The organism is Rhodospirillaceae bacterium, assembly GCA_018660465.1.
GTDB lineage: Bacteria > Pseudomonadota > Alphaproteobacteria > Rhodospirillales > JABJKH01 > JABJKH01.
Map to the genome: position 1 here is coordinate 1 of JABJKH010000075.1, position 57,671 is coordinate 57,671.

Sequence of the window (57,671 nt, forward strand, 5' to 3'; positions counted from 1 at the left end):
TATCGGTTTATCTATTCAAGATACGCTACTTTTTCACCTTCCCCCCTTTGAGGTCGCGGGGAACGACAAAGTCGCTCAGCCGGGCGCAGCCAGGGCTGGCCGAGGCCCATGTCCCTCTTTGAAATTTAATACTAGCAAGCGCCAGGGTGGGGTATTTCTTTCGCATGCGGGCGAGTGACTTGGTCTCTGTACCGCTGGTCAACGCCAGCGCAAAGTGCTCCAGTGCGGTGTTATGCCCAATCATCATAATGGAAGATACCTTGCGGTCGACGCGGCGGAGCCGTTTCAACAAGGTTTGGCTGTTTGCATCATAGAGCGTGTGCTCGAACTTGATTTCCGTTTTTCGAGAAAAGGCACCTGCAATGCGCATATAAGTTTCTCTCGCACGTTCCGCGGGGGAGCAAATAATTAAGTCGGGCTTAATCTTATTTTGTTTTAAATACGCTTTCATTTGCTTACAGGCTTTGATTCCACGTGGTGCTAGGGGGCGGTCAAAATCGTCCCAATGGGGATCCTCCCAACTGGATTTTGCATGCCGTAGTAGATAGAGAGTTTTCACGAGTGCCGCCTTCTTACTTGTGTGCCTAAAAATTGACTTATGTCATATACTGTTAATTGCTCTAGAGTTATACCAGTTGCCTACTTGGTCAAAATTTTAATGCTTTGGATTGACCTCGTAGGCTTTTCAAGGGAGACGTCATTATGGATACAGAAGAAACGGTTGAGCCACAGGAATCAACAAAAAGAAAGATTCCGAATAAATTTTACAACGCGGAACTCGCGCGGCTCCAAGTCGAATTGGTCAAACAACAGGGCTGGATCAAGGAAAAGGGCCATAAGGTTGTCGTTCTTTTTGAGGGCCGCGATGCGGCCGGAAAGGGTGGGGTTATCAAACGTATAACCCAATGCCTCAATCCTAGAATTTGTCGAGTCGTCGCATTGGGAATGCCGACAGAGCGGGAAAAAACTCAATGGTATTTCCAACGCTACGTGACCCACCTGCCCGCAGCTGGCGAAATGGTTCTATTTGATCGAAGCTGGTACAACCGCGCGGGCGTTGAGCGCGTCATGGGATTCTGCACTGAAGAAGAACACCAATACTTTCTTCATGCTTGTCCGCATTTCGAACGCTTGCTCGTTCAGTCAGGGATAACCGTGATCAAATACTGGTTCTCGGTCAGTGACGAAGAACAGGAACGCAGGTTTCGCGGGCGGATTGATGATCCGACAAAACAGTGGAAACTGAGTCCCATGGATTTGGAATCTCGCGACCGCTGGGTCGAGTATTCCAGGGCCAAAGACGACATGTTCCTCCACACAGACGTCAAGCATGCACCGTGGCATGTTGTCGAAGCAGACTCTAAAAAAAGAGCTCGGCTGAATTGTATGAGCCACCTGTTAAGCATGATCCCTTATCAGGATGTAACACCCGATCCGGTGCAATTGCCTGATAGGAAAACGACAGAAGGCTACGTCCGTCCACCAATGTCCCACCAGACATTTGTTCCCGATTGTTACGATTGATACGATTAATACCCGGGCCGCCAACCGGAACTGCCAAGGAGGCATGAAGTCATGGGCCAAATACCTGAGCCGCAAAACGAAAATTTGATTAAACTCGATCCAGTGGCGAAGCCCGATCCGGTGGCGAAGCCCGCTCGGGCGGCAAAACCCAGTGCGGCAAAGAGGCGTGTTGCCGAAAAGAAAGCTGTTGCAAAACCCACACAAAAACCTACTGGAAAACGACCTGTTCCAGAGGCTAGATTGCGGGGTGCAAAGTACTATTTGAATCGAGAACTAACTTGGCTCAAGTTCAATTTCCGCGTTCTCGATGAAGCTCGCAATAATAAAAACCCACTTCTCGAACGACTCAAGTTCGTTGCAATTGTTAGTTCCAACATCGACGAATTCTTTATGAAACGGATCGGCGGTTTGAAGGAGCAGGTTGGCGCTGGCGTTCATGCGAAGACCGACGATGGACGGACGCCACAAGAGCAAATTGATCAATCCACAATTATGATTAAGGAGCTCAATAGACAAAAGCAAATTGTCTTTAAAGGTGTTATCCGGGACCTCGCCAGTAAGAATATTGTTATTACCGACTACGTTCGGCTTTCAAAAGCGGAACAGGCGACAGTACGTGACGATTATTATGAAAATATTTTTCCACTGGTGACTCCGTTGGCTATGGATTCTGCTCATCCGTTTCCATTTCTGTCGAACCTTTCTCTAAATCTTTTGACGACTCTCCAATTTCCGGAAGAAGACGACACCGTGCAAGCGCGCGTTAAGGTCCCTACGGACGGAAACACACCTCGCTTTATCCAAGTTGGCGACAGCCTGACCTTCATCCCGCTGGAACAAGTTATGATCCATAACCTGGACCTGCTCTTCCCGGGCATGGAAGTTCTGTCGTGTGATATATTCCGCGTCACACGGAACGCAAATACGGAGCGCGACGAGGAAAAGGCCGATGACCTATTGGCAATGATCGAGACAGAACTCCGAGATCGAAAGTTTGCGCCAACGGTTCGCCTCGAAGTTGACGAGGGAATCGATCCCACCCATCAAGGTATGCTTGCCAGTGAACTGGGGCTCGATGAAGCCAGCGATGTTTTTGCTGTTCCAAGTCTGTTGGGCATGGCGGACCTGATGGAAATCGCAATGCTTGATGTCAACGAACTTCATGATCCTGACCATCACCCCATCAATAACATCAAACTGACCGAAGATAAGAATATCTTTCACACAATTCGTGACGCGGGCTCGATTCTGCTTCATCACCCCTATGAATCTTTTTCAACCTCTGTTGAGCGGTTCCTTCGGGAAGCCAGCAAGGATCCCAAGGTGCTGGCGATCAAGATGGCGCTTTACCGGACATCATCGCAGAGTGAGATTATTAACCTGCTGATCGACGCAGCGAAAAACGGCAAACAAGTTGCTGTCGTGGTTGAACTGAAGGCTCGTTTTGATGAAGCCGCGAATATCAAATGGGCAAACCGACTGGAAGAAGCGGGAATCCATGTCAATTATGGTGTCGTCGGCCTAAAGACCCATTCAAAGGCTATTCTGGTCGTCCGTAAGGATTACTCAGGACTGCGGCGTTATGCCCATATCGGCACCGGCAATTACCATTCTGGGACTGCCCGTTTGTATTCTGATTTGGGACTGCTGACCAGCGATGACAAAATCGGCGCTGATTTAACTGAACTGTTTAACTATTTAACCACCGGTTACAAGCCGTCCCGAACCTATAGAAAGATTTTGGCGGCACCTAAGGCGATGAAGAACAAACTCCTCAACAGGATCAAACGGGAGATCAATCATCAGTCAACGGGCAAAGCGGGACTGATTCGCTTCAAGTGCAACGCCCTGGAAGACACCGAAATAATTCGTGCGCTCTACCGGGCGTCCCAGGCCGGAGTCAAAGTGCAATTGATCATCCGTGACACCTGCTGTTTGCGGCCCGGTGTTCCTGGGGTCAGTGACAATATTTCTGTGATTGGAATTGTCGGACGATTTCTTGAACACAGTAGGATTTACCATTTCGGGAACGATGGCGACGATGAATTTTTCATCGGGTCCGCAGATCTGATGTCCAGGAATTTGGAAAGTCGAGTTGAAGTCTTGACTCCGGTAACCGATTCAAATTGGTGTGCCGAATTGGATTACATTTTTAACTTGCAACTCGATGACCAATTTTCAGCGTGGGACATGTTGCCCAACGGTGATTACGTAAAGCGCCAACCCACCGATGGTGCGGAGGCTCAGGGCAGCCAACAGACGCTGATCGTGGCTGCCGAAAAGCGCAACTGGGAGGCAAACCGCCTAAAAAAGAGAAAACCACGTGGCGTCGCACGACGTAATTTTCGTCAGATCACTGAAAGTTCAACTTGATAATTTGTGCGTTCTTTCTCCGTCATAGCGTAGCCCGTTCCGTGAACTTCGATATCTGGGTTGGGTCAGGTGTCTACTAAGTCCTCGATTTTAATGGTGGGCACGGCTGGGGTCTAACCAGAGTCCCCCGCCGTATGTCGGCAAAGGCCACACGTTTAAATCATGCCGGGTGCGCCAATTATTTTTGGTCATTCCTTAAATTGAATACGTTGCTGTCGTACTTTTTGATGAGGACTGCTTAGCCTTATTTACTTGGCGTGCTTACCTCACGGCGACACAATGGGGTTATGGTAAACATCCTAAAATCTTTACGCTTGGGCATTTGGGTGCTGGTGGCGGTTGGGGCCTCTGGGTGTGCCGGCGTCGAGGAGCGCTTGGCCGCGAGTCGTATGAATGACGCGGCGGCACAGTCCTGTGTTGCCGTATTTAGGGGGGTCGATCAGGCGGTTGCGCCAGTGGCAGATGCAGAGACAGTGCGCATTGCTGGATTTCCTTATCTTAGGATCAATCGATTGCTGGCCTCTCATGCCAATACAGCAAGATCGGGGCCTGCGTTTAACGCTTGGGTCGGTAGAATGAGAGCTTTAGCCCGGACGGCACGTAGCGTTGAATTGGCCAATCTTCCGACAAAAACACGGCACAATATTAAATCTTCGGTGGCGCGACTGGAAGAATGTGCCCGACTTTTACAAACCCATGATTTGGCTGATGATCGAGGTCGACAAATCTTGCGAGATACGGCCACAGTACCGGATCATTATAATACGTTTGCCCGGGTGGCAGGGCTCTACCCACTAACCTCCGTGCCAATTTGGCTTGGATATAAACACCTGCGACGAAGTCAGCAGCGAGATTTTAAGACGGGCCTCGGAACTGGCAAGGCGATAACTTTCGCCCCCAAGCTAGCCGCATTTGATACGACGGTTGTTGGTGATCTGATGCGGCAGATCAAGCGGGACAAATTGGGATTGCCTGTGCTTTCACCCGGGGATCGGGAGTTAATTCTGAATGCCTTCGCCCCCGTCTATAGAGTTGGTTACAAGAGCCGCGACGATAGGATTGGCCTGCCTGTCTACACCAAAACCGACGCCCTTGAGGTTGATGTAAAGGACCCGGTCGTGTTTCGCCGCATCGCCTTCACCCAAATCGGCAATAAGACCCATCTGCAACTGGTTTACACCGCGTTCTTTCCCGCGCGCACGTCGGCTGGGCCGCTTGATTTGTTTGCCGGAAATTTAGACGGATTGATTTGGCGGGTTACATTGAACAAAGTGGGCCGACCGATCATCTATGATTCGATTCATCCTTGTGGCTGTTATCATTTGTTTTTCCCGGCTCGGCCTCAGCGGCTGAAACCCGAGATTGCGAATGCCGCTTTTGGCGAGCCCCCCTTGGCCCCGACACCTGGGCCCGTTCCAGCTTCAGGCCAACGGATTCGGCTCCTACTTAAGCCGGGCACCCATTATTTAGCGGGTGTAGAACTCACCAAAGAGGCAGGAGCCGCCAAAACAACGCCCTACCGCTTGGTTGATGAAAACGTACTCAGGTCCCTTCCGACAAGTGCCGGCAACCGACGAAGTCTATACGGTCCTGATGGCATCGTTGTCCAAAGTGCCCGACCCGAGAGATTTTTATTATGGTCCATGGGTGTCGCCAGCGCAGGCGCCATGCGTCAGTGGGGAGGGCACGCGACAGCCTTCATCGGACGCCGACACTTCGATGATCCGTTCCTGTTCGACAAATTCTTAACACAACAATGAACCGGGCTGCTGGCCCCAAACCTCAATTTATGACTAATATGGCGCTATGAGTCTTAAAGATAAGCTTGAAGAAGCCAGCCTTCAATTCGCTGGCAAAATAGACAGCCGTGTCGGCGAGATTGAGGATGCTTGCCTTGAATTAATGAAGACGGTGACGTCATTTGAGTCGGCGCTGGCCATCGAATATATGATCCCGCCGGTCTCTAAATTGGCCGGGTCGGCAGGTACGCTTGGCTTTGGTAAAATTAGCGAGGTCGCGGCGCGGCTGGAAGAAACGTTGATTGGTCTCCGAGACAACAAGCAGTCTTTAAATGAAGATGAGCGGCAGCGTATTCGATCATTAACCCGGCGGCTTCGCGATCTGATTACCGCACCCCGAGACGAGGACCATCTGGACCAAGCCCAGGCAGCTGTTAGCGATGCATCGACCAAGGCAACAGAAACCCACCCCCTCATCTATTTAATCAGCATGGCGAATGAGCCTGATAAGGATTTGATGGCGCAACTTTCTCACTTTGGCTATGAGACCGCTGCCTTGGTTGATTGGGGAGAGGCCGTGGATACCATTCAATCCCGTCCACCTGCAGCGGTAATCTTGGACGTTAGCCAGCCTGAAAACGCCATAGAGTTCGACCTATTCAAGGAAATCAGACAGGTCTGTGATACGCCGCCTGCCGGCCTGGTTATGAGCGACCACGACAGCATGCCGATCCGCTTGGAAGCTGTACGCACCGGCATTCAAGGATTTTTTCGCAAGCCCGTGGATACCACGCGGATGGTTGAAATGCTGGATCAGCTGACCACCCCCGACGAGATTGAGCCGTATCGAATTTTGATTGTCGAGGATGACCCTGACTTGGCGGATTTCAACGCCTTGCTGTTGGAACATGCAGGCGCCGTTACTCAATTGGTGCACGATCCGCTTCAAATTATGGAGCCCCTGACCAACTTTCGTCCCGACCTGATGCTGATGGACATCAATTTAAAAGGGTGCAGTGGCATCGAACTGGCCAGCGTCGTCCGACAAAACGATGACTTTATGCAAATTCCGATTGTCTTTTTGTCCGCGGAAAAACGCTTTAGCCAACGCCTGCTGGCACTGAATTCCGGCGGCACCGATATCTTGACCAAGCCGGTGCAGCCGGACGTTTTGGTTTCTTCGGTCATGGCGCGGGCTCGACGGGCTCGGTCATTGGCATCGCTAATTTCCCGCGACAGCATGACCGGACTGGCCAATCATTCGAAAATAAAAGAACAACTGGAGGCCGAAGTGAACCGCGCCGAACGGGATGGCTTGCCGCTGACATTTGCTATGGTTGATATCGATCACTTCAAAAAGGTCAATGATACCTATGGGCATTGGACCGGCGACGTGGTGATCAAAACCATTTCCCAGGTGCTGCGCCAACGACTTCGAAAAACAGATATTGTGGGTCGCTACGGCGGTGAAGAATTTGCCGTGATATTGCCCAACACAGACCTTTCAGCAGCCGAGCGGGTGTTGGATCAAATCCGCGAAGGCTTTGCCAGTATTCGACATTTCTCGGATGAGAATGAATTCTTCGTGACCTTCAGTTGTGGCATCGCCGGATGTCCCCCGATTAGCGACCCGGCCGAATTAACCAAGGCGGCGGACGATGCGCTGTATGCCGCAAAAAATGGTGGCCGCAATCAAGTGGCCGTCGCAAATAATAATTAAATTTCGGAGCCTACTTCATGACATCTGAGTCTATCAAAATTTCTGTCGCTGGCTACCAAGGAGCCGATTCCGTTCATACCAAAGGCGTGCAGGCCTTCGGTAAAGCCTTAAGGGCTCGCCTGGGCGACCGCCTGCAATTTGAAGTCGACAACAACGTCTTGGACAAGGGTCACAAATCCGGCGACCTGCTGGGCATGGTTGAACGCGGCGTTTATGAAATGTTTTATATCTCCACCATTCGGTTCACAGAGGCCGTACCCGAATGTCAATTCTTTGACCTTCCCTTCGTGGTAAGTGACCGCCAAAAAGTTTACCAGGCACTGGACGGCGACGTAGGCCAACTTCTAAAAGATAAATTTCGTGCAGCGACGCCGTTTCATGTGATGGGGTTTTTTGACAATGGCTTCCGCCACATCACCAATCGTGCCCACCCCATTCGGTCGCCAGAGGATTGCGCCGGTTTAACAATTCGGACGCAGATGACACCACTTCCCGGCGAAGGCCTAAGACAGTTGGGCTTCAATTCTACTCAACTCGACATAAAATATCTCGTTGAACAAATCGACGGGGGCGACTTCGATGCCCAGGAAAATTCCCTGTCCAGCACCTACAACTTTAATCTCCACAAGCATCATCGTCACATTACACTCACCGGACACATTTTCGGTGTCGCAGCGTTTCTTTGTAACCAAAAGGTCTACGACGCATGGCCTCAAGACGTCCGCGATGCAATTGAGGCCGCGGCTATTGAAGCCACGCACGAGCAGCGACGTCTTGCCATCGCCGAAGACGAAGTGGTGTTGTCGCGCCTGGTTCCATCAGAAAATGATGTCGTTCATCTAAGTAAGGCGGAGCGGGCCAAATTTGTTGAGGCCGCCCGGCCTCTGGTCGATAGCTACCGGGAAAAGCTGGGGCCCGAACTGTTCGACGCACTTCTATAAAAAATTAATCCACATTCGCCAGCCCTTCTTTGGGTACGGGGGTACCATGGATGCCGCCGCCGGAGACAATTTTCTCACGCCCGCCATGCTGCTCAATTAAGGCTGCTTGATCTTTCTTAGCGGTACGGTCGATGGCTTCCGGGTCGATCATAGACCTGAGTTGTTTTTCAAAATCTTTGATCAATTGCTGATGGTCCGGCGATGCAGATAGATCATGAAGTTCTTCTGGGTCCGCTTCCAGATCATAAAGCTCCGGTGTGAAATCTACATAGTGGATGTATTTGTACGGACCTTGGCGCAGCATGAAGGCCCCGGTCCGGGCACCCGCGCCATGATATTCGCTGAACACGGTCCGGTCCGGGTCATCCGATGCGTTGACAATTTCCAGCAACGAGGTGCCGGGCAAGGTTTCGTCATTCACGGATTCTCCAACGCCAGAAAGAACAGTCGGATAAACATCAATCAGCGAAACATGGGTTTTGCGCACCTGACCAGACTCTATCCCCGGCCCTGCCAACATCATCGGCACGCCAACAGATTCTTCATACATGGTCGATTTACCCCACATCTTTCGGGCACCCATGTTGTCGCCATGGTCACTGAAGTAGGCAACACGGGTGGTATCACCGAGGCCTGCAGCTTCAAGTCCCGCCAGCACACGCCCAATGTTGTCATCAAGAAACGTGCAGAGCCCCAGATAGTTTTGAATGGCACGTCGCCGATGGTCATCGTCCATAAAATACTGATCGAAAATGTAGGAGCCCATAAACCCTTGCCACCAGGGGTGGGTTTCATCCATGTCATCAAGGCGTTGTTTGGGCAGGGGGATGTCAACATCCGCATACATATCAAAATATTCCTGCGGTGCGATCAGCGGAAAATGCGGGCAGATGTACGATACGAACAGAACCCAAGGTTTTTCAGAGGGGTTTGAAGCCGCTTCATTTAACCAACTGCAGGCGGCGTCGGTAATATTGCGGTCGTAGTCCTGATATTTGGTAACGCCGGGACCGACTTGTTTGGACATATTTTCGCTTTGGTAGCGCACGGGAATTTCATCGCGGACGGACCCATGTAAGTCGCCGACCCCACCCGCAATGTGCATGGGCATGACCTGTTTATCGAAGCCACCGGGAGCATCCGCGGAGGTATAATGCAGCTTGCCGATCGAAGTGACGGGATGACCGGCGTCCTGCAACTTGTGCGCCCAGCCCGGCGGCGTGCCATCGTAGGCAATCGCGTTATCCCAGCACTGATGTTCATGCACATAGCGCCCGGTCGCCAAGCTGGCCCGTGCCGACACACAGATTGGGGAATTTGTATAGGCGCTGGTAAACCGTGTACCGCGCGCCGCCAAGGCATCCAAGTTAGGTGTTTTTACCAGATCATGACCCGCGCACCCCAAGAACTTAGGGTTATGTTCGTCCGCCATTAATACTAAGAAATTTGCTGGGGTATCAATTTGATCCGTCACGTTTGTATCCTTTGATTGGAAATTATTTTTCTGTTTTAGCCCACCAAGTATCCAATTGGTAGCCCTGCAAAGGAGAACGAATAGGAAAACCGAACTTGTCCCAATAGGCCAGTCGATCTTTTGGCAAATGAAAAAGCGGTACCACGTAATGCCCCCATTGCAGCACCCGGTCCATGGCCCGGGTTGCGGTGACCAAATCAGATCGCGTTCGGGCCGAAACCAAGTGTTTAATCATCGCATCCACGGCGGGGCTCTTGATACCCGGATAATTGCGCGTGCCTTCGGTGTCCGCCGACCCGGAACTCCAATAAAATGCCTGCTCGTTCCCAGGTGATAGGCTTTCATCCCACCAATAAATGATCATATCGAAGTCATAGGCATTGAGGCGAAATTGATACTGCGACGAATCGACCGTCCGCACGTTCACGCCAATTCCCATCCGACGCAATTTGCGGGCGTATGCCAGCGCCAATCGTTCATTACGCGGATTGACCAAAAGAATTTCAAACTTTGCCAAGGTGCCCGTAGCGGTCATCATGCGTTTTCCCTGAAGCTTCCACCCGGCTTTCCGCAACAGCTTCATAGCGGTGCGAAGACCCTTTCGGTCTGAGCCTTTGCCGTCGGTATGAGGCGGCTGATAGGATTTTTCGAAGACTTCTGGTGGCAGAGATTTCTGAAACGGCTTTAGAAGAGCGCGCTCTGCAGCACTTGGTAAGCCCCTGGCAGCAAGCTCCGAATTCGTAAAATAACTGTCTGTACGGGCATAAGAGTTATGAAAAAAATTCTTGTTAACCCATTCAAAATCAAAGGCAAATGCCAATGCCTGGCGGACTTTTCGGTCTTTAAATATTTGCCGTCTCGTATTGAACGCGAACCCCTTCATGCCGCCAGGTAGACCGTGTGAAAATTCACCCTTAATTATCTTTCCCTGCGCGAATGCCGGGGAGGCATATCCTGTTGCCCAACGGCCTGGATCTTTTTCGTGGCGCAAATCAACCAGCCCCGCCTTAAACGCCTCCAATGCGACGACCTGATCGCGGTAATAGTCAAAGCGGACCGTGCCAAAATTGTAACGACCCCGATTTACAGCCAAATCCTTGCCCCAATAATTTTTAACCCGTCGATAGGTCACCGACCTGCCCTGGTCCACGGTCTCCAATTTATAGGGACCGCTGCCCATTGGGGGCTTCAAGGTGGTCTTCTCAAATTGGATGTTCTTATAATACCCTTCCGATAAAACGGGCATTAGACCCATAATCATCGGTAATTCCCGATTGCCGCCGGGGCGAAACTGAAACCGAATTTTGCGCGGCCCCAAGACGTCAACTTTGGCAACTTCTTTATAGAACAACCGGTGGTTAGAACGACCCTTGTCGCGAAACGTCCGCCAGGTAAATGCCACATCGGACGCAAGAATTGGCGTGCCGTCGTGGAACTGTGCCTCGGGTCTGAGGGCAAACGTAACGGACGTACGGTCTTCTGGCATCTCCACTGTTTTGGCAATGCGGGCATACAAGGTGAACGGCTCGTCCCGACTTCTCACCAACAAGCGTTCATAGACCAGACCGGAGCCTTGCGCCGGCACGCCCTTGATGATGAACGGATGCACGCTGTCGAAACTGCCGACCCGACTGAGCACCAGCGTGCCGCCCTTGGGTGCCATAGGGTTTACATAGTCGAAGTGTTTGAAATTAGGTTTGTATTTGGGGCTCCCATGCATCGCGATACCATGGCTGTCGGCCATTGCACCGGACAACGGCAGACACATTCCCGCCAATAAACAGACAAGCCTAAGCATGGCTTTCAGCCTACGCGCCAGAGCCTGTTTTGATCAAAGGTAATTTTACTATAAAAGGAACATATACAAATAGATTGAAAGTGCCTTGTCCTCCATGTCTTCCCATTCCTCAAAAGTCGCCATCTACGCAGCCCTCGGTGGCAACACTGCAATTACTGTCACCAAATTCACCGCAGCGTTTTTCACCGGCAGTTCTGCCATGTGGTCAGAGGGTATTCATTCATTGGTCGATACAGGTAACCAAGTATTCCTGTTGATGGGCCTCAAACGAAGCCAGGAACCGCCAACGGACCTGCATCCCTTTGGCCACGGTAAGGAAGTTTACTTTTGGGCCTTTGTTGTGGCTATTTTTATTTTTTCGTTGGGCGCTGGAATTTCGTTTTACGAAGGCTGGCACCGTATCCATAACCCACAACCTCTGACAGATGTTTATATCAATTATATCGTGCTGGGCTTGGCAATGGTTTTTGAAGGCATCGTGTGGGGCATCGCGTTCAGGGAGTTTAAAAAGACCTTGGGGGATCGGTCTTTTATCTCAGGGATTATTGACAGCAAGGACCCCACCGTCGCAGTGGTGTTGATGGAAGACACTGCCGCCATGCTGGGGCTGGTCATCGCGCTGGTCGGGATCTCACTCGGAGAATATCTAGGCATGCCGGAACTGGATGGATGGGCGGCGTTGACCATTGGGCTTGTTTTAGCTCTGACCGCGACATTCCTAGCGATTGAAACCAAAAGCCTGCTGATCGGCGAGGCCGCAGACCCGGCGGTGGTTAAAGAGGTTGAACGCTTGGCCGGGCTGGAACCCACTATCGAAAAAGTTGGTGACGTGTTGACCATGCACTTAGGGCCCCAGGATATCCTGGTGAATTTAAGCGTCGATTTTAAAAACGATGTGACCGCTGGCAAGATCGAAACAGTCATCGCGCAAATCGATTCTCGGCTGCGCAAAACCCACCCTGAAGTCACGCGCGTATTTATTGAGGCAGAGAATCTAAGCCGTCCCAGACGCTAGCTCATAATCCTTGAAGGTGTAGAACTACATTTCGGGTGTGCGGCCGAGCGCGATGTTCGAACAAGAAAATTCCCTGCCACGTGCCGAGAACGGGTCGGCCCTGCTGCACCGGGATGCTCAGGGAGACATCTGTTAATGCACCTCTGATATGAGCGGGCATGTCATCAGGGCCTTCGGTGGTATGGCGGTAACGACTTGGATCTTCCGGTGCAACATTTTCAAAAAAGCTTTTTAGATCATGCAACACATCCGGATCAGCATTTTCCTGAATGGTTAGGGAGGCGCTGGTATGGCGGCAAAAAATAATAAGCAAACCTGTGCCTATGCCCTGCTCTGATACCCACGCGCCAACATCTTGCGTAACTTCGTACAAGCCCTTGCCCTGGGTTTGAATGCTTAAGCTGGTTTGTGCCTGAGCCATCTCAGCCATACCGGTGCAACCCTTCGCCGTTCTGCAAAAGCCATTTCTTGGCCTGTTCGGTTTGATCTGTCAGGCCTTCGACGGCGTTCCAAAATCGCGGGCTATGATCGTGATGCAGCAAGTGCGCGACCTCGTGGGCGACGACATAATCCAACACCCATTCTGGAGCCATGATCAGCCGCCAACAAAATGATAAATTTCCGTTTGAGGAGCACGACCCCCACCGAGACCGCGTATCGCGGATGGTAATTTTACCGTGGGGTTTATTTATTTGGGCTGACTTTGTTTCGACCAAGTCAATAATTTCACGCCGTGCTTCGCGCTTGAACCAATCGGTAATTCGACGCAATAGGTATTCAGGTCGACCCGCCACGTGAATTTCATCGGCTTCCAACCACACCACACCGCGAACGTCTTGGCGGTGACGGATTAAGTGTTCTTCGCCTAAGTAAGGGACCCGCTGTCCAGATTCGAACGGCACTCGGCGCGGCAAGGCATCCAATCGGCTGAGAATCCAATCGGCCTTTTCCTCAGCCAGGGCTTTCCCCTCAGCCTGCGAAACCCGAGGCGGCAGGGTCACCACCGCGCCATCATTCTCCCGGTCTATTCTGAGAATCAACCGCCGAGCATTTGCGACGCGGCGGAACCGCAAGGGAACCGCACGCCCGCCTAAATCAAGAAAGGTGGGGCTCTGACCCCCCATGTTTATGCGGCTTTGGGCAGGGTAAAGTTAATATCCTCCAGCGCCTTCAACAGTTCGGCCTGTTTATCTTCTGGAATAGCGCGAAGCGGTGGACGCGGTCGGAGCCAATTTGCATCACCGGTGTTATCAGCAACCACTGTACGTAAAGCTGGGAATTGTTTGAAAGAAACGATCAAATCACGCAGCGCTGTCATTCGGTCTTGTAGGGCTTCTGCTTCATCCGATTTCCAATTGTCATAAATCTCCCGCAGCATGTGCGGTGCAATGTTACAGACTGCAGTGATACAACCAGCGCCCCCCGCTTGCATGATCGGCCGCAGGAACTGATCACCGCCGCTAAAGACGGCAAAGCCTGGGAAGGAATCAACCAAGGTTTTCATATTGTTGAAATCACCGGAGCTGTCCTTCAATCCGACGACTGTCTTCGGGAACGCGTTGATCAATCGACCGACCAGATCAACACTCAAGGGCGTCTGCGATTGCGGCGGAATGTGGTAGAGGTAGACCCGCAAATTAGAATCGCCAACCCGTTCAATGATTTCAGAATAAGCGTCGAACAATCCGTCGTCGCTCACCCCTTTATAGAAAAACGGCGGCAACATAAGCACGCCTGGAGCACCCAATTCCAATGCCTTTTTGGTTAGCTCGACCGTATCGGGAATGGCGCAGCAGCCAACACCAGGCAGCATTTTATCACCGCCCACGCCGTTTTCCGCCAACGTGTCCAAGATTTCCAAGCGCTCTGAAAGCGAAAAAGAATTGGCTTCGCCGGTGGTGCCCAACACGCCAAGTCCGTCGCAGCCATTATCCAAAAGCCATTTGCAATGTCCGGCTAGCGCACTGTGGTTGGCAGACAAGTCTTCGTTCACGGGGGTCAGGGATGCGCAGAACACGCCACTTAAAACTTTAGGATCTTGGCTCACGGTATGTTTCCTCCAAATTTAAAATCAAGTTCGGCTATTTAGGCCAGTCACAAATATGCTCTTCTAGAGTACCCGGTGCACGCTCTGAGACAATCCGGCCCCGGGCTGTATTGCCTGATCGGTGTGCTGAGTCTGGATCGCCTGTAATCAAAGGATGCCACTCCGGTAAATCCTTACCTTCGGCCAGCAGTCGGTACGCGCATGTCGATGGCATCCAATGTATTTCTTCAATGTTGTCGGCGGTCAACTTTACACAATCAAAAACAAAACGTTGCCGCTGGGCGTAATCCTTACAGCGGCAACTGTCCAGGTCTAATAATTTGCACGCAACATTGGTGTAGTCGATCACGCCGGTATCCATATCCTCCAATTTCTCAAGACAACATTTGGCACAACCATCGCAGAGGGATTCCCATTCTCCTGACGTCATTTCTCCCAAGGATTTTTGCCGCCAAAAGGGCGTTTCCGGTGAGGTCTTATCCATAGCTTAATTATAGGAATGATTTAATTTTTGCTGCCAAGTCCTTGGCCGATGTTCCGTGAGAGAAATGGGTCAAAAATTTACCGTCCTTCCCCATCAGATACGTAATCGATGAATGGTTCATCAAATAATCATCCGGTTCCGCACCTTTTTCCCGAGCTTTCTGAAAAAATACTCGGTAAACACCGGCAACTTTCTTTACTTGCTCGACAGACCCAGACATCCCAATAATTTTGGGATGAAAGTGCTTTACGTATTCTTTCATATGCTCAGGCTTGTCACGTTCTGGATCGACGGTAATAAAAATCGGAGCAATATCGGCGGCATCTTTCCCCAACAGTCCCAGCGCATCTGAAATATCTGTTAGGGTGGTCGGGCAGACATCTGGGCAATAGGTATAGCCAAAAAAGATCAGCATGTAGCGGCCCCGGAAGTCGGCATCCGTTACCGTTTTGTTGAAATGATCGACCAACGTAAAAGGCCCACCGATGGTCGCCGTTCCGGTGGTTTTGACCCCTTGATTGGAGACGGTTTGCATCATCGGCACCTTGTAGAGGAACCACCCTAAGGTGCCGAAGCAAATAATAACCACAATCATTAGAATGAGACCGCGCCGCTTTGATTGATCGGGAACCACGACAGGTTCCTTTCCCGCGTCCGAACCTTTGGCGGTCTCTTCTTTCTCGACGTCTTTTTGGTCGCTTGCTTTATCGCTTGGCTTTTTCATGGTGCCGTCCTTATACCAAGGGAGTGTCACAAGGATAGGCGGGGGCCAGCCACGCCGCAAACAAAATACTGGTGTGTCCGTGTGACTACACCGTAAATTAACAGATCAATGAGAATTGATATGGAGACTATGGGGGGAATATGACCAGACGGGTGTTAATTTTAGGTGGCACGGGGGAAGCCCGGGAATTGGCGGCGTGCGCCGTCTCGGACCTGTCTGGCAAGCTTGAGGTTGTTACCTCTCTCACCCGCCAACCGCCACCGGAACGAACTCCAGCGGGTGGGCTCCGCATTGGGCGCTTTGCCGATATTGAAGACTTCGCCCAAACTTTAGCGTCTGAAGCCATCGATTTGGTTGTGGATGCGACCCACCCGTTTGCTGAGACCATTTCCATGCAGGCCTATGCAGCCTGTATCCGATCAGAAAAATTAATTCTGTCGCTCCAGCGCCCACCCTGGAACATGCCACGCAGTGCAAAATGGACGGAAGTGCCGGATATGAAGACGGTAGCCGAGGTCCTACCGCGGTTTGCCCGCCGGGTTTTCGTGACAACGGGTCGTCGTGATCTGGAGGTTCTTAATGATGCGCCTAAAGTGGAACCTGAGATGTGGTATTTGGTGCGGCTGCATACGGCGCCCGCTGAGGCTTTGGCGTTGCCCAATCACCATCTCATCACCGGTTCAGGCCCTTTTTCAAAAGACGGCGAAGCTGCCTTAATTAAAGAGCATGCCGTCGATACCCTGATTGTCCGAGAAAGTGGCGGGCGGGCAGGACAGGCAAAAATTGACGCTGCTGTTGATGCCGGGCTTCACGTCGTTCTCATTTCGCGCCCCGACCCGGAACCTGGAAACTCAGTCGAAACAGTGGTCGATGCCCTGACATGGCTCGACCAACAGTCCTAAGGTAAAGCGAGAGCACGTTTCAGGTTATCTGCCCGTGACGTCTTAAGCCGACCCTGGAAGATAATAGCTTGTGGCGTCGCACCAGTCCCATAAACGGCTTCGTTCAAGTCCTTTCGTCGGACAAGAGCGGAGCCTTCTAGCGACACCCCGGCGAACAAACCCACTTTAGAAGATGCGAATGCATAGATATCTTCGCCCAAGTTGGTGGTCGTCGATGCTTCTACCCCGGCGCCAAAAATGCCAACGGTTAGCCCCATATCGGCGCCCAGCTTCCCCTGGTGTTTTAAAACAGCGTCGAGCGCCTTTTGATTGCGAAGGACAAGTATGATTTCGGTATCTTGAAGCCCGGCTTGCAGACCGACACTCGCCGAAGCCAGGGTATAAAAAGCCGGATTGCTCCAATCGCCATTGGCCCGCCGTACGGATAAAATTCCACTGCCGCCTTCGGCCGCGGCGATGAAGCCGCCCTTGATCACCGTCGGTAAAACCACAAGCGCCTTGGCTGTCGCTATGTGTCTGGCCATTTGTTTTAGTTCCGATGATTCTTTGAACCGGATCACCGTGTCCGTCGCTTTGCGAAGAATGACTCTTGCCTCCTCCGCTGGGGGTTTAAGGACTTCGGAACAACCAGCAACAAACATCAGCCCCGCTATGAGAAATCCCGCGTATACCGATTTTTTCATATTCATTTCCCCTAACGATCAATGGAATTATACGGCAGCAGATTAATTCCGGTCACGCGCCAGCCGCCACGGCTCGATCCCTCTGAACCACCAAGATAATCAATCCGACTCAGCGCCAGACAATCAACAACCACGTTCAGTGCCTGGGTTGCATCTAAACCCAAGGCAACGGCGATGGCGCTGCGAATTGTCCCTGAATGAGTCACGGCAACAATATCGGACCCTGCGTGTTCATCCGTCAAGCGCTCGATTACGGATCGGACCCGCTCAATCAAATCTGCGAAACTTTCGCCCCCCGGCATACTATTGTTGCCAGGATCTTCCCAAAATTGGGCGTAGGCTGGGTCCTTGGCAGCATGAAAGTCGTCCCAGGTGAGGCCTTCCCAATCACCAAAACTTTGCTCGGCAAAGTTCGGCTCGGAGAGGGGCTCTCCCTGTTTACCACTTTGTTGCCAAATCGCACGGAGGGTTTCATGGGTTCGCACGAGATTGCTGGTGACCCAGACCGCATCTTCGGGCAATGTCTTCGCCAATCCTTTGAATGCCGCCAGATCAGAAGTATCACACGAAACGTCTCGCTGACCGTAGATCAAGCCCTTCTGACTTGGCACCGGTCCATGGCGAACCCACCACCACCTTGTTATCATGCCAAAACACTCCCAATTGCGATAAGCGATGCAATTTCAGATACTTGCTGCACAGCCCCCATGACATCGCCGGTATGGCCGCCAATCTGTTTAATTGCAACCACGGCTATAAGACCGGTTGCCAAGGCCACCCCGAGCAGCGCCCACAAGATCGCGACAGCGCCCCCCTCCAAAAAGCCCAATGCCAGTAATGAAATGAGAGTGGCGAGAATTGCGCTTGTAATAACGTGGCCGGGCTCCGGGCGGCCTAATGTTCCGGAAAGGCCATCCTTCCGGGCCGGGTCCAAGCGAATCGCTATCACAGCCAACGGTGCCCGCGATAAAGCGCCCAATGCGACCAGCACCAAAAGTGCTGTGCCCGGCCCTGGCACGCCACTTAGAATTGCAGCGCGAATACCAACGCTGAACACCAACGCCAACACACCGAACGCGCCGATATGGCTGTCCCGCATGATTTTCAGTTTTTCCGCCCGAGTCCGACCGCCAGCAAAACCGTCCACAGTGTCGGCCAATCCGTCTTCGTGCAAAGCACCTGTCAAAAGTGCGGCCGCGGCCAACCCCAACATGGCACAAGCAAGCGGTGCCAAGTTTAGTTCAGATGCAGCGATGAGTACGAGACCGGCAACAAGACCGATCCCGGCCCCGACGATCGGATAGGTCCGCATGGCGCGGGAAAGGTCTCCGGTCTCAAGGTCTCTTTCCGGCATGGGAAAAGGGAGACGGGTCAGAAACGTCGCGGCCAAGCCAAGGTCGTAAACCCAGACTCGTACTTGTTCCTTAACTTCGCTGAACGTTTCGCCCTCAAGCGCCATTCGCTGAATTCCCCACCTAAATGATGTTCGGTTATAGGCCGGTTATTCGCCTTGCTGCAACAACAGCCCCTTTTCTCGGGCAACTCTATACATCCGTAAGAAAAACAAGACGGCCAATGTTAGGTAAAGCGCGTTCAAAGTAACTGAGCTTGTAAAATGCCCCATATCAAAACGACCTTCGAAGAGCACAGCCCGCATACCCTCGAACACATAGGATGACGGCAAGGACCAAGCCACCGGCTGTAGCCACCCTGGCAATGTATCAATCGGATAATAAATGCCACTGATCGGCGAAAATAAGAAAATTCCGAACCACGCCAAACTTTCCGCACCCAGCCCAAACCGCATGATCATGGCCGAGACCAACAGCCCAATGGTCCACCCCATGACCAACAGATTGACAAAAAATGCGATGAGTGGGAGACCGATCTGAAACACCCAGACATCATAAAATGGCATCGCCAATAAAGCCGCTGGGGTCACGCCGATCAACGTCCGCATGAAGCTCATCAGCAACAAAGACGCGACAAATTCATATACGCGGAGCGGGCTGATGAATATCTGGCCCAAATTCCGTGCCCACATTTCGTCCATAAACGGAATAGAGACCCCCAGACTGGACCGAAAGAACACATCCCATAAAAGAACGGCACTGATCAACACGCCGGCGGCCTGCGCAACCCAGGAACTGTGCTGCAAAAAAAATGTCGTAATGAATCCCCACAGAACCATCTGCATGGTCGGCCAATAAGCAAGTTCCAACAGCCGTGGCCAGGACCCGCGCAAAACATAAAAATGCCGGAGGAACATGCCCCATTGGCGCTGCCAGGAAAATGAGGGGTTACGAGGTTCCATCAGGAGACCCCCTGCCTGCCATTTCTCGCAATCTCCAAGAACACCTCTTCCAAATTTGCATGGCCATAACGGTTGATAAGATCGGCAGGTGAGCCTTCGTCAACAATGCTTCCTTGGCGCATCATCAGCACGTGATCGCAAAGTCGTTCGACCTCGCCCATGTTGTGAGACGCCAGAAGAAGGCTCGCCCCGGTGCGGTTTCTATAGCCCTCCAAATATCCGCGCACCCAATCGCCGGTATCTGGGTCAAGCGATGCGGTTGGCTCATCCATGATCAACAGCTTGGGTTCATTCAACAGGGCCTTGGCCAACGCGACCCGAGTTTTTTGCCCGGCGGATAAGGTCGCGGTGGGTCGATCCAGATAGGCACTGATCTCCAGATCGCTCGCCAATGCATCGATGCGGTGCTTGATTTCATCAAGACCGTAAAGATGGCCGTAAACCGTTAAATTCTCGCGTGCACTCAAGCGCCGCGGCATGTCCACATAGGGCGATGAAAAATTCATCTTAGGCAGCACCCGGTATCGGTCCTGCAACATATCTTCATCGAATACCCGAACCGATCCAGACGTCGGCAGCAAAACGCCAAGCAAGATCGAAAGTGTGGTTGTCTTGCCGGCCCCATTTCCTCCCAACAGGGCTGTAACTGAGCCTTCTGCCACGTCGAAGCTGACCGCATCCACTGCCGTCACTGGCGCTGTCACAGGACCAAATTTCTTGGTTAAAGTGTCCACCCGGATAGCCGGTGGTGATGGGGGGCTCATGATATCGAGGATCTTTCCCAAAGACGGGTTATTCAATCATCTCTTCGTCGTCTTCATAGAATCCTTCGTCTTCTTCAGAGCGTTCAATACGACGCTTGAGGCGGAGTAGCTCCCGACGGCGAGTATCTTCCGCAATGAGGTTTTCGATGTGACGGCCTTGAAACAGATTAATTCCCACGGTTTGGCCAAAGTCCACAGCCTCGCGGTTATCGACCCGGCACAGCACAACGTTCTCTGGCCCCGTATGTTCGACTAAACGGCGCACCTGCTGATGGGTTTCTTCTCCGCCATCGATCATTTCCGGATTCCAGATGAGTTTCACCAAGTCAGTGCCCAAGCGCTCTCGGTCCAGCATTTCCATGGCTTCGTAGGTCATGCCATCCAAACAAACCCGATAGCCTTTGGCTTGAACAAATTCACGCGCGAACAAAAAGGCCCCTAGGTCCGTAAACATATCTTCTTTCTGCAACTCCAAAATCATGTTGCCGCGTCGGGCTGCCGTAATGTTGTTGTCAAAGTTTTGAAAATCGTCGGACAAAATCGTTGCAACATTAATGTTAAAGCTAATGTTGCCGGAAATGGTCAGCGAATCGGTCTTCGTCAACATCGCTAACATGCGCCGATCAAGTGTCACTGTTAAATGTTGAAACAACCAGCGATTGGCCAGCAGGTTCACACCGGGGATCAAGGTTTCTCGTAAGTTGGTAATTGAAATAAACAGTTCGCTGAATTCAGGCTCGGGCACCATTTGTTCGTCCAGGGTGCAGATAAACTGGCGACGCACTAGATTTGAAAGGTCAGCGCGGGACAGCGCGTCCTCTACACGGCCCAAAACATCCGGCGTCAACGGTTCTCCCATTTCCTGCTTGGCCTTGAGCGCCGCGCGGGTATCCATCCGCGCCCGCATGGTCGGTTTTGCCTTGGCTTTCTCGACATCCGCCAACCCCTGAACCAGCTGTATGATGTCGTTAAAATGAAGTTCTGCATCGAACCAGCTGGCAAATGGATTGGCTTCGCTTTCGTCTTCAACGAGCGGATCATCACTGAACAAGAACTTGATTTTCTGCACCATGGTCTCAACCTGATGCTGCAGCTCAGATTTATAGACGAAGAACAGATCAGAATTTTTTAGGGTAAACAGTTGGCCCAGTAGCTCTTTCACCAGCGGCTCAAATGTACTGGCCGCCGCCCGAACGTGTTGTTCGCGACGGTTGAAAGATTTCAGATTTGAGAGATGAATGTGGACGACCTTGCGGCCTTCTCGGTGTTTTTCCAACCGATGAACGTAATCCAGCAACAGGTTTTCCTGGCTGGGGACTCTGGTCTGTGATTCTGCTGGTAATGCCATAAATTATCCCAAACCCTCTAACGGTCGCCAATGATGCCTTTGACGTACATGGCATCAGCGATGGTGTCCACGTAATGCCCTTGAAAGCGCTGAATGCCCAGACTCAAAGCCCATTTTATGGCCTCTTCAGAATCCACCCGCCCCAAGATCACTTGGTCCTTGCCCAGTCGCATGACGATCTCTTTGACTTCCGATACCTTGGTTTGCGTTGTGTCGGCTTTAAATTCCCGGCCCCAGGCAATTTTGACATAGTCCACACTTAATTTACTCGGATCAAAGAACTGCAGCGACAAGGGATTAAGTCCATCCAAAATTACTCGATAGCCGTTATCAACCAAGGAATCCTTTGCATAATGAAAGGTGCTAAGATCAGACAACACATCAACCATTTGCAATTCGATCAGAACATTCTTCGCGTTTTCGCCAAGCATCCGATGGAAGGTCTGAAACTCCCGACTCAACACCGTACTAATGTTCATGTTCAGGCTCACCGCATCACGGGTGACAGAAAAGTCACGTGCCGCAATCACACTGAGCAAGCGCTTGTCGAGCAATTCAGTTAAATAACTAAACAGCCAAGGGTTGCCGAATAAGTTCGTATCTGGCGCAATTCGGCGCTGTAAATCCGACATCGAGATGAAATGTTCGTTGAAGAGAAGCCGCCCCTTCATATCCGGCTCAATCACAATGGCCGACTGATACTGCACCAATCCATTGATCTGAACCCGTTGCAGCTTTTCCGAAATGACCGTCAAGTTCCGGGCGGTCAGGGGCGCGCCGTCCATCTGATTGATCAGGGAAGAGGTGCGTTCCTCCTCTTCTTGAACGCGCTTTTGTTCCGCTTCTTCAGACAGAAATTTAACGTCCGCATCTAGCGCCGTCAGATCAGAATTCTGTGATAAATCGTACCAGGTGGTGAAACGGTCTTCGAAGGAACCCTCTTCGCCCTCAGTCAACGGGTCTTCGCTAAACAGCGACCGCACATTCGATAGGGCTTCATCGATAGATTCGATCGGTGTCTCTTTAGAGATCAAAATCATATCAAAATTCGACATCAAATATAGCGTCGAGTCGAAGTTATTGGTCACGACATCAAAGGCTTGGGTCGCAATTCGGATATATTTAGGCTGCTGGTTTCCAGGTTGAAGTCCGGACAGGTGGGCATGCACCCCATACCACCCCTGAGGATTAACCCCAATCCGGTGGAGATGGTTCAATAGAAGTTTCTCTTCTTCGGCGTTCTTCTGGCCGATGATAGAAAATGCGGCGCTGTTTTCAGCCATCCTTAAGCCTATCCTACCTTATCCTTATCTGAAACCCTGAACCCTTATCTGAAGCCCAGGCCCGAGCTAAAATCCAGGCGCAACTTTCAACAATGTACATCATAGAAAGCAACGGTTAACAAAGAATAACAAATTCCGGAACAATAAGAGAGCTTTCATACAATCCGTACATTGATTTCCGTTAACTCTTTGTTACATTCGCTGCTGGATACTCCGGGCACTCCAGGCATCGAATGTGGGGGCTGGAGATTAGGAAAATAAATACCATGCTTTCGCGAAAAAGAATTCTTGTTACCGGTGGCGCCGGATTCCTAGGGTCACATTTATGCGATCGTCTGGTGGCTGACGGTCACGATGTCATTTGCGCCGATAATTATTTTACCGGCACCAAAGATAACATTGTTCATCTCATGAATAATGCGCATTTTGAAGTCCTGCGCCACGATGTGACGTTTCCGCTCTATGTGGAAATAGATGAGATTTACAATCTCGCGTGTCCTGCCTCGCCGGTGCATTACCAATACGATCCGGTACAAACCACTAAAACAACCGTGCATGGCGCCATCAACATGCTGGGCCTGGCAAAACGCACGGGGGCAAAAATTCTTCAGGCCTCAACCAGCGAGGTTTATGGCGACCCCACCATTCACCCGCAGACCGAAGACTACCGCGGCAATGTTAATCCGATTGGGCCGCGCGCCTGCTATGACGAAGGCAAGCGCTGCGCGGAAACCCTGTTTTTTGACTATTACCGCCAGCATGAGACCAAGATTCGGGTCGCACGAATTTTCAACACGTATGGCCCGCGCATGCATCCCAACGACGGGCGCGTGGTTTCTAATTTTATTGTCCAGTCCCTGAAAGGGGAGCCGATCACCCTTTATGGTGACGGCAGCCAGACCCGATCGTTCTGTTATGTCGATGATTTGATTGATGGTTTGGTCCGGTTAATGAATGCCTCAAACGATGTGACGGGACCTGTAAATTTGGGCAACCCGGGTGAATTCAGTATTCGTGAACTCGCCGAAAAGGTCATCGCCGCAACGAACGGCTCGTCAAAATTGATTGAAAAGCCCCTGCCGGAAGACGATCCTTTGCAGCGCTGTCCGGATATCAGTTTGGCACAAAAAACCTTGGAATGGTCGCCGACCATTCCTCTGGATCAAGGCCTGGAAAAAACCATCGATTATTTCCGCAGTATTCTTTAGGTCATAGATTCTCGATAAACTCGGCCGGCCCAGCCGCGGAGGCCACGCTCTTCTTGTTCACTATCGCCTTGTAGCCAATCACGAACCGGCACAAAAAACCCTGTCTTCTCGCGGTTTAGAACTTTGTCTGGCAAAGGTATTTTAGGAGTCAGGGCCATATCTCTTTTACTATAGCCCCGCTCAAATCCGATCATCGGCGCGAGTTCTTTAAACAAGACTTTGTCCACCAGAGGCACGCGAATTTCCAGGGAATGTGCCATCCCCGCCCAGTCTGCATCGCGCAGCAACTGGCACCGCATATACCATTCCATTTCCAATGCTGCGACGGCGCGTCGAGGTTCTGAGATCGAAGCCGGAGCGCGGTTAAGCCTAATCAGAGGTTCCAAATCCGACCATCCTTGGCGCACCAAATCTGCATCCAAGACTTGCGGCAATTCCCACGGCATGAACAGTCCGCGTCGCAGCAAATATGCATCCCCAAGCCGCGTCCCCAATTCTAATAAACCCGCAGTCTTGGGTGAAATTGTTTTTGCAAAGTGGCTGAGGACAGGTGCCGCAATGGCACGAAGCCCGCTTCCTATTGCACGACCCCCGGGAACACTTCCCCCCCATCGCGCCAATTTCGGCACTTGCGCGAATGTATCGTATCCGCCAAAGAGTTCATCCCCCCCCAATCCGGAAAGCGCCACTTTCAAGCCTGACGCCGCCGCTGCCTTGGAAACAAAATAGGTGTTAACGCCATCAATGCTGGGTTGGTCCATGGCGGCAAACAGCGCATCCCGTTCACCTTGAAAGGCGGAACCGGTAACCCATTCGGTCCGGTGGTGGGTGCCATAAGTTCCGGCCACCGTTTCAGCTAACGGCACCTCGTCTTTTTCCGTGCCCTTAAATTCTTCAAACCCCAGGGTCAGGGTCTTCAGCCCGGCACCGTGGTGTTCTGCCGCCAGTCCGGTAATCGTCGTCGAATCGAGCCCCGAAGACAAAAACACGCCAACCGGCACATCGGCGACGAGGTGGCTCCGAATACTGTCGGAGAGCGCTTCTCTCAAGGCTTCCGCTGAAGTTGAACTTTTGCGGTCCTCGACAGGCGCTGACAAGCGTTCTGTTACATCAAAGAACGTTTTCGGTGCACCGACGCCCTTTTCATCAACCCACAGGGTCGTGCCCGCTGGAAGACTGCGGATGTCTTGGAAAAGTGTATGTGGTTCAGGGACATAGCCGAATAGAAAAAACCCGACATGACCTGCTGGATTAATCCCCGTTCCAACCTTTCCTCCGGCCTTAAGGGCTTTTACCGTGGAGGCCGCGCGAAAGGTGCCGCCCGTATCAGCATAATATATTGGCTTAATCCCAAAGGGGTCCCGCGCCAAAAATAGACCGCGTTTGGCCTCATCCCAAATCGTGAAGGCATACATGCCACGAAGGTGACGCACCATATCGGCACCATAAAGATGGTAGAGATGCAGCAGGACTTCTGTATCGGAGTTGGTTTTAAACACTTGCCCTTTGGCTTCAAGCTCGGCTCGAAGGGCGCGAAAATTATAAATCTCACCGTTGTAGCTAATCTGATATCGCCCGTCCTCAAACGCCATGGGCTGTGCAGCAGCCGTGCTGAGGTCAATGATCGAAAGCCGCCGGTGCGCCAGCCCGACCCGACCGTTTGAAGAAATCCACGACCCCGCGTCATCTGGCCCGCGCGGGATCATGTGGTCGCGAATGGCCTCCAACTCCGCCCCCTCCACGGGCGGCGCGTCAGACCGATAAGCGAAAATGGCGACGATTCCACACATAACCTTGTTATTCCTCAGTGAGCGGCCTAGTTAAGCTTTACTGGAACCTGCACGCAAAGCATTTTGCATATATGAGGGAAATCGGAGTACAAAGACCCCATGACTGAACCTTCCGAACTTGTCCAATTGGTGGAGAACCTGAGCCAGGCGCGTGTGCTGTGCGTTGGCGACCTGATGTTGGACCGATTTGTTCATGGCTCGGTTGATCGAATTTCGCCAGAGGCCCCAATCCCTATCCTGCAAATTAACAATGAAATTTCCATGCCCGGCGGTGCCGGCAACGTGGTCCGAAATTTGGCAGCACTCGGCGCAAATGTGCGATTTATTACTGCACTCGGCAACGATAGTGCAGGCAAAGAACTCAGCGTTCTGCTCAACAGCTTTGATCGGGTTGACCCGGTTCTGGTAGTGGATACGGGACGCACAACCTCAATCAAGACCCGCTATTTGGCCGGCAATCAGCAGATTCTGCGCGCTGATCAGGAGAGCACCGAAGCACTCGCCCCTGAGTTGGCCGATACACTTCTGTCAGAAGCACGTCGTGCGTTAAAGGATAGCGACCTTGTGGTGCTGTCCGATTACGGCAAAGGCGTGTTGTCGAGTGACCTCATTCAAGGCGTAATCGAAGGCGCGCGGGAGGCGGGAAAGCCGGTGATTGTCGATCCCAAAGGACACGATTATGCCCGATATCAGGGGGCAGACCTTATTACGCCTAACCTGACAGAATTAGAAGGAGCAACCCACTTACCTGTAACAAACGACGACGAAGTTATTGCTGCCGCGCAAAAATTGATCGAGGACCACGACCTATCGGCCGTACTTGCCACCCGAAGCAAAGACGGCATGACCTTGGTTGCCAAAGATGGCGAAGTCACTCATTTAGCAGCCGAGGCCCGCGAAGTATTCGATGTTTCTGGTGCTGGCGACACCGTGGTTGCCACCCTAGGTGCCGCCATGTGCGTCGAAAAAGATTTGGCGCGAGCGGCCAAGTTAGCAAATATTGCCGCAGGTATCGTCGTCGGTAAGGTTGGCACGGCCGTTGCCTATGCCAAAGACGTCATTGTCGAATTGCACCATCAGGAAATTTCCAGCGCCGAGGCCAAGGTTCTAACCCTGGAACAAGCACTTGATCAGGTCGGGCTCTGGCGACGACGCAAAATTCAGGTTGGCTTTACCAATGGCTGTTTTGATTTATTGCACCCGGGACATGTTTCGCTACTGGCCCAAGCCAAAGACGGCTGCAACCGTTTGATCGTCGGGCTTAACAGCGATGCATCCGTAACCCGGCTCAAGGGCGAAGACCGCCCCATCCAATCTGAAGCGTCCCGAGCCGCCGTGCTGGCGTCTCTTGCCAGCGTCGACATGGTGGTCATTTTTTCCGAAGACACACCAATTGAATTGATCAAGGCGATCCAGCCTGACGTTTTGGTCAAGGGAGCGGATTACTCTGTGGACGAAGTTGTCGGGTCAGATGTGGTTCAATCTTATGGTGGACGTATCCTGCTTGCCGATTTAGAAGACGGCCACAGCACCACAGCCACAATCAAACGAATGGCGCAGTAAATTATCCGTCGTTGCCGGTCAGGCCTGACATCAACCGTGCCCAAAAACCCTGATCACTTGTTGGTAATTTTCTTTGCGGACTGCGCCTTGCGATTGGAGCGCCACTTTGTTGCGTAATGCCAGGCAGCGCCCGAACCGGAAGACCTGCGTGCGCCTTGCTTATAATTTTATGCCATAATTTTGCTGGCAGGCCGCCGCCTGTTACCTTCCGCATGGGGCGGCCATTGTCGTTTCCAAACCATACACCTGCGGCCAAATCGGCGGTATAACCGATGAACCAGGCGTCTCGGTAATTTTGACTGGTTCCTGTTTTACCTGCGGTCGGTCGGTCCAGTTTGGCATTTCGTCCCGTGCCAGATTGGACAACCCGGCCCAGCATGGCGTTCATATGCCTAACATTTTGCGAGTCGATAATACGGCTTGGGCCGGAACCTTGACGTCGATACAGGACGTTTTTCCGCCCATCACGAATTTCAGTAATTCCATGCGGCCACACTGCAGCCCCGCCATTGGCGAAGGGAGCGTAGGCGGAGACCAATTCCAATAAACTCACCTCAGCCGTTCCCAGAGCTAGACTGGGCTGTGCCTTCAAGGGAGAGGTAATCCCTAGGCGCTGAGCCGTCCGCACGACATTTTTTCGCCCCGCATGTTCTGCAACACGGACCGCGACAGTGTTGATCGACTGGGCTAGACCGTGGGCTAATGTAACTTCACCCTGATGACGGCGCTGGAAATTTCGCGGCGACCAGGTGCCAATACGAATAGGTGCATCTAGTATTCGGCTGCTGGGTTTTAGCCCGGCTTCCAAACCTGCCAAATAAACAACTGGCTTAAACGCCGACCCTGGCTGACGTCGGGCTTGGGTCACCCGGTTAAATTGACTTTTCACATAGTTGCGTCCGCCAACCATGGCGCGGATCGCCCCTGTGGGTGTCATTGCGACGAAGGCCGCTTCAGAGGCTTTGGCTTTTTTGCCAGCTCCCGCTAGAGCTCCACGCACAGCCTTTTCTGAATTAGCCTGCAAAGTGGCATCAAGGGTTGTGACAACGGTTAAGTCATAGCTGCCGGGTGATACATAATCCGGCACCTGTGCCATCACCCAGTCAATGAAATAGCGTGGTGAGGACGTTCGGCGGTTATTTGCAAATTTCTGCTTTTTTAAATGCCGGGCCGCTTTGGCCTGGGCTTGGGTGAGATATCCTGCGGCAACCATATTTGCCAAGACTTGGCGGGTCCGTTTCTGAGAGCGCTTTTTATCACGCAGCGGGTTATACCGGGACGGTGCCTTCAAGAGCCCAGCGATAAGGGCGGCTTCATAAGTGCTCAGCCTCCGCGCAGATTTTCCAAAGTATTTTTGGGCCGCAGCTTCAACCCCATAAGTGCCTGCGCCCAAGTAAACACGGTTCAAGTAAACACTGAGAATTTGGTCCTTAGTAAATTGATGTTCCAGCCACAATGCCAGAAGCAGTTCCTGCACCTTGCGCTTGAGCGAGCGTTCTGGAGTTAGAAATATATTCTTTGCTACTTGTTGGCTGATTGTACTGCCGCCTTGCACAATGCGGCCAGCGAGAATATTGGCGACGGTCGCCCGCGCGAGCCCAATTAAATCAAGCCCGAAGTGATCATAAAATCGGCGATCTTCGGTCGCCAAAACCGCGTGCGTTAGATCAGGCGGCAGTTCTTTTAATTGGGCGGGCAAGCCGTAAAGATCGCCGTAAGTGGCCAAGGTGGAGCCGTCAACGGCAACGATTGTCACTGTCGGCTGCCGGGTCGGTTTTAAGGCCTCTTCCACATCTGGCAGGTCATAGGCATACCACGCCATGATCCCCCCCAGTCCGATAAAGCCCCAGACGGCCAAGGTCAGTGTCCAGGACAATAACCTAGCAAAACCAAATCCGCGTGCTTCCTGATTTTTATTGGATTTCGCCATAGACCTATCCTCCACAATCGTGGTTAGGAATCGGTTAACAAAGACGATTTTTTGTTAAAAATCTGAGGCTTAGACCACTTTCTAAGGCATCCGACAATTAAGCACGTGATGCAATAAATCCGGTGCGATGACGCAGCCCTTTACGTTGACGCGCCACATTTCAGCACCATTCAAATCGGCTTCGCGAAAATCTGAACCGCGCAAGTCTGAATCGGAAAAATCCACGTAACATAATAAGGCGCTTCGGAAATCAGCGTTCAACAGCACTGTTTCCGATAAGTTTGCACCCCGCAAATCGGCACCTGCGAAATCTGCCCCGGACAAATTAGAGCCTCGCATGTCGGCGTTCCTGAGGTCTGAACCTCGGAAATCCATGTCTCGGAGATCAAGCCCAACCAAATTAGCGCGTGTGCCCGCACCATTGTCAGCTACCCATGCGTGGTGATCGTCAAGAATTTCGACCAAGGAACGTTCGTCGCGAGCCATAATCCGAATCTCCTTATCGCCTCTCGGCAAAAAATTAATTAAATTGAATTTGCCTAATAAATTCGTCAGACGTCAAGGTTAGCCACTTTTAAAGCGTTTGTCTGGATAAATTCTCGACGAGGCTCTACCACATCTCCCATTAAGGTTGAGAAGACTTCGTCCGAATCGGAGGCGTGGGCAACTTTGACCTGTAATAATGTGCGAACATTGGGGTCCAGGGTGGTTTCCCAAAGTTGCTCTGGGTTCATTTCGCCCAACCCCTTATAACGTTGGATGCCGACACCCTTACGGCCTGATTCCATAATTGCATTCACCAGCGAAACCGGCCCGGTCGTCGAATATTCTTTGTCCTTTACGGTCAGTGTTCCATGCGCGCCGTAGCCCCGCTGTAGGTCCGCCGCACGCTCATCAAGTTGACGCGCTTCACTCGAGCGAATTACCGACTCGTTGATCAAGTATTGTTCGGTCACGCCTCTAAGCGTACGCGCGAACGCCAATCCGCCATCTTCCGAAACCGTGCCCTTCCATCCTCGCTCAGCAATAGGTTCCAGGGCATCAAGGCGCTTGGCGATAAAGTCGGCGACCTCGCCAGCGAGTTTATCGTCGGAGAGAATTTTCGGGTTCAACACTCCTAAAATTGCCGCTTGCTCCAAAATTTTCACCGGCAAGTGTTGCGCCAGATGGGTCAGCAGGATCTTCGCCTCACGTGCTTCTTCAACCAAATTGCGCAAATCTGGCCCCGCAATTTGATTGCCGCCACCATCTACAAGGACGGTTCCCTCATCAATGGCGGCATTAAACAGGTAGTCTTCCAGGGCAGGATCATCCTTCAAATAAACTTCTGAATTCCCCCGTTTGGCCCTATAAAGAGGAGGCTGCGCGATATACAGAAAACCGCGTTCGATAACTGCTGGCATTTGCCGATAGAAGAATGTGAGTAGTAGAGTTCTGATGTGGCTGCCGTCAACGTCCGCATCGGTCATGATGATGATTTTATGATAGCGGCATTTTTCAATATCGAATTCTTCGTTGCCAATCCCAGTACCGAGTGCTGCGATCAAGGTGCCTATTTCAGCCGAACTGAGCATCTTGTCAAAACGTGCCCGCTCAACGTTCAATATTTTACCCCGAAGCGGTAGAATTGCTTGATTAGACCTGTCCCGGCCTTGTTTCGCTGACCCACCGGCAGAGTCACCCTCAACGATAAACAGTTCGCTGAGTTCCGGATTGCGTTCTTGGCAATCAGCCAACTTTCCAGGCAACGAACTTATGTCCAGTGCGCCTTTGCGCCGGGTAAGTTCGCGAGCCTTCCGCGCTGCCTCACGGGCGGCGGCGGCTTCGACAATTTTGCTGATGATTTTTTTGGCGTCTGCAGGCCGTTCTTCGAACCATTGGTCAAGCTGTTCACTGATGATACTTTCAACAATGGGGCGAACTTCTGACGAGACCAACTTGTCCTTGGTCTGCGACGAGAACTTGGGATCAGGTACTTTGACCGACAAAACACAGGTCATTCCCTCCCGCGCATCATCGCCTGTAATGCCGACCTTTTCCTTTTTAGTAATCCCGCTAGACGTTGCGTAGGCATTGATGGTCCGGGTCAGAGCACCGCGAAAGCCCGCCAAATGGGTGCCGCCGTCGCGCTGCGGAATGTTGTTGGTAAAACACAGCGTATTTTCGTGATAACTGTCGTTCCACTGCATAGAGAGCTCAACAGTCATCCCATCCTTTTCACCTGATACGGAGATTGGGATTTCATGCAATGCGGTTTTTGATTTGTCGAGATAAGCCACGAAAGCGGTCAGGCCACCTTCGTAATGCAGATCGACCGATTTTTCATCCACGTGGCGCGCATCGGTAAGCTTCAAAGCCACGCCCGAATTCAGGAATGCCAATTCGCGTAGGCGGTGCTCCAATGTTTGAAAATCGAATTCGGTCATGGTGAAGGTTTCGGTTGAGGGTAGGAACGTGATCCGGGTGCCGGTCAAGGGCTCGCCATCAATCAACGGCGCATCGCCAACCACTTCCAAGGACTTCACGGTGTCGCCGCCCTCAAATCGGACAAGATGTTCCTTGCCATCGCGCCAGATGCAGAGTTCCAGCCATCTAGAAAGGGCATTGACCACAGAAACCCCAACCCCATGCAAGCCGCCTGAGACTTTGTATGAATTCTGGTCAAATTTACCGCCGGCATGGAGCTGGGTCATGATGACCTCCGCCGCTGACACGCCTTCTTCTTTATGAATATCCACCGGAATTCCGCGGCCGTTATCAGAAACCGTCACGGACCCATCCGCGTTCAAGATCACATCGACCAGATCGCAGTGACCAGCCAGCGCCTCATCAATCGCGTTATCAACAGCTTCGTAGACCATGTGATGCAGGCCTGAGCCATCATCGGTGTCGCCGATATACATGCCGGGGCGTTTACGAACGGCCTCTAGCCCTTTGAGAACCTTAATCGATTCGGCATCATATTCTTCGGTAACTTCTTCGTCGGTATTATTTTCTGTATTTTCGTCTGACATTATAATTCACTTCCTAAGATACGCGCCGAAGGGCAGCGTCCTTTACTTCAAAAAATTGAGCTCGGCCCTCTAATGGCTCAAATAGCGAACGATCGGTTCCAGTCATCCAGGCTTGGGCACCAAGGCCAAGTATCTCATCAAACAAAGCTTGCCGGCGCTTATCGTCCAGATGTGCTGCAACTTCATCGAGCAACAACAATGGCTGAGATCCTCGCTCTTCCGCTTGCAGTTCCGCATTGGCCAAAATTAAAGCAATTAACAGCGCTTTTTGCTCGCCGGTTGAACACAAAGCCGCGCGCTGGCCATTGCCCAAATGGCGCACGTCCATATCGCTTTTGTGTGGACCCATTGCTATTCCGCCAGCCTCTGCATCCGAAGGTCGCGACGTCGCCAATGCTTCTCGATAGCGGGTTTCCACTGCCAATGCTGGCATCTCTTCGAGCCACGTTTCCAGCCCGCCAGTCACCACTATTTCTGATGCGGGGAAGACGCCGGTCCGTGCGGCACAAATTTTATCGAGCCGGGCTGCCATCAGTTGGCGGGCTGCGATGACGGCGATCCCTCTTTCAACCATGGTTTCTTCTAGTGCCGTCAACCACGCGGCATCTGCACCCGTACCCTTATCGCGCAATAATCTTGAACGTTCGCGCATTGCTTTTTCGTAGGCCGCGACCCGGCCCGCGTGGGCGGGATCGTAACCAAAGACCAAGCGGTCTAAAAACCGGCGGCGCGCAGAGGGCCCTTCAATAAACAAACGATCCATTTGCGGGGTCAGCCAAAGGGCATTTAAATATTCGCCCAGCACGGCTTGGCTTTTAACAGTTTCGCCGTTTACGTGGACTGCCCGGCGTTCCCGGCCTTCATTCGGTTTTGTATTGTCCAAGCCGGTGCCAAGATTAACCGATCCCGCCGGGGTCTCGATCGAGGCGGCAACCGCCCACGGCTTATGGGTGGCACCGTCTTCAGCACGGCCGACTTCGCCCAATCGGGCACGACGGAGACCTCGTCCCGGAACCAAAAATGACAGCGCTTCCAGTAAATTAGTTTTCCCAGCACCGTTTAGGCCTGACAGCACAACAGGCTCAGGCCCACATTCAAGCCGTTCGAAAGCGTAGCACCGAAAGTCGGTTAAAGTGACTCGAGCGACCGAAACCTCAATGGCAGACGAATTCCTCGCCATGGCATCATTGGATTCAACGTTTTTGACTGCAAGGTTTTGCAAATCGATCAGAATCAAACTTTCTTTAAAGACGGGCCCTCACCACATAGAGGCCCGGCGCGTTACACCCGCCAATTACACCCGCCCGTTAAACCCTCATGGGCATGAGCACATAAAGCGCGCTTTCATCGTCCACCTCTCGCACGATTGTCGGCGAAGCGGCGTCAGCTAATGACAAACGAGCATTATCACCTTCAATTTGCTTAGTGATGTCTAGCAAGTAGCGCGAATTAAATCCAATTTCCAAACCTTCGCCGCGGTAGTTTACTTCGACTTCTTCGATGGCACTGCCGGAGTCAGGGCTGCTGGCGGATAGGATTAGAACATCGTTCTTCAGTTCCAGCTTGATGGCGCGGGATTTTTCATTGGAAATAGCTGATACACGATCAACTGCCGCCGCAAACGATTTACGATCGACTTCCAATTCCTTGTCGTTATTGGAGGGAATAACCCTTTCGTATTCTGGAAAAGTTCCGTCGATCAACTTCGACGTCATTACCGCATCGTCGAACGCAAAACGAATTTTCGTATCAGAAAGAGCGATATCGATCTCATCGCCTGATTCATCAATCAACTTGCGAATTTCTGTTACCGTTTTACGCGGAACAATCACGCCCGGCATTCCGGCGGCACCTTCCGGCAAAGGCACTTCTGCACTCGCCAGTCTATGGCCGTCGGTCGCAACGGCGCGCATTACATCTACGCCATCGCGCTCTGCCGGATGTAAATAAATTCCATTTAGGTAATAGCGCGTTTCCTCAGTGGAGATCGCAAACTGGGTGCGGTCGATGAGAACCCGAAGGTCGCCTGCCGATAACTTAAAAGCATGCGGCAGATTGGCGCCATCAATGGCCGGGAAGTCTTCTACCGGCAAACACGCTAGGGTGAAATTTGACCGTCCGGAACGGAGCGCCAATTGGCCGTCCATGCCGTCACTGTCTATTTCCACTTGTGAACCATCCGGCAGGCGCCGGATAATTTCATATAACGTCAGCGCCGGTGCGGTAAGTGCCCCTGGGTTTGCAACTTCGGCCTCTACCGAGCCGACGATGTCCAAGTCCATGTCGGTTGCGCTCAGGTTCAAGCGACCGTCCGCTGCTTCAAGCTTGACGTTAGAGAGAATTGGGATCGTTGTGCGGCGCTCAACAACGCTCTGCACATGCCCCAGCGACCGCAGGAGGGCCGCTCGTTCGATGGTCAATTTCATGGCAATATTTTATAATCGATCAGTTGTTTTTGTCTGTACCGTCACTTGCATGGCCCGCCCCCTTTTTACCCCCATTCACCCGAGCCATACTAAAGGTGATGCAGCGGTCAAAAATGACCACACGAGGAGAGAAGTATTATAACAAATGTCCTTGGAATCAGAAGCGTTTTCGACAGGAAATAGCCTACTTCTAGCCCTAATTACGGGATTAGAGGACATAGTCTCCAATTAGGTGCCGGTTCTGGTGATGGCTCGGGTGTTTTAGGGCTTCAACCCTCCAACATCCGCCTTAAAAGCTCCACATCTTCGGCGAACCCAGCATCCGATTCGCGGAGCTCATCGACCTTGCGAACCGCGTGCATGACAGTTGTATGATCACGACCGCCAAACTTGCGTCCGATTTCCGGCAATGACCGCGACGTCAGTTGCTTCGCCAGATACATGGCGACCTGTCTCGGTCGCGCGACCGACCGTGCTCGACGCGCGGAATGCATGTCGGACATCCGAATATTGAAATGCGACGCCACCCGTTTCTGAATTTCTTCGATGGTCACCCGGCGGTCGTTCGCACGCAATAAATCATGCAGGACCTCTTGGGCCGTCTCCAAGGTGATTTCTCGACCTACCAGCTGCGCATGCGCGATGACCCGGTTGAGGGCACCTTCAAGCTCGCGCACATTGGCGGTAATTTTATGGGCGAGGAATTCGGTCACTTTTCGCGGCACCTCAATCCCGGCTTGCTCAGACTTAGACAACAAGATGCCGAGCCGGAGTTCATAAGTCGTCGCGTGAATGTCCGCAACCAAGCCACAGTTCAAACGCGATTTCAGGCGTTCTTCCATACCCTCCATCTCGGACGGCGACTTGTCGGCAGAAATTACAATTTGGCGTCCTTGATCAACCAGGGCGTTAAAGGTGTGGAAGAATTCTTCCTGGGTTGATTCTTTGCCACTGATAAACTGAACATCGTCAATCATTAACACGTCGACAGAGCGGAACTGCTCTTTGAAGTCCACGGTATTTTGTTCGCGCAACGCCCGGATAAACCGGTACATAAATTTTTCCGCCGATAGATACATCACTGTACGCGATGGGTCCGCTTTGCGGATATGCCAAGCGATGGCGTGCATCAAATGAGTTTTGCCCAGGCCGACACCGCCATACAGAAATAAAGGATTAAATTGAAGCCGTGTTGCCTCCGCTACGCGCTGGGCAGCGGCATGGGCAAATTCGTTCGGCTTACCAACAACAAATTGATCGAACGTAAACCTCGGATCCAGCGGCGCACTAATTTCATTGCGGTAGGAATCGTAGCGCTTGTTATTGGACTTTTCTTCCGGGGCTGGTTTTGGTGCTGCCTCAACCTTTTTTGAAGTGGGAGAACCCGTCGTACGTTCCGGTTGCACAAACACATCAACCGAATTCACCTCAGGCATTTCACCGCACCATAGATTTTCCAAACGTTCCGCATAATGCGCCATAACCCAATCCCGCATGAATCGGGTTGGCACAGAAATCCGAACTTTGCCATCGCGCACTTCGCGCACAGCCATCGGCTTCAACCAGCTTTTATACGACGTTTCCCCAACTTCCGCGCGGAGATTGTCACAAACCCTTAGCCAAGTTTCCTGAATAAGACCGTCGGTCATTCCATCATTCATTTTTTAAGTGAGCCCCCATTAGGCAACCCGGTCCCCCGCTTTTTTTAATCTTGAACCGTGCTTAATAAGCCGGTCCTTAATTTTTTTACTGTTCGTCTATCGTAACCGAAACCAGACCCACCGTCTGGATCACACCACAACCCACGCCAACTCTAAAATATTGCCAAAAAAATAAAAAAAACTTCGTCGCTTTAATAGGCTAATTCGAACAATTAGATAATTCTGGGACACAACAATAAAGGGAATAGCTTAGTCGTCTTAACTTTATTACGACCGCTTTTTTTCTATTGTTTTATGCAGAAATTTATCCCCGTGCCATGAAGCTCCCTAAAGCCAATCTAACGAGCCCTGATGATGGTTGCAACAGACTCCAAATGGGAAAAACAAAAATAAATTTCTTGACAAAAAACGGCGGGTAGAGTCCCCCGCACATTAGAGATCAGACACAAAAAAAGGCCGTCCCCTGTTAAGGAAACGGCCCGACTTGAAGGCTTAATTTCAGTTAGGCTGCCATCGCCTTGATTCTTACGGACAATCTGGAAAGTTTCCGCGACGCCGTGTTGCGATGGAGGATGCCTTTCTGGGCACCGCGCATAAGTTCGGGCTGCATTTCACGAAATGCGGTCTGTGCTTGAGCCTGATCGCCAGACTCAATTGCTTCTTCTACTTTCCGGATGAAGGACCGGATGCGGCCTCTGCGCGTGTTATTAACTTCTGTACGCTTCAGGGTTTGCCGAATACGTTTTTTTGCCGATGCGTGATGCGCCATCGTTTACTCTCTATCTAAATTTTTGAATTCGAAGGCTGGCTTATATAACCCGTGCTAGGCCCCGTCAAGCCCCGTCAAAGCTATATGAGACTCGCACTTTCCTACTTGCCGGAGAACTTGGGCGACCGCTTCTCAATGAAGGCTGCCATTCCTTCCTTTTGATCTTCGGTGGCGAACGATGCATGGAACATTCTGCGCTCAAATTTAATTCCCTCAGCCAGCGATGTTTCGAACGCCCGCTTCACAGCTTCTTTCGTCATCATGGCCATAGGACGGGACATGTTTGAGATTTTTTCGGCCACCGACAATGCATCATCCAGCAGTTTGTCAGCAGGTACTATTCTGGCAACCAAACCCGAGCGTTCGGCTTCTTCTGCCTCCATCAAACGGCCCGTCAGACACATTTCCATAGCCTTGGATTTCCCCACAGCCCGGGTGAGTCGTTGAGTGCCACCAGCCCCCGGCAAGGTGCCAATGGAAATTTCCGGCTGACCAAATTTAGCCGTGTCAGCAGCAATGATCATATCGCACATCATGGCGATTTCGGCACCGCCCCCAAGGGCATAGCCCGCCACCGCCGCGATCACCGGCTTGCGGCATTGATCGATCCGTTCCCAGTCCCTGGTGATAAAGTCAGCCTGATAGACATCCATGAACGAATTGGATTGCATTTCTTTAATATCTGCCCCAGCGGCAAACGCTTTTTCATTGCCGGTTATTACAATTGCGCCGATATCTTTGTCAGCTTCCAGGTCATCTAACGCCTGGCTTAACTCTTCAATTAAAGCAGCGTTTAACGCGTTCAAAGCTTCAGGACGGTTTAGCTGGATGAGCCCTACACCGGTTCCTTCTTTTTTCAGGATGATATTTTTATATGCCATGCGGTGCCGCCTATCGTTCAACTGGAGTTAACGTAACAGCGAGTTTAACGCCGCCTGCAATGCGCGTGACCTTGAGCTCAAGAATTTCGGTCTCGCGCTGAAACCGAGTTGCGCCGACGATCTGCCAGCCTAATTGCGGTAGGGTCGCCCGGTAAAATCCGATTACATCCCCTGGTTGGCTCGCACCTTTAGCCGTAGCGTGAACGATCCGTCCGGCGGGCGTGTCATAGATCATGCCGGCATCACGAACTTCATCCAATCCCGGTGCCAGCGGCAAATCCTCAACGCCCGAGAAAAAGTCTTGAGCCTGCTCCGCGCCATTAGAATGTGTCGGCACCGCCACCGCCAACGCGATCACCAGTAAAAAAATTGTGTGGAGTCGAACTGTCATCTCTTTCGCTATACCATCACCGCTGCCGCTGCGCACAATAAAAAGTGGATCGGCCGGATTGAACGATTTGTTTTATACCGCCTGTTTTCGCCATATCGCAGTCGCAGCCGGGACACGCCTGCCCGGCCCGGCCATAGACGGCAAAGCTGTGCTGAAAGTAACCCAACTCGCCAGAGGTCTGACGATGATCGCGCAAGGATGAACCGCCTGCTTCAATGGCTTCCAAAAGCACATCGCGGACCCTGCCTGCTAATTTCTCGGCCCGACCGCCTTGTACTGTCCGAGCTTTGCGACGCGGCGAAAGACCCGACCGAAACAGGGCTTCTGAGACATATATATTACCGAGCCCTGCGACCACCCGCTGATCCAATAGGGCGGCCTTGATCGGCGTGTTGCGGCCCTTAAGTGCTGCCGCCAATGCAGGGCCGTTGAAAGCATTGGACAAAGGTTCCGGTCCAAGCTTGGCCAACATTTTATGGCTGTCGAGTTCCCCGGGCCGGACCAAATCCATAAACCCAAACCGGCGCGGATCGGTAAAGACCACCGTCGTCCCGCCATCTGTTTCAAATACCACATGATCGTGGGGGCCAGGCTCGGGAAGGACATCGCCTGCCTTGAAAATCGTCATCCGGCCCGACATGCCCAAATGCCCGATCAATACCTGCCCATCATCCAAGCGCACCAGCAGATATTTCGCCCGTCGATCGACAGACGTTATCTTGCGGCCCCTCAAGCGTTCGGGAAAGTTTTCAGGAAATGGAAATCGTAAATCCGGGCGACGCTGCAGAACGCGGGTGAACCGCTGGCCTTCAAGAACAGGGGCCAAGCCTCTACGAACAGTTTCGACTTCAGGTAATTCAGGCATGGTATAATCTAGCGTGTCCGGACGGGTTAGGCTATGGTTCGGCCATGTCGAATTCAGAAAAAATTTCGGACGAGCCTGGCACGACCCATTTCGGCTTCCGCTCCGTCGCAGAAGATGAAAAAGAATCTCTGGTCCGGGGCGTCTTTGACAGTGTCGCGCCTAAGTATGACATCATGAACGACCTGATGAGCCTAGGTGCCCATCGGTTGTGGAAGTCGGCGTTCCTGGATTGGCTGGCACCGCGCTCTGGCATGACGCTTCTGGATGTCGGCGGCGGCACCGGTGATATTGCGTTCGGATTTTTGGGACGAGGTGGCAGCAGTGTCCGGGTTGTCGACATTAATAAAGAGATGCTCGCCTGTGGCCGAGACCGCGCGATTGATAAGGGCATCTTGGACGGCATCAGTTGGACTTGTGGCGATGCCGAGAAACTACCGGTCGAGGACAGCTCCGTCGATGCCTTCACCATCGCTTTCTGCATCCGTAACGTCACGCATATAGAGAACGCCCTAAGCGAAGCCCGACGCGTCTTAAAACCCGGCGGACGGTTTATGTGCCTGGAATTCAGTCGGGTCGCATGGCCGGTGCTGGATAAAATTTATGATACCTATTCGTTTCAGATGCTGCCTGCACTTGGAAAGTGGGTCGCGGGCGATGCCGAAGCCTACCAATATTTAGCCGAAAGCATCCGCCGCTTTCCCGACCAGGATACGTTTGCTGAGATGATCACGGACGCGGGCCTGGATCAGGTCAAATACCGCAACCTCTCTGGCGGCATTGTCGCCATCCATTCGGCGTGGCGGATCTGATACGATGGCGTCAAACTTTCGGAACGCACGACGCCTGCTGAAGATCGCTCGAATACTCGCCCGCCATGACGCTTTGTTTTTGCTGGAGAAGTTAGAGGTTGCCCCCGCCGTCGTCACGGCGGCCCGGCTCATATCCAGAAAACGCGTCAAAGGCCGCCCGGGTCAGCGCCTTGCCAAGGCACTACAGGAGGCCGGGCCTAGCTTTATCAAACTGGGCCAAGCCCTTTCGACCCGTTCAGATCTACTGGGCGAAGAACTAACGGGTGATCTGTCTGATCTTCAGGACAGCCTGCCGCCTTTCAGTGGCGCCGAAGCCCGCGCCGCGATCGAAGCGGAATTCGGCAAACCCGTGGACGCGTTGTTTTCCAAATTTGATGACAAAGCCATCGCCGCCGCTTCCATCGCCCAAGTTCATTTTGCGGTTACCACTGATGGCCGCGACGTCGCCGTCAAAGTTCTACGCCCTGAAATCGAAAGCGCGTTTCAGGCCGATCTTGACCTCTTCACGTGGGTTGCGGGGCTGATTGAGAAAACCCGGCCCGATTTGCGCCGCTTGAAACCAATCGAGTCTATAAAGACCGTGGCCGACACGGTGGCTATGGAAATGGACCTGCGGTTTGAAGCGGCTGCGGCCGCAGAACTGGGGGAGAATTTTAAAGACGATGAGTCTTTTAATGTCCCCGCCGTGGATTGGACCCTCACCGGTCGTCGGGTGCTGACCACCGAGCGCATGGGGGGCATCCCCATGGATGACCGGGACGCCGTCCTAAAAGCAGGGTTAGACCCGGAAGACGTCGTTCGAAAAGCCTCCCGAGCCTTTTTCATGCAAGTCTTCCGTGATGGCTTCTTCCATGCAGACCTGCATCCCGGAAATTTATTCGTCGATGATAATGGCAATATCGCCGCCGTCGACTTCGGCATCATGGGCCGCATGGACCGACGCACCCGGCGGTTTCTAGGCGAGATGTTGCTAGGATTCCTCACCCGTGATTATGCGCGGGCGGCACGGGTTCACTTCGATGCTGGCTGGGTCCCTGCCGATCAATCTGTTGATTTATTCACCCAAGCGTGTCGATCCATTGCTGAGCCCATCTTGGATCGCCCACAAAACGAGATTTCAATCGCTCGACTTTTGGGACAATTATTCGGCATTACCGAAACGTTTCAAATGGAAGCCCAGCCGCAACTGCTTTTGCTACAAAAAACCATGCTGGTCGCCGAAGGTACTGCGCGTCGTTTGTGCCCAGATGCAAACATGTGGCTTCTGATCCGACCCTTAGTCGAGGAATGGATGGCCAAGACCCTCGCACCCGAAAATCTAGTGGCCGAGGCTTTCGATGAAGCCACCAGCACCCTCCGTCGACTGCCCACCATCATCGAAGGCTTGGAGAAAAGCGTTATCCAAGTCACACAAGGCGGCCTGAAACTTCACCCCGATACAGTTCGTGCCATGGCCGGACGCAAAGGGCCGGGCACGCCCCTGCCACTCTGGGTGATTGCTGGTTTTTTAGCAGCGTTGCTTTTCGTCTTAACCTAGTACGGCGAAATCCAGTTCCACCACACTAGACAAGAAATTCTCTTGTACTTGCAATGCACTCCAACAATCGTTAGTTTCTACATTCTATTTGCGTAGATTAAATGGAACTCCCTTTGTTAAGTGGAAAACGAATTTTATTTATCGTTTCGGGCGGCATCGCGGCCTATAAGTGTCTGGAGGTTATCCGGCGCTTACGTGAACGCGGCATTGCCGTGCGCTGCATCCTGACCAAGGGTGGCAGCCAGTTCGTAACGCCTTTGTCCCTCGCCGCGATCAGTGGCGATAGAGTTTTCGATGATCTGTTCTCTTTAAACGACGAAAACGAAATCGGCCATATCCGCTTGTCTCGGGAAGCCGATCTGGTTGTTGTCGCCCCCGCAAGTGCGGATATTTTAGCAAAGATGGCCCATGGTCTGGCTGATGACCTAGCAACCACCGCATTATTGGCGACCGATAAGCCGGTCCTTGTGGCCCCCGCCATGAACCCCCGCATGTGGGAGCATCCGGCGACGCGGGCCAATGTGGCGACCCTGGAAGCGCGTGGCATCATTCGCATCGGCCCCGGCTTCGGCGAAATGGCCGAAAGCAACGAAGCCGGTGAAGGCCGATTGGCGGACCCGCCTGATATTGTCACGGCGATTGTTTCTTATTTGGAAGGAACTCCCAAGGGTCAAGGCCGCTTGGCCGGCCTAAGTGCCCTGGTTACCAGCGGCCCAACGTTCGAGCCTATTGATCCCGTCCGCTACATCGCCAACCGGTCTTCCGGCAAACAAGGCCATGCGATTGCGCGAGCGCTGTCAAATTTGGGTGCGGATACATCGCTGGTGACAGGGCCGACCCAACTGCCTGATCCCATGGGCGTACGCGTAACTCACATTGAAACCGCACGCCAAATGTTGGAAGCGTGTGAGGCAGCCTTGCCCGTGGATGTGGCCGTATGTGCTGCTGCAGTAGGTGACTGGCGGGTTGGTGAGGCGGCAAAAAACAAAATTAAAAAAGACGGCAAGAACACGACGCCGACCCTGGATTTGACTGAAAATCCAGATATTTTGGCAAGCCTCGGGCAATCAAAACAGCGCCCTCGGCTGCTTATTGGATTTGCCGCTGAAACTGAACAAGTCGTCGAGAACGCCATCGCCAAGCGCACAAAGAAAAAATGTGATTGGATTCTGGCCAACGACGTATCGCCAGCGACAGGGACCTTTGGCGGAGACGATAACACGCTGCATTTGGTCACAAGCGAGGGCGTCGAGGATTGGCCCCGCCTCGGCAAACAGGCCGCCGCAGATAAACTGGCCGGGCATATTGCAGATGCAATGGAAAAGTTGGCATGACGGCGACCCCTCTAAAAGTGCCACTGCAGCGCATGCCGCATGGGAATGATTTAGACCTTCCAAGCTATGCCACCGCCTTAAGTGCGGGCATGGATTTGATTGCCGCTGTGGACGATCCGATTTCGTTGGAGCCCGGCGCGCGCGCGGTGATTCCATCTGGTATCGCCATCGCCCTACCACAAGGATTCGAGGCGCAAGTCCGGCCCCGGTCCGGATTGGCAGCAAAACATGGGGTTACTGTTCTAAACAGTCCCGGCACAATTGACGCCGATTACAGGGGTGAAATTGGCGTTATATTGGTGAACTTCGGTAACGAGACGTTCCACGTTGACCGCGGCATGCGGATCGCGCAAATGGTCGTTGCCGCTATCGAAACCGTGGCTTGGTCCGAAACAAAAACTTTGCCTGCCTCAGTACGAGGCGATGGCGGCTTCGGGTCAACTGGATAAGAAATTCTGGGGAGAGTGATTTAGGTTATGCTACGACTGTCGAAAAAAATGTTGTTTGCGATCGAGGCTGTGCTGGATATCGCCTATCATTCAGCGAGTGAACCGGTCCAAAGCCATCAGATTACCAAACGCCAAGGCATTCCCCGGCGCTATTTGGAACAAGCTCTACAGCATTTGGTGCGGGATAATATTTTAGTCGGTGTCCGTGGCCCGCGAGGCGGGTATCGGCTCGCCCGCGAACGCCGCCGAATTTCCGTTGCCGATATCGTTCGCGTGGTCCAGGTGATGGAAAAAAATGAGAACAAGGACGACGAGTTGCTTGAATCAGATTTGGGCCGGAAGGTTGTCCAACCCTTATGGTTAGAACTTCAGGTCGAAATGACGGCACGTCTGGAAAATTTGAGCATCGACGATCTTTGTACCCGCGCTAAGGACGAGGGCGTTGTGAGCGAGGGCCAACGCAATCTTGATTTCATCATTTAATAGAACGAAGGGTTTCTAACAATGGCTTCGAACGACGGCGCTAATGGAGAATTTAGAGGTCGCATTTATGGCGATATCACGGAAACGATTGGGGCAACCCCGTTAATCCGTCTTAGCCGACTGATGGAGGATGCGGGCTCGAAAGCAGACATCGTTGCAAAATGTGAATTCTTTAATCCACTTTCCTCGGTCAAAGATCGCATCGGTTTGGCCATGATTGAGGCCGCTGAAACACGCGGTGAATTGGGCCCCAACGCAACCATCGTCGAGCCCACATCTGGCAATACAGGCATTGCCCTGGCCTTCGTCTGTGCCGCCAAGGGCTATAATTTGATCCTAACCATGCCGGAAAGCATGTCTATGGAGCGCCGGAAAATGCTGCTCTTGCTCGGTGCAAAAATTGAATTGACACCTGCCGCCAAAGGCATGCGCGGCGCAATTGAAAAGGCGGAGGAGATTTTGAAAGCCACGCCAAATTCAATCATGCCGCAACAATTTAATAATCCCGCCAACCCAGAAATTCACCGCCAAACTACGGCCGAAGAGATTTGGCGGGATTCGGACGGTAAAGTTGATGCGATTGTCAGCGGCGTTGGTACGGGGGGGACATTTACCGGCACCGGTTCGGTCCTAAAAGAACGGAAGCCGGAACTGAAGATGATTGCTATTGAACCAGAAGACAGCCCGATCCTTTCTGGTGGTGTCCCTGGCCCTCATAAAATTCAGGGCATAGGCGCGGGTTTTATCCCAGGGAATATGGAAACCGACCTGATCGATGAAATTCTCAAGATCGGCAATGAAACCGCTTTTGCGATGGCCCGAAAGGTTGCGCTGTTGGAAGGATTGCCGGTTGGCATTTCATCAGGTGCGGCACTCGCGGCAGCCCTGGAATTGGGTGAACGGGACGACATGGCTGGGAAAATGATCGTCGTTATTCTGCCGTCATTTGCCGAGCGCTATTTGTCGACGCCTTTGTTCGAGGGCCTAGGCCTGGAGTGATGGACTTCAACGAAGCCCAAATTCAACGCTATGCCCGTCACATCTTGCTTCCAGAAGTTGGTGGCGAAGGCCAAGCACAGCTTATGGCGGCGAAGGTCTTGGTCGTTGGTGCCGGCGGCTTGGGCTCACCTTTATTGCTATATCTTGCCGCCGCTGGTGTTGGCACCATTGGCTTGGTTGATGACGACGCGGTTGATCTCAGTAACTTGCAGCGGCAAATTGTTCACACCACGCCTTCGGTCGGACGGCCCAAAGTAGACAGCGCTGCCGAGACTCTCGCCGCCATCAATCCTGAAGTGACCTTGGTCCGTCACACCGAACGATTGACCACTGCGAACGCCATGGAATTGATCAGCGCTTATGATATCGTCGCCGATGGCACGGATAATTTTGCCACTCGGTTTTTGATCAACGACGCCTGCTATTTTGCCAAGCGGCCCTTGGTCTCGGCCGCTATTTTGCGCTTTGATGGACAGGTCTCCACGTTTAAGGCCCATGAAGACGGCGCGCATCCTTGTTACCGCTGTCTCTACCGCGAGCCACCGCCGGACGGGCAAATTCCGACCTGTGCCGAAGCCGGTGTGCTCGGCGCGCTTTGTGGCATGGTCGGGTCCCTGCAGGCGACAGAAGTGATCAAAGAAATTCTGCACATTGGCGATAGCCTGTCGGGGTCGTTGGTGATTTACGAAGGCTTGGGCACCACGTTCCGGAAAATCAAAGTGCGCCCAGACCCCGGCTGCCCGCTTTGTGGCGAGGCTCCTTCAATCACGGATTTATCAATCCATGAGCACTAAACTCGGGCCTGATAAACTTTCCTTGGTCGTGTTTTCAGGCGAATTCGACAAGGTCCATTACGCCTTGGTCATGGCCAGTGGAGCACAGGCCAGCAACCGAGAGACAACATTGTTTTTCACCATGGGTGCCTGCCACGCGCTGCTTAAAAAAGACGAAAGGGGAGCGTATCCGTGGCGTGAAATGGAATTGAGCAACCAAGGTGGAGGGGGAAATGGTGGTGCGCGGGACGATCAATTTAAGGGTCTCGGCGTCGGCGCGTTTGAAGAACTTTTGAGCGCCTGCGTGGACATGGGTGTTAAGTTTATGGTCTGCGAAATGGGCTTGCGCGCAGAAGGTCTAACCCGAGCAGACCTTAGAGACGACGTGCCGTTTGAAGAGGGCGGCGTGGTGACCTTCCTAAATGACGCGTCCAAGGACGGCTCGATTTTATTTATTTAAATATTTTTTCGTCACCGGTCCTGGCAGACCATCACCAATAGGATTGCCATCAACAGTTACCAGCGGCCGCACACCAAGACTATTTGTCAGAAACGCCTCACTTGCACGGGCCAAATCATCGGGTCCCAGGGTCCGTTCCTCAGCATCGGGTAATATTTCTTCCCGCATGACCCCTGGCAATGCACCATCTGAAGTCGGCGGCGTTAGCAGCGTACCGTCAATCACCACAAACAAATTTGCCGCCGTTGCTTCGGCTAAGCTCCCCACCGTGTTCAGCAACAAGGCTTCGTCCGTTCCACGGTCAGCCGCTTCTCGCCGCGCGACGATGTTATCTAGATAGTTCAAACTTTTGCATTGGGCGAGAGGCGATAATTCGTTCCGCCGGGTGATTTGGGCAATTATGGCTTTCACTGGCTCGGCTGTGCGAATATCGCTTGGCGTCACTGAAATCATCACCGTTTGCTTAGCCTCTTTCGGTGGCAACACACCCCGAGGTCCGGGGCCTCGAGTCACGGTCAGACGGAGGACACCGTTAGCTACTTTGTTCGCCGAGATGGTTTCGGCTATGGCTGGCTTTAAAGCTTGGGGGAAGTTCATCCCCAACACGTCGCACCCATGGTTGAGCCGATGAAGATGACGATCCAAGCGGGTCGGGTCACCGTCTTCTATTCGGATGGTTTCAAACAGGCCATCTGCCAAAAGTAGCCCTCGGTCCATGGGGTCAATGCGAGCGTCGTCCCGGTCCACCAATGTGCCGTTCAGATAGACCTTCATGGCCGGGCCAAAGGATCAAGCGCCCGCAATAAAGGCGCGACCTTCGTCAAGGATTCTTCATACTCTGCCGCCGGGCTGGAATCCGCAACGACGCCACCGCCTGCCTGGGCAACGACGGTATTGTCTTTTACCGTCAAGGTGCGGATTACGATGCTGGAGTCCATGGAGCCATCGAAGCCTATTCGAACAATTGTGCCGCAATAGGGGCCACGGTGGGCTGGTTCCAATTCGTTGATAATTTCCATGGCGCGGATTTTTGGCGCGCCAGTGATTGATCCACCTGGGAAAGTTGCGCGTAATAAATCAACAGGTCCGAGCCCAACCTGTAATCGGCCCTTAATTTCAGAAACCAAATGATGCACCGTCGCAAAAGTTTCCAGGCTATAGAGATGGCCAACACGAACAGAGCCCACGTCACAAACCCGAGAAAGATCATTTCTCAACAGATCAACGATCATTAAATTTTCCGCGCGGTCTTTTTCGCTGTTTTGCAGCACACCCTTAAGAACCGCATCTTCGGCTTCGGTCGCACCCCGGGGGCGGGTTCCTTTGATCGGTCGTGTGGCAACTTGACCCGCATCATCAAGCGACAAAAACAGTTCGGGCGATGCAGACAATACGGCTTCATCCGGACCACAAGATAGGTAGGCTGCGAACGGCGCTGGGCTCAAATCGCGAAGACGCTGATACAACATAAAAGCCGTAAGATTTTCTGGCAGGGTTCCTAAAAAACGTTGGGTCAGATTGGCCTGAAAAATATCGCCCGCGTGAATGTACTCTATCACTTGGCCAAGGGCCGCTTCGTAGTCTTCGCGGCCAACTTCAGGTTGCCAGCTTCCTGACGATGCCCAATCTGGGTCATTCAATTCAGGCGCGGTAGCAATTTTTTGCGCCATGTGTTTGGCCCGAGTTTCTGGCGGTAATCTTTTTGGCAAATTAACGTCACCGTCAGCAACGTCACTGGCCAACACCCACGCCTTCTGCTCTTTCATGTCAAACGCGGCGACAGTGTCATAGAGACCAATGACCATCTCCGGAAAATCCTGCCCTTGGGATTTGGGTGCAGGCAATTTTTCCAGGTGGCGACCGGCCTCATAACTCAAAACGCCGGCGGCACCCGTTTGAAAGGGGGGCAAGTTTGGATGGCGAGGGAGATTGTATTTCGATAATTCTACGTCCAAGGCATCGAACGGGTTGGTGTTCTCTAAAAGTTCCGTTCGCAAAACCCGAAAGGGATCAATCGCGATATAGCTATATCGGCCCTGGCCCCCGGCTTCGGTCGCACTGTCGAAAAATGCCACGACGGGGTCGTCGGCAAACGGCCGGAATGCCCGCAGCGGATCGGTAAAGGGAATTTCAAGAACATGAAGAGACGCTGTTATCGCGCGCATGAAGTTTCCTCGAACGAGCGTATACGAGAAGCCCGGCAGCCGAGTGTATCGCTAAAAGCTATCCACCAGAACCCGATCAGGCGGGCTGTGGCCGTCGATATAATTCTTAATGTTGATCAGAACCCGTTCGCCCATGGCCATGCGCCCCTCAATGGTGGCGGAACTCATATGCGGCAACAGGACGACATTTTCCAGTTCCAAAAGTTTTTCGTTAATTTCGGGCTCGTTTTCATAAACATCCAGACCAGCACCCGCTAGTTCCCCAGCACGCAGCATGTTGGTCAGGGCGTTTTCGTTAATGACTTCGCCTCTAGATGTATTAACGACATAAGCGTGTGACTGGAGCAATTTTAGCCGCCGAGCCGACATTAGATGATATGTCGCCGGCGTATGCGGGCAATTGAGAGAAATGATATCCATTCGAGCCAGCATCTGGTCCAGGCTCTCCCAATAGGTGGCTTCTAGTTCTTCCTCGATCTCGGGATGTACAGGATTGCGATTGTGATAATGGACTGAAAGACCGAAGCCACGTGCGCGACGGGCGACGGCTTGGCCAATCCGACCCATGCCGACAATACCCAGTCGCTTGCCATAGATGCGGTGGCCTTGCATCAAGGTTGGGGTCCAGCCGGTCCATTTGCCCGCGCGAACAAGGCGCTCGGCTTCCGATAAACGCCGCGGTACAGCAAGGATCAGCGCCATGGTCATGTCGGCTGTATCTTCGGTAAGGACATCCGGCGTATTGGAAACGAACACGCCCTTTTCCTTGGCCATCGGCAAATCAATGTGATCGACCCCGGTGCCGTAATTCGCAACTAAACCAAGGTTTTCACCAGCATGGCTTAAGACATCAGCGTCGATGACATCATTGAGGGTCGGCACCAAAACATCAGCTTCTTTGACCGCTTCGATCAGTTGATCCTGGGTCATCGGTTTGTCGTCCAAATTCAGGCGAACGTCGAACAGCTCCATCATCCGGGTTTCGATCCCGTCTGGCAGCTTTCGCGTCACGACGACCAAGGGTTTTCGGTGGGCCATTCACATCCTCTTCGGTAGGCCAATATCATCGGCTGGTGCAAAAACACCGCCCGTGAATTACCAATATGGCGGGATTTTGTCCAGCGCCCTGTGGCGAGGGCGACCAACGCCCCATGGCGAATGTAATACATTCCCTCTTCGCCGTTGCCCATGGGCAAGTCCTGGGATAAAGGTAGTCTTCAACCGTGAACTGTCGCTTCGGACCCTGCGTATGAAATATTTTTTGGTCAAATTTTTGGCGATTTTGCTTCTAAGTGCTGGCTTTGGGGTGGCGAAACCCGGGCCCACCTTGGCAGCGCCCGAAGGTACAGGTCTACCCCTCCCTCGGTTCGTTAGCTTGCGGGCAAATGAGGTCAATCTGCGTACTGGGCCTGACGTGCGGCACCCGATCGAATGGATATTTAGACGCCAAAACTTGCCGGTAGAGATCATCGCCGAATACAAGACGTGGCGAAAAATTCGCGACTGGCAAGGGACCCAGGGCTGGATTCACCAAAGCATGGTGGCCGGCAAACGGACAATAATTGTGACCGGAAACCCTGGCAGCGTCCGTACCCTTCGCACCAAAGCCGACGCCAAAAGCCCGTCACTCGCCCGAATAGAAGCCATGGTCATTGGAAAACTTGTATCCTGCCCAGGCGCCGATGGCTGGTGCCGAGTGGAAATTGACGGCTTTAAAGGATGGCTGCGGCGGGTTGAATTTTGGGGTGTTCACCGCAACGAAATTTTAAAATAGCTGATTATTCGAAATCATCTGCCAAGGTCGTGCGTGCCGTGCCAGAAATCACCGCCATGTGACCATAGTGGGTGTGGCCAATTGACAAAATGACTTCTGTTTCCGGATCACGGAATTGTTTGATTTGGGCTGCGGTGAACGGAAAATGTAAGAAATGGATTGATGAAGTCTTTCCTGCATCCGTCGTCCGTTCTACCTCGGTTTCGGATACCGCCGTCACAACGTCGCCGCCAATTCGAATTGTGATGGTATCTTCAACGCCACCCAATCGGCCTAATTCCCGGTTGCGTCGATCCGGGTCATCTATTTCAAACATCATCGTTGCGACAAGTTCATTTCCCTGTGGAATCAAAGGGTTATAGGCCATTAGCTCGTCTTTAATCTGATCTTCTCCACCCTTTTCGATGTACAACATCTCATGCACTTGATGCCACATGGTGTCGTAGTTTTCAAAATAGAAGGTGACGTCAGGGCCAACGGCAATCCGCCGATCTCGCTTGCGCTCAGTCAGCGCGCGACGACGTTCTTTGCGTTCCGGGATATAGGCCTCCATCGGCATGATATCGGCTCGGGTCAGTTGGCGCTTTGCCATCGTCTATTCTCCAGAAGTTAGGCCGTAGGCTTTGGCAATAAGTTCGATGGGGTGTTTGGTAGTATCGACTTTTACCTCTGCCCCGTCTTCAGCCAAACCCTCCATGCCCTGAATAATGTGATCCCGGGCAAGCGGGCATTCGGACACTACGAAACTCGGGTCCTTAGCTGCCGCCTGCCTGGCAACTGGCTTTCCAACTTTCAGGGCGACCTCAAAATTGTCTTTCATGATTCCCCAGGACCCGCCATGGCCAGAACATCTCTCGATCACATTAATCTCAGTATCCGGCAGCAGGCGTAAAAGTTCCGCCGCTTTCTGGCCCATGTTCTGAGCCCGGGCATGACAGGCAATATGAACTGCGACACCGCCCTTAAGCGCTGAAAGCCCGTCGGCAAGTCCCTCGTTCTTAGAAATGTCGATGATATATTCGCTGACATCAAACGTTGCTTGGCTGAGCTCGGTCAGGGCTTCATCGTTGGGAACGATCAGGGGCCACTCAAATTTCAGCATTAAGGTGCAGGACGGCACCAGCGAGATAATGTCATAACCCTTTTTAATCCAAGGGGTTAGCTCTGCTGCAACTTGGCGTGCGTTGTCGGCCACGCCCGCAATGTCGCCTTGTTCCAGTTGAGGCATACCGCAACATCCGGGATAGACGACTTCAGTCTCAACGCCGTTTTTTGCGAGCACCTCCCGCGCCGCCACACCAATCTCAGGGCTGTTGTAATTACCAAAGCAGGTCGCATAAAGCACTGCCTTGCGGCCAAACCCGGGTGCGCTGCGATTTATTTCCAATGGTTTGGCGGCACGCTTAACAAAGGTCTCGCCCTGAAATTCAGGCAGGGCTGCTTCTTTGTGAATGCCAAGGCCCGCTTCCATGAGAGGGCGGGTCAACGAATTTCCACACTTTCCTGCCCAGTTGACCAGAGGTGCTACTGCCCCAGCAAGTCGGCCGTTACGATCCGTCTTGGTCAATTGCCGCTCGACAAATCCAACCCTTCCTTGTCTGGCCTCCATTGCCCGGTAGCGGAGCATCAGATGTGGGAAATCCAAATTGAATTCGTGGGGCGGCACGTAAGGGCATTTCGTCAAAAAGCACATGTCGCAAAGGGTGCAAGCATCAACGACGGGCTTAAAATTCTGGCTTTTAACAGAATCTAATTCCCCCGTTTCTGATTCATCAATGAGGTCAAACAAACGAGGGAAGCTGTCGCAAAGGTTAAAACACCGCCGACACCCGTGACAGATATCAAAGACGCGGCGAAGTTCTTCATCAAGCTTCGATGGATCAAAAAATTCTTCTGTTTGCCAGGGAATCGGGTGGCGTGTGGGAGCCTCCAAACTGCCTTCGCGCATCTTAGTCTCCAACCTTAGAATGGTTCTATTTAATTGGGTATTAACGAAAAGGGGGGCGCTATGCCCCCCTAAAATCTTTCAACATGGGCCGAAAATCAGTCCATGGTGTCGAGAGCCTTTTGGAAACGACCAGCATGGGACTTTTCCGCCTTAGCCAGAGTTTCAAACCAATCAGCGATTTCGTCAAAACCTTCGTCGCGAGCGGTCTTCGCCATTCCAGGGTACATATCAGTGTACTCGTGGGTTTCACCTGCAACCGCTGCCTTTAGGTTATCGGACGTGGTACCAATGGCCAGACCCGTTGCTGGATCACCGGTTTCTTCCAAGTATTCCAAGTGTCCATGAGCATGGCCGGTCTCGCCTTCGGCGGTGGACCGGAAGACGGTGGAAATATCGTTGTAGCCTTCGATATCAGCCTTTTGGGCAAAATATAGGTAACGGCGATTGGCTTGTGATTCGCCGGCGAACGCGGCCTTCAAGTTGGATTCCGTATCGGAACCTTTAAGAGCTGGCATGTCTTTTCTCCCTCACATGAACGGTTATTTGAAAATCTAATAAAAGGCGCAAGAACTTCGGCTCAATATGGTCGAGCAAGCAGCAGATGTCAACGGCAATTTATTCATTCTAAACTACCATATAACCAGTTGAATTCAATGTACTTATTGAGGAGAAAGTCGAATCACAATGTCCACGCGTTCGATCTTTGAACCGCCTGGCGCTGTCGGCAATTGAGCAATCTGAATTTGGTCCCCCGGAATATCCTCTAGGTCGCCACTTTCCTCATTATAAAAATGGTGGTGCTCAGAAGTATTCGTATCAAAGTATGACCGAGATGAATCAACGGCAATTTCGTGCAAAAGCCCCACCGTGGTGAACTGATGCAGAGTGTTATAAACCGTTGCCAATGATACTTTGATCCCTGCTTCGACGGCTTCCGAATGGAGAATCTCAGCAGTGACGTGCCGCTCCTCCCCCTCAAACAATAACTTCGCCAAGGCTAAACGCTGCCGTGTCGGACGAAGTCCAATGGCGCGTAACCGCCCTAGAACTTGACTATATGGACGCACTTCTACGACTCCTTGTCTATGCTCTTTCCGAATTGCCGGTGAGCCACACTTATATACCCATAAACTTTCTATGGAATAAAGGAGTTTATACCGGAAATTACAATAATTATTGATTTAATCTCGGAGAAGTAGGTTCGGCACGCCAATCACGTTATATCCACTGTCCACATGATGGACTTCGCCGGTGACGCCTGCCGACAATCCGCTCAGCAGATATAGTGCGGCACCGCCGACGTCGTCTTGGGTGACACTACGCTTAAGCGGTGAGTATTTTTGATTCCATTTAAGAACATCTCGCGCAGAATCGATGGCGCTGCCCGCCAAGGTCCGCATGGGTCCGGCTGAAATCGCATTGACCCGAATATTGTCTGGCCCCAAATCTGCGGCAAGATAGCGCACACTTGCCTCCAACGCCGCTTTGGCCACGCCCATAACGTTGTAGCTGGGCATCACCCGCTCCGCGCCAGAGAAAGTAAGAGTAATGAGACTACCGCCATTCTTCATCAGAGGAACCGCATGCTGCGCAACCGAAGTGAACGAAAAACACGAAATATCGAGCGTCTGGAGAAAATTTTCCCGCGTCGTGTCAACGTAATGACCCTTGAGTTCCTCTTTGTTGGAATAGGCCACTGCATGAACGACAAAGTCCAAACCACCCCAAGCCCCTTCTAAGGCGTTAAAGACACCGCTCACACTGTCTTCTTCCGTCACATCACAGGGCAAAATATGAGAAGACCCAACCGATTCGGCCAACGGGCGAACGCGCTTTTCAAGGGCCGGGCCTTGGTACGTAAAGGCCAATTCCGCGCCGTGTTCGTGCAACGTACGGGCGATCCCCCAAGCAATGGAATGATCATTGGCAACGCCCATAATGAGGCCCCGTTTACCCGCCATTAATTGTGTTGAATCAGTCATCTGTGCATCAACAGAACTTGAGGAATAAGGAATACACGCAACCGGTCTTCAGGCATCCGGACGCCCAAAGACCAAGCAGGCATTGGTGCCGCCAAAACCGAAACTATTAGACATGACGCAATTCATTTGCGCGTCATCCATGCGTTCCCGCGCGATCGGCATATCTTCTGCCGCAGGGTCCAATTCTTCGATGTTTGCAGACGCACAAATGAAATTATTCTGCATCATCAAAAGCGTGTAAATCGTCTCGTGAACGCCGGCAGCACCTTGCGAATGTCCGGTCAGGGATTTCGTCGAATTGAAATAAGGAATGCGGTTGCGGTCGCTAAAGACCTCACGCAGGACCTCAAGCTCCTTGGTATCGCCAACCGGTGTACTGGTCCCGTGAGTGTTAATATAGTCGATCGACTGATCTACGCCGTCCATGGCCAAATTCATACAACGCACGGCACCTTCGCCCGACGGTTGCACCATGTCGTGGCCATCCGATGTTGCACCATAACCCAGGATTTCTGCATAAATTTTAGCCCCCCGGGCCCGCGCATGTTCCAGTTCTTCCAGAACCACAACCCCAGCACCACCGGATATCACAAAGCCGTCCCGATTGGCATCAAACGCCCGGCTGGCTTTTTCCGGGGTGTCATTATACTTGGAAGACAGCGCCCCCATGCCATCGAATAAAATACTCAACGACGAATGCAGCTCTTCACCACCACCGGCGAACATCACGTCTTGCTTGCCCCATTGGATCATTTCCGTCGCATTGCCGATGCAGTGCGCGCTCGTAGCGCAGGCCGACGAAATTGAATAGCTCATGCCTTTAATCTTGAACGGTGTCGATAGCGTCGCCGAATTGGTGCTCGACATGGCACGCGGCACCATAAATGGTCCAACTTTTCGAGCCCCACGTTCTTCGAGAATTTTCGACGCTAAAACGATGTTAGAAGTTGAAGCCCCGCCAGAGCCCATGACCATGCCAGTCCGGACATTGGAAATGTCGTCTTCCGCGAGGCCTGAATCGTCGACTGCCTCTTTCATGGCGAGGTAGTTATATGCCGCCCCATCGCCCATAAATCGGCGCAGCTTGCGATCGACAGCCTCGTCCAAGTCTACCTTGGGCGCGCCATGAAGATGGCTACGAAACCCTAGATCACTGTATTCTTGGGAAAACGAAATTCCAGACCGCCCGTCGCGAAGGGACTGGAGAACTTCTTCTTGGTTGTTCCCAATGCTGGAAACAATGCCAATTCCGGTAACGACAACCCGTCTCATACTCGCCTCGTTACATCTCTGAAGGGTTTTCGAACACGCCGACACGAAGACCCTTCGCCTCATAGACCGGCGTTCCATCCACTTTCAGGGTACCATCGGCAAAAGCCAATGCGACCTGGCGACGTACCACCCGCTTAATATCAATCAAATAGGTGATCAATTTTGCCTTAGGCCCGACCTGTCCGGTGAACTTGACTTCGCCAACGCCGAGCGCCCGCCCGCGTCCTGGTGCTTCGCTCCAGCCTAAGTAAAATCCGACCAATTGCCACAGCGCGTCCAAACCAAGACAGCCCGGCATGACCGGATCAGATTTAAAATGACATTCAAAGAACCAATGGTCTGGCTTGACGTCAAACTCAGCGACGATTTGCCCATGGCCATAGGCACCGCCATCTGACGTAATGCTCACGATCCGATCAAACATCAGCATCGGAGGCATCGGCAGTTGCGCATTGCCAGGACCAAACAAGAGCCCCTGAGCACATTGAAGGAGGTCTTCGTACGAATAGCTGTTTTTCTGAGTAAAATTCATGCTGACCCTGATTTAGGCCCTTTTAACAATAACCGCAAGAAACAACGGCTTACTATGTTTCATCTGACCCATTTTTGAAACCCTGCAATACTTTAGTTCCCGCTTCCTTTATAAGGGTTTAGCACAAGGAATGCGCCGCGTCTCGCCATTTTTTTAAGATGTTGTCAGACATGAAAACGGCGGTGCCAATTCTGACACCGCCGCAAACGATTTCAGCCCTTTTTCAAGAGCAATTAGAAATTGGTCTAGACTTAAATATCAGCACCAGTTTCCTGATCGATGACTTTCATGGACAATTTCATTTTGCCACGATCATCAATGCCGATCAGCTTGACCTTTACTTCGTCACCGACGTTGACCACGTCTGTCGTTTTACCAACGCGTTCAGCCGCCAGTTCACTGATGTGAACCAAGCCGTCTTTTGGCCCCATGAAATTGACAAAAGCGCCAAAGTCCATGGTTTTAACAACTTTGCCGGTGTAAACCGTTCCGACTTCAGGCTCCGCCGTAATGCTGGTAATCCAATCAACAGCTTTTTGTGCCGCACTTTCGTCAACTGCAGCGACCTTAACCGTACCATCGTCTTCAATGTCGATCTTGGCGCCCGTTGTTTCGCTGATTTCACGGATCATTTTGCCACCGGGCCCGATGACTTCGCGAATCTTGTCCTTATTAATCTTCATGGTGGTGATTCGCGGCGCGTGCTTGTTGACGTCATCCCGGGAGGAATTAATGGCATTCCCCATCTCACCCAAGATATGCAACCGACCGTCCCGTGCCTGTGCCAAAGCAACCTTCATGATGTCTTCGGTAATAGACGTGATCTTGATGTCCATCTGCAAAGACGTGATGCCTTGGTCCGTACCAGCGACCTTAAAGTCCATATCACCCAAGTGATCTTCATCACCAAGGATGTCAGACAACACGGCAACGCCGTCGTCTTCCTTGATCAGACCCATGGCAATACCAGCGATCGGACGGATCAGGGGAACACCCGCATCCATCAGCGCCAAAGACGTTCCGCAAACAGTTGCCATTGAGCTGGAACCGTTGGATTCGGTGATTTCAGAAACCACGCGAATGGTGTACGGAAAATCCTCCTTAGCAGGCAAAAGCGGATGAACGGCCCGCCACGCTAACTTACCATGACCGACTTCACGTCGAGAGGTAAATCCAAATCGGCCCGCTTCCCCAACGGAGTACGGCGGAAAATTATAGTGCAGCATGAAGTGTTCTTTGTATTCGCCTTCAAGTGCATCAACCCGGGCTTCGTCTTGTCCGGTGCCAAGTGTGGCAACAACGATGGCCTGAGTTTCACCCCGGGTGAACACCGCACTGCCGTGGGTACGAGGCAACATTCCGACTTCGGAAACGATGGGGCGGACAGTCTTCGTGTCACGGCCATCGATGCGTAATCCAGTCTTAATGATATCCTTACGGACAATATTTTTTTCAGCGCCTTTGAAAGCATCGGAGAAGACGCTCTCCACCAATTCAGCATCGAAGCTTTCATCGGCGTTAAT

General features: G+C 52.4%; 56 protein-coding genes (1 of these 56 running past the window's edge). 18 read left to right on the plus strand and 38 right to left on the minus strand.

What is annotated here, in order from left to right; genetic code table 11:
* Window positions 1-25: 25 nt before the first annotated feature.
* Window positions 26-559 (minus strand): histidine phosphatase family protein, encoded by a 534-nt coding sequence (locus HOM51_11570; protein ID MBT5035143.1) that lies wholly within the window; start codon window positions 557-559, stop codon window positions 26-28.
* A 143-nt stretch (window positions 560-702) separates the two neighbouring features.
* On the opposite strand from HOM51_11570, the gene ppk2 reads away from it, so the two are divergent.
* The 5 genes from ppk2 to HOM51_11595 all read left to right on the plus strand — a co-directional run bounded on the left by ppk2 (window position 703) and on the right by HOM51_11595 (window position 8,297).
* Window positions 703-1,524 carry a polyphosphate kinase 2 gene (gene ppk2, locus HOM51_11575; GenBank protein MBT5035144.1) on the plus strand — a complete coding sequence of 274 codons (822 nt, stop codon included), beginning with the start codon at window positions 703-705 and terminating at the stop codon, window positions 1,522-1,524.
* Between the two features lie 51 nt (window positions 1,525-1,575).
* Window positions 1,576-3,897: a polyphosphate kinase 1 gene (gene ppk1, locus HOM51_11580; protein ID MBT5035145.1), complete on the plus strand. Its 2,322-nt coding sequence runs from the start codon at window positions 1,576-1,578 to the stop codon at window positions 3,895-3,897.
* A gap of 287 nt (window positions 3,898-4,184) precedes the next feature.
* Window positions 4,185-5,657: a hypothetical protein gene (locus tag HOM51_11585; protein ID MBT5035146.1), complete on the plus strand. Its 1,473-nt coding sequence runs from the start codon at window positions 4,185-4,187 to the stop codon at window positions 5,655-5,657.
* Window positions 5,658-5,703: 46 nt separating this feature from the next.
* On the plus strand, window positions 5,704-7,356 hold the full coding sequence (locus tag HOM51_11590) for a diguanylate cyclase (protein ID MBT5035147.1): 1,653 nt from the start codon (window positions 5,704-5,706) through the stop codon (window positions 7,354-7,356).
* A 17-nt stretch (window positions 7,357-7,373) separates the two neighbouring features.
* Complete coding sequence (locus tag HOM51_11595) at window positions 7,374-8,297, plus strand: TRAP transporter substrate-binding protein (protein ID MBT5035148.1); 924 nt, start codon at window positions 7,374-7,376, stop codon at window positions 8,295-8,297.
* Between the two features lie 4 nt (window positions 8,298-8,301).
* Here the strand turns inward: HOM51_11595 and HOM51_11600 are convergent, their stop codons facing one another.
* Entirely contained in the window at window positions 8,302-9,729 is a 1,428-nt protein-coding gene (locus tag HOM51_11600; protein MBT5035149.1) for a sulfatase-like hydrolase/transferase, read from the minus strand.
* Window positions 9,730-9,793: 64 nt separating this feature from the next.
* Window positions 9,794-11,569 carry an ABC transporter substrate-binding protein gene (locus HOM51_11605; GenBank protein ID MBT5035150.1) on the minus strand — a complete coding sequence of 592 codons (1,776 nt, stop codon included), beginning with the start codon at window positions 11,567-11,569 and terminating at the stop codon, window positions 9,794-9,796.
* 94 nt (window positions 11,570-11,663) lie between these two features.
* Between HOM51_11605 and HOM51_11610 the strand changes: the two genes are divergently transcribed.
* Window positions 11,664-12,584, plus strand: a complete 921-nt coding sequence (locus HOM51_11610) for a cation transporter (GenBank protein ID MBT5035151.1) — start codon at window positions 11,664-11,666, stop codon at window positions 12,582-12,584.
* 1 nt (window position 12,585) lies between these two features.
* Here HOM51_11610 and HOM51_11615 read toward each other — a convergent pair whose 3' ends face one another.
* Genes HOM51_11615 through HOM51_11635 form a run of 5 tightly spaced genes read right to left on the minus strand, consistent with a single transcriptional unit; the run spans window position 12,586 to window position 15,839 of the window.
* A complete protein-coding gene (locus HOM51_11615) occupies window positions 12,586-13,005 on the minus strand; it encodes a YjbQ family protein (protein MBT5035152.1) in 420 nt (139 codons plus the stop codon).
* Between the two features lies 1 nt (window position 13,006).
* Window positions 13,007-13,708: a M48 family metallopeptidase gene (locus HOM51_11620; protein MBT5035153.1), complete on the minus strand. Its 702-nt coding sequence runs from the start codon at window positions 13,706-13,708 to the stop codon at window positions 13,007-13,009.
* 2 nt (window positions 13,709-13,710) lie between these two features.
* On the minus strand, window positions 13,711-14,631 hold the full coding sequence (locus HOM51_11625) for a dihydrodipicolinate synthase family protein (protein MBT5035154.1): 921 nt from the start codon (window positions 14,629-14,631) through the stop codon (window positions 13,711-13,713).
* Between the two features lie 34 nt (window positions 14,632-14,665).
* Window positions 14,666-15,115, minus strand: a complete 450-nt coding sequence (locus HOM51_11630; GenBank protein MBT5035155.1) for a YcgN family cysteine cluster protein — start codon at window positions 15,113-15,115, stop codon at window positions 14,666-14,668.
* A gap of 7 nt (window positions 15,116-15,122) precedes the next feature.
* Window positions 15,123-15,839 carry an SCO family protein gene (locus HOM51_11635; GenBank protein ID MBT5035156.1) on the minus strand — a complete coding sequence of 239 codons (717 nt, stop codon included), beginning with the start codon at window positions 15,837-15,839 and terminating at the stop codon, window positions 15,123-15,125.
* A gap of 140 nt (window positions 15,840-15,979) precedes the next feature.
* Between HOM51_11635 and HOM51_11640 the strand changes: the two genes are divergently transcribed.
* Window positions 15,980-16,741, plus strand: a complete 762-nt coding sequence (locus HOM51_11640; protein MBT5035157.1) for a cobalt-precorrin-6A reductase — start codon at window positions 15,980-15,982, stop codon at window positions 16,739-16,741.
* On the opposite strand, the gene HOM51_11645 is transcribed toward HOM51_11640, so the two are convergent.
* From HOM51_11645 to HOM51_11675, 7 genes are read right to left on the minus strand one after another with little or no spacing between them, the layout of a single operon-like run.
* Window positions 16,738-17,424: a lipid-binding SYLF domain-containing protein gene (locus HOM51_11645; protein MBT5035158.1), complete on the minus strand. Its 687-nt coding sequence runs from the start codon at window positions 17,422-17,424 to the stop codon at window positions 16,738-16,740. The two genes, HOM51_11640 and HOM51_11645, sit on opposite strands and share 4 nt — an antisense overlap.
* An 11-nt stretch (window positions 17,425-17,435) precedes the next feature.
* Window positions 17,436-18,071, minus strand: a complete 636-nt coding sequence (locus HOM51_11650) for a histidine phosphatase family protein (GenBank protein ID MBT5035159.1) — start codon at window positions 18,069-18,071, stop codon at window positions 17,436-17,438.
* Complete coding sequence (gene cobS / locus HOM51_11655) at window positions 18,068-18,883, minus strand: adenosylcobinamide-GDP ribazoletransferase (protein ID MBT5035160.1); 816 nt, start codon at window positions 18,881-18,883, stop codon at window positions 18,068-18,070. Before cobS ends, HOM51_11650 begins: the two co-directional genes overlap by 4 nt.
* A 42-nt stretch (window positions 18,884-18,925) precedes the next feature.
* Entirely contained in the window at window positions 18,926-19,738 is an 813-nt protein-coding gene (locus HOM51_11660) for an ABC transporter permease (protein ID MBT5035161.1), read from the minus strand.
* Window positions 19,738-20,502 carry an ABC transporter ATP-binding protein gene (locus tag HOM51_11665; protein ID MBT5035162.1) on the minus strand — a complete coding sequence of 255 codons (765 nt, stop codon included), beginning with the start codon at window positions 20,500-20,502 and terminating at the stop codon, window positions 19,738-19,740. The genes HOM51_11660 and HOM51_11665 overlap by 1 nt, the downstream gene beginning before the upstream one ends.
* Before the next feature lie 28 nt (window positions 20,503-20,530).
* A complete protein-coding gene (locus HOM51_11670) occupies window positions 20,531-21,850 on the minus strand; it encodes a hypothetical protein (protein MBT5035163.1) in 1,320 nt (439 codons plus the stop codon).
* A gap of 17 nt (window positions 21,851-21,867) precedes the next feature.
* Window positions 21,868-23,133: an EAL domain-containing protein gene (locus HOM51_11675; protein MBT5035164.1), complete on the minus strand. Its 1,266-nt coding sequence runs from the start codon at window positions 23,131-23,133 to the stop codon at window positions 21,868-21,870.
* Window positions 23,134-23,399: 266 nt separating this feature from the next.
* On the opposite strand from HOM51_11675, the gene HOM51_11680 reads away from it, so the two are divergent.
* Window positions 23,400-24,341, plus strand: a complete 942-nt coding sequence (locus HOM51_11680) for an SDR family oxidoreductase (protein ID MBT5035165.1) — start codon at window positions 23,400-23,402, stop codon at window positions 24,339-24,341.
* Here HOM51_11680 and asnB read toward each other — a convergent pair.
* Complete coding sequence (gene asnB, locus HOM51_11685; protein MBT5035166.1) at window positions 24,338-26,131, minus strand: asparagine synthase (glutamine-hydrolyzing); 1,794 nt, start codon at window positions 26,129-26,131, stop codon at window positions 24,338-24,340. The two genes, HOM51_11680 and asnB, sit on opposite strands and share 4 nt — an antisense overlap.
* Window positions 26,132-26,230: 99 nt before the next feature.
* Between asnB and rfaE1 the strand changes: the two genes are divergently transcribed.
* The gene (gene rfaE1 / locus HOM51_11690; protein MBT5035167.1) at window positions 26,231-27,694 is read left to right on the plus strand and encodes a D-glycero-beta-D-manno-heptose-7-phosphate kinase; all 1,464 of its coding nucleotides are present in this window, start codon (window positions 26,231-26,233) and stop codon (window positions 27,692-27,694) included.
* A 1-nt stretch (window position 27,695) separates the two neighbouring features.
* Here the strand turns inward: rfaE1 and HOM51_11695 are convergent, their stop codons facing one another.
* From HOM51_11695 to mutM, 10 genes are all read right to left on the minus strand, one after another.
* The gene (locus HOM51_11695) at window positions 27,696-29,624 is read right to left on the minus strand and encodes a PBP1A family penicillin-binding protein (protein ID MBT5035168.1); all 1,929 of its coding nucleotides are present in this window, start codon (window positions 29,622-29,624) and stop codon (window positions 27,696-27,698) included.
* 81 nt (window positions 29,625-29,705) lie between these two features.
* A complete protein-coding gene (locus tag HOM51_11700; GenBank protein ID MBT5035169.1) occupies window positions 29,706-30,110 on the minus strand; it encodes a pentapeptide repeat-containing protein in 405 nt (134 codons plus the stop codon).
* A 65-nt stretch (window positions 30,111-30,175) separates the two neighbouring features.
* On the minus strand, window positions 30,176-32,638 hold the full coding sequence (gyrB, locus tag HOM51_11705; GenBank protein ID MBT5035170.1) for a DNA topoisomerase (ATP-hydrolyzing) subunit B: 2,463 nt from the start codon (window positions 32,636-32,638) through the stop codon (window positions 30,176-30,178).
* A 13-nt stretch (window positions 32,639-32,651) separates the two neighbouring features.
* Window positions 32,652-33,818 carry a DNA replication/repair protein RecF gene (recF, locus tag HOM51_11710; GenBank protein ID MBT5035171.1) on the minus strand — a complete coding sequence of 389 codons (1,167 nt, stop codon included), beginning with the start codon at window positions 33,816-33,818 and terminating at the stop codon, window positions 32,652-32,654.
* 127 nt (window positions 33,819-33,945) lie between these two features.
* The gene (locus tag HOM51_11715; protein MBT5035172.1) at window positions 33,946-35,064 is read right to left on the minus strand and encodes a DNA polymerase III subunit beta; all 1,119 of its coding nucleotides are present in this window, start codon (window positions 35,062-35,064) and stop codon (window positions 33,946-33,948) included.
* Window positions 35,065-35,333: 269 nt separating this feature from the next.
* Window positions 35,334-36,713, minus strand: a complete 1,380-nt coding sequence (gene dnaA, locus HOM51_11720; GenBank protein MBT5035173.1) for a chromosomal replication initiator protein DnaA — start codon at window positions 36,711-36,713, stop codon at window positions 35,334-35,336.
* A 514-nt stretch (window positions 36,714-37,227) separates the two neighbouring features.
* On the minus strand, window positions 37,228-37,494 hold the full coding sequence (gene rpsT / locus HOM51_11725; GenBank protein MBT5035174.1) for a 30S ribosomal protein S20: 267 nt from the start codon (window positions 37,492-37,494) through the stop codon (window positions 37,228-37,230).
* Between the two features lie 101 nt (window positions 37,495-37,595).
* Window positions 37,596-38,375: an enoyl-CoA hydratase gene (locus tag HOM51_11730; protein MBT5035175.1), complete on the minus strand. Its 780-nt coding sequence runs from the start codon at window positions 38,373-38,375 to the stop codon at window positions 37,596-37,598.
* A 10-nt stretch (window positions 38,376-38,385) separates the two neighbouring features.
* Entirely contained in the window at window positions 38,386-38,766 is a 381-nt protein-coding gene (locus HOM51_11735) for a hypothetical protein (GenBank protein ID MBT5035176.1), read from the minus strand.
* A gap of 16 nt (window positions 38,767-38,782) precedes the next feature.
* Complete coding sequence (gene mutM, locus HOM51_11740; protein ID MBT5035177.1) at window positions 38,783-39,631, minus strand: bifunctional DNA-formamidopyrimidine glycosylase/DNA-(apurinic or apyrimidinic site) lyase; 849 nt, start codon at window positions 39,629-39,631, stop codon at window positions 38,783-38,785.
* A gap of 44 nt (window positions 39,632-39,675) precedes the next feature.
* On the opposite strand from mutM, the gene ubiE reads away from it, so the two are divergent.
* The 8 genes from ubiE (at window position 39,676) to HOM51_11780 (ending at window position 46,475) form a co-directional block, all read left to right on the plus strand.
* Complete coding sequence (gene ubiE / locus HOM51_11745) at window positions 39,676-40,440, plus strand: bifunctional demethylmenaquinone methyltransferase/2-methoxy-6-polyprenyl-1,4-benzoquinol methylase UbiE (protein MBT5035178.1); 765 nt, start codon at window positions 39,676-39,678, stop codon at window positions 40,438-40,440.
* Window positions 40,441-40,444: 4 nt separating this feature from the next.
* Window positions 40,445-41,977 carry a 2-polyprenylphenol 6-hydroxylase gene (ubiB, locus tag HOM51_11750; GenBank protein MBT5035179.1) on the plus strand — a complete coding sequence of 511 codons (1,533 nt, stop codon included), beginning with the start codon at window positions 40,445-40,447 and terminating at the stop codon, window positions 41,975-41,977.
* Between the two features lie 101 nt (window positions 41,978-42,078).
* A complete protein-coding gene (gene coaBC / locus HOM51_11755; protein MBT5035180.1) occupies window positions 42,079-43,311 on the plus strand; it encodes a bifunctional phosphopantothenoylcysteine decarboxylase/phosphopantothenate--cysteine ligase CoaBC in 1,233 nt (410 codons plus the stop codon).
* Window positions 43,308-43,760, plus strand: a complete 453-nt coding sequence (dut, locus tag HOM51_11760) for a dUTP diphosphatase (GenBank protein ID MBT5035181.1) — start codon at window positions 43,308-43,310, stop codon at window positions 43,758-43,760. The genes coaBC and dut overlap by 4 nt, the downstream gene beginning before the upstream one ends.
* A 27-nt stretch (window positions 43,761-43,787) precedes the next feature.
* Entirely contained in the window at window positions 43,788-44,243 is a 456-nt protein-coding gene (locus HOM51_11765) for an Rrf2 family transcriptional regulator (GenBank protein MBT5035182.1), read from the plus strand.
* Window positions 44,244-44,264: 21 nt separating this feature from the next.
* Window positions 44,265-45,242 (plus strand): cysteine synthase A, encoded by a 978-nt coding sequence (gene cysK, locus HOM51_11770; GenBank protein MBT5035183.1) that lies wholly within the window; start codon window positions 44,265-44,267, stop codon window positions 45,240-45,242.
* Window positions 45,242-46,036, plus strand: a complete 795-nt coding sequence (gene moeB, locus HOM51_11775) for a molybdopterin-synthase adenylyltransferase MoeB (GenBank protein MBT5035184.1) — start codon at window positions 45,242-45,244, stop codon at window positions 46,034-46,036. Before cysK ends, moeB begins: the two co-directional genes overlap by 1 nt.
* Window positions 46,026-46,475, plus strand: a complete 450-nt coding sequence (locus tag HOM51_11780) for a hypothetical protein (GenBank protein ID MBT5035185.1) — start codon at window positions 46,026-46,028, stop codon at window positions 46,473-46,475. Before moeB ends, HOM51_11780 begins: the two co-directional genes overlap by 11 nt.
* Here HOM51_11780 and HOM51_11785 read toward each other — a convergent pair.
* The 4 genes from HOM51_11785 to HOM51_11800 are packed head-to-tail and all read right to left on the minus strand — an operon-like array spanning window position 46,464 to window position 49,830.
* Window positions 46,464-47,249: a 2-keto-4-methylthiobutyrate aminotransferase gene (locus HOM51_11785; GenBank protein MBT5035186.1), complete on the minus strand. Its 786-nt coding sequence runs from the start codon at window positions 47,247-47,249 to the stop codon at window positions 46,464-46,466. The genes HOM51_11780 and HOM51_11785 overlap by 12 nt on opposite strands.
* A complete protein-coding gene (gene pabB / locus HOM51_11790; GenBank protein MBT5035187.1) occupies window positions 47,246-48,640 on the minus strand; it encodes an aminodeoxychorismate synthase component I in 1,395 nt (464 codons plus the stop codon). The genes HOM51_11785 and pabB overlap by 4 nt, the downstream gene beginning before the upstream one ends.
* Before the next feature lie 51 nt (window positions 48,641-48,691).
* Window positions 48,692-49,678: a D-glycerate dehydrogenase gene (locus HOM51_11795; GenBank protein MBT5035188.1), complete on the minus strand. Its 987-nt coding sequence runs from the start codon at window positions 49,676-49,678 to the stop codon at window positions 48,692-48,694.
* Window positions 49,648-49,830 carry a hypothetical protein gene (locus tag HOM51_11800; protein MBT5035189.1) on the minus strand — a complete coding sequence of 61 codons (183 nt, stop codon included), beginning with the start codon at window positions 49,828-49,830 and terminating at the stop codon, window positions 49,648-49,650. Before HOM51_11800 ends, HOM51_11795 begins: the two co-directional genes overlap by 31 nt.
* Window positions 49,831-49,889: 59 nt before the next feature.
* Here HOM51_11800 and HOM51_11805 point away from each other — a divergent pair, with 59 nt between their 5' ends.
* The gene (locus HOM51_11805; GenBank protein ID MBT5035190.1) at window positions 49,890-50,414 is read left to right on the plus strand and encodes a hypothetical protein; all 525 of its coding nucleotides are present in this window, start codon (window positions 49,890-49,892) and stop codon (window positions 50,412-50,414) included.
* A 4-nt stretch (window positions 50,415-50,418) separates the two neighbouring features.
* Here HOM51_11805 and HOM51_11810 read toward each other — a convergent pair whose 3' ends face one another.
* The 8 genes from HOM51_11810 to pnp all read right to left on the minus strand — a co-directional run.
* Window positions 50,419-51,006, minus strand: a complete 588-nt coding sequence (locus HOM51_11810; GenBank protein MBT5035191.1) for a DUF3501 family protein — start codon at window positions 51,004-51,006, stop codon at window positions 50,419-50,421.
* A 3-nt stretch (window positions 51,007-51,009) separates the two neighbouring features.
* Window positions 51,010-52,362: a glycerol-3-phosphate dehydrogenase gene (locus tag HOM51_11815; GenBank protein ID MBT5035192.1), complete on the minus strand. Its 1,353-nt coding sequence runs from the start codon at window positions 52,360-52,362 to the stop codon at window positions 51,010-51,012.
* 95 nt (window positions 52,363-52,457) lie between these two features.
* On the minus strand, window positions 52,458-52,877 hold the full coding sequence (locus tag HOM51_11820; protein ID MBT5035193.1) for a rubrerythrin: 420 nt from the start codon (window positions 52,875-52,877) through the stop codon (window positions 52,458-52,460).
* Between the two features lie 144 nt (window positions 52,878-53,021).
* Complete coding sequence (locus HOM51_11825) at window positions 53,022-53,462, minus strand: transcriptional repressor (GenBank protein ID MBT5035194.1); 441 nt, start codon at window positions 53,460-53,462, stop codon at window positions 53,022-53,024.
* Between the two features lie 81 nt (window positions 53,463-53,543).
* Window positions 53,544-54,344: an SDR family oxidoreductase gene (locus tag HOM51_11830; GenBank protein ID MBT5035195.1), complete on the minus strand. Its 801-nt coding sequence runs from the start codon at window positions 54,342-54,344 to the stop codon at window positions 53,544-53,546.
* Between the two features lie 48 nt (window positions 54,345-54,392).
* A complete protein-coding gene (fabB, locus tag HOM51_11835; protein MBT5035196.1) occupies window positions 54,393-55,616 on the minus strand; it encodes a beta-ketoacyl-ACP synthase I in 1,224 nt (407 codons plus the stop codon).
* Window positions 55,617-55,626: 10 nt separating this feature from the next.
* Window positions 55,627-56,148 (minus strand): bifunctional 3-hydroxydecanoyl-ACP dehydratase/trans-2-decenoyl-ACP isomerase, encoded by a 522-nt coding sequence (gene fabA / locus HOM51_11840; protein MBT5035197.1) that lies wholly within the window; start codon window positions 56,146-56,148, stop codon window positions 55,627-55,629.
* 251 nt (window positions 56,149-56,399) lie between these two features.
* A protein-coding gene (gene pnp, locus HOM51_11845) for a polyribonucleotide nucleotidyltransferase (protein ID MBT5035198.1) crosses the window boundary here: on the minus strand, window positions 56,400-57,671 show its 3' portion. It continues 843 nt past the right edge of the window; only the last 1,272 of its 2,115 coding nucleotides appear in the window; the start codon falls outside the window, past its right edge; the stop codon is at window positions 56,400-56,402.

Bases quoted from the DNA above. Each gene is read 5' to 3' on its own strand.
- ppk2 (MBT5035144.1), top strand. From the start codon at position 703: ATGGATACAGAAGAAACGGTTGAGCCACAGGAATCAACAAAAAGAAAG.
- ppk1 (MBT5035145.1), top strand. From the start codon at position 1,576: ATGGGCCAAATACCTGAGCCGCAAAACGAAAATTTGATTAAACTCGAT.
- HOM51_11585 (MBT5035146.1), top strand. From the start codon at position 4,185: ATGGTAAACATCCTAAAATCTTTACGCTTGGGCATTTGGGTGCTGGTG.
- HOM51_11590 (MBT5035147.1), top strand. From the start codon at position 5,704: ATGAGTCTTAAAGATAAGCTTGAAGAAGCCAGCCTTCAATTCGCTGGC.
- HOM51_11595 (MBT5035148.1), top strand. From the start codon at position 7,374: ATGACATCTGAGTCTATCAAAATTTCTGTCGCTGGCTACCAAGGAGCC.
- HOM51_11600 (MBT5035149.1), bottom strand. From the start codon at position 9,729: ATGGCGGACGAACATAACCCTAAGTTCTTGGGGTGCGCGGGTCATGAT.
- HOM51_11605 (MBT5035150.1), bottom strand. From the start codon at position 11,569: ATGCTTAGGCTTGTCTGTTTATTGGCGGGAATGTGTCTGCCGTTGTCC.
- HOM51_11610 (MBT5035151.1), top strand. From the start codon at position 11,664: ATGTCTTCCCATTCCTCAAAAGTCGCCATCTACGCAGCCCTCGGTGGC.
- HOM51_11615 (MBT5035152.1), bottom strand. From the start codon at position 13,005: ATGGCTCAGGCACAAACCAGCTTAAGCATTCAAACCCAGGGCAAGGGC.
- HOM51_11620 (MBT5035153.1), bottom strand. From the start codon at position 13,708: ATGGGGGGTCAGAGCCCCACCTTTCTTGATTTAGGCGGGCGTGCGGTT.
- HOM51_11630 (MBT5035155.1), bottom strand. From the start codon at position 15,115: ATGGATAAGACCTCACCGGAAACGCCCTTTTGGCGGCAAAAATCCTTG.
- HOM51_11635 (MBT5035156.1), bottom strand. From the start codon at position 15,839: ATGAAAAAGCCAAGCGATAAAGCAAGCGACCAAAAAGACGTCGAGAAA.
- HOM51_11640 (MBT5035157.1), top strand. From the start codon at position 15,980: ATGACCAGACGGGTGTTAATTTTAGGTGGCACGGGGGAAGCCCGGGAA.
- HOM51_11645 (MBT5035158.1), bottom strand. From the start codon at position 17,424: ATGAAAAAATCGGTATACGCGGGATTTCTCATAGCGGGGCTGATGTTT.
- HOM51_11650 (MBT5035159.1), bottom strand. From the start codon at position 18,071: ATGATAACAAGGTGGTGGTGGGTTCGCCATGGACCGGTGCCAAGTCAG.
- cobS (MBT5035160.1), bottom strand. From the start codon at position 18,883: ATGGCGCTTGAGGGCGAAACGTTCAGCGAAGTTAAGGAACAAGTACGA.
- HOM51_11660 (MBT5035161.1), bottom strand. From the start codon at position 19,738: ATGGAACCTCGTAACCCCTCATTTTCCTGGCAGCGCCAATGGGGCATG.
- HOM51_11665 (MBT5035162.1), bottom strand. From the start codon at position 20,502: ATGAGCCCCCCATCACCACCGGCTATCCGGGTGGACACTTTAACCAAG.
- HOM51_11670 (MBT5035163.1), bottom strand. From the start codon at position 21,850: ATGGCATTACCAGCAGAATCACAGACCAGAGTCCCCAGCCAGGAAAAC.
- HOM51_11675 (MBT5035164.1), bottom strand. From the start codon at position 23,133: ATGGCTGAAAACAGCGCCGCATTTTCTATCATCGGCCAGAAGAACGCC.
- HOM51_11680 (MBT5035165.1), top strand. From the start codon at position 23,400: ATGCTTTCGCGAAAAAGAATTCTTGTTACCGGTGGCGCCGGATTCCTA.
- asnB (MBT5035166.1), bottom strand. From the start codon at position 26,131: ATGTGTGGAATCGTCGCCATTTTCGCTTATCGGTCTGACGCGCCGCCC.
- rfaE1 (MBT5035167.1), top strand. From the start codon at position 26,231: ATGACTGAACCTTCCGAACTTGTCCAATTGGTGGAGAACCTGAGCCAG.
- HOM51_11695 (MBT5035168.1), bottom strand. From the start codon at position 29,624: ATGGCGAAATCCAATAAAAATCAGGAAGCACGCGGATTTGGTTTTGCT.
- HOM51_11700 (MBT5035169.1), bottom strand. From the start codon at position 30,110: ATGGCTCGCGACGAACGTTCCTTGGTCGAAATTCTTGACGATCACCAC.
- gyrB (MBT5035170.1), bottom strand. From the start codon at position 32,638: ATGTCAGACGAAAATACAGAAAATAATACCGACGAAGAAGTTACCGAA.
- recF (MBT5035171.1), bottom strand. From the start codon at position 33,818: ATGGCGAGGAATTCGTCTGCCATTGAGGTTTCGGTCGCTCGAGTCACT.
- HOM51_11715 (MBT5035172.1), bottom strand. From the start codon at position 35,064: ATGAAATTGACCATCGAACGAGCGGCCCTCCTGCGGTCGCTGGGGCAT.
- dnaA (MBT5035173.1), bottom strand. From the start codon at position 36,713: ATGACCGACGGTCTTATTCAGGAAACTTGGCTAAGGGTTTGTGACAAT.
- rpsT (MBT5035174.1), bottom strand. From the start codon at position 37,494: ATGGCGCATCACGCATCGGCAAAAAAACGTATTCGGCAAACCCTGAAG.
- HOM51_11730 (MBT5035175.1), bottom strand. From the start codon at position 38,375: ATGGCATATAAAAATATCATCCTGAAAAAAGAAGGAACCGGTGTAGGG.
- HOM51_11735 (MBT5035176.1), bottom strand. From the start codon at position 38,766: ATGACAGTTCGACTCCACACAATTTTTTTACTGGTGATCGCGTTGGCG.
- mutM (MBT5035177.1), bottom strand. From the start codon at position 39,631: ATGCCTGAATTACCTGAAGTCGAAACTGTTCGTAGAGGCTTGGCCCCT.
- ubiE (MBT5035178.1), top strand. From the start codon at position 39,676: ATGTCGAATTCAGAAAAAATTTCGGACGAGCCTGGCACGACCCATTTC.
- ubiB (MBT5035179.1), top strand. From the start codon at position 40,445: ATGGCGTCAAACTTTCGGAACGCACGACGCCTGCTGAAGATCGCTCGA.
- coaBC (MBT5035180.1), top strand. From the start codon at position 42,079: ATGGAACTCCCTTTGTTAAGTGGAAAACGAATTTTATTTATCGTTTCG.
- dut (MBT5035181.1), top strand. From the start codon at position 43,308: ATGACGGCGACCCCTCTAAAAGTGCCACTGCAGCGCATGCCGCATGGG.
- HOM51_11765 (MBT5035182.1), top strand. From the start codon at position 43,788: ATGCTACGACTGTCGAAAAAAATGTTGTTTGCGATCGAGGCTGTGCTG.
- cysK (MBT5035183.1), top strand. From the start codon at position 44,265: ATGGCTTCGAACGACGGCGCTAATGGAGAATTTAGAGGTCGCATTTAT.
- moeB (MBT5035184.1), top strand. From the start codon at position 45,242: ATGGACTTCAACGAAGCCCAAATTCAACGCTATGCCCGTCACATCTTG.
- HOM51_11780 (MBT5035185.1), top strand. From the start codon at position 46,026: ATGAGCACTAAACTCGGGCCTGATAAACTTTCCTTGGTCGTGTTTTCA.
- HOM51_11785 (MBT5035186.1), bottom strand. From the start codon at position 47,249: ATGAAGGTCTATCTGAACGGCACATTGGTGGACCGGGACGACGCTCGC.
- pabB (MBT5035187.1), bottom strand. From the start codon at position 48,640: ATGCGCGCGATAACAGCGTCTCTTCATGTTCTTGAAATTCCCTTTACC.
- HOM51_11795 (MBT5035188.1), bottom strand. From the start codon at position 49,678: ATGGCCCACCGAAAACCCTTGGTCGTCGTGACGCGAAAGCTGCCAGAC.
- HOM51_11800 (MBT5035189.1), bottom strand. From the start codon at position 49,830: ATGGGCAACGGCGAAGAGGGAATGTATTACATTCGCCATGGGGCGTTG.
- HOM51_11805 (MBT5035190.1), top strand. From the start codon at position 49,890: ATGAAATATTTTTTGGTCAAATTTTTGGCGATTTTGCTTCTAAGTGCT.
- HOM51_11810 (MBT5035191.1), bottom strand. From the start codon at position 51,006: ATGGCAAAGCGCCAACTGACCCGAGCCGATATCATGCCGATGGAGGCC.
- HOM51_11815 (MBT5035192.1), bottom strand. From the start codon at position 52,362: ATGCGCGAAGGCAGTTTGGAGGCTCCCACACGCCACCCGATTCCCTGG.
- HOM51_11820 (MBT5035193.1), bottom strand. From the start codon at position 52,877: ATGCCAGCTCTTAAAGGTTCCGATACGGAATCCAACTTGAAGGCCGCG.
- HOM51_11830 (MBT5035195.1), bottom strand. From the start codon at position 54,344: ATGACTGATTCAACACAATTAATGGCGGGTAAACGGGGCCTCATTATG.
- fabB (MBT5035196.1), bottom strand. From the start codon at position 55,616: ATGAGACGGGTTGTCGTTACCGGAATTGGCATTGTTTCCAGCATTGGG.
- fabA (MBT5035197.1), bottom strand. From the start codon at position 56,148: ATGAATTTTACTCAGAAAAACAGCTATTCGTACGAAGACCTCCTTCAA.